Source organism: Fructilactobacillus sp. X8R2C1, assembly GCF_059900955.1.
Genome location: NZ_JBWXVI010000006.1, coordinates 1 through 57671 on the forward strand (window position 1 = coordinate 1; position 57671 = coordinate 57671).

Here is a 57671-nt window from a genome sequence, read left to right on the forward strand (position 1 = left end):
TCGTCTTTTCCTTCAGCAGCATCACCCGTTACACTAGCTTGACTTGGTGTGTAACCAGTAATTTTGGGAGAATTAATAACTGGGTTAGCGTTATCGGCTGGCTTCCAGTCACCCCAAGTAATTGAACCAGTCTTTTCGTTCTTAGTCCCCGTTCTAGTAAATGGAACGGTAACAACTTGATCCTTTGCCATGGTCTTCCCATTAGCATCAACATAGTGAACGGTCACGGTTCCTTTACCACTATTATCAGTTACTGTAGTTAGGGTGTCACTGTAGATCACGGTATGAACATCATCTTTACCTTCAGTGGCGTTCCCAGTAACCGTTGGCTGATCAGGAGTCATATTAGGAACATCTGGTGATGTAATCACTGGATGAGCATTGTCTGCTGGTTCCCAGTCGCCCCAAGTAATGTTACCAGTCTCATTATCTCTAGTCCCGGTTCTTGTGAACGGAACGCTGACTTGCTTATCTGGTGAAACAGTGTTGCCGTTAGCGTCCTTGTAGTGAACGGTAATGGTACCTTGACCACTATTATCAGTCACTTGACTGGTAGCGGGGCCATAAGGGACCTTAGTGTCTGAACCGGGATCCGTAATTGGGTATGGATAGGTCCCATCTGGACCTGGTTTTAATGGTTGACTTGGATCATGGGGGTCCATTGGAATCATGCCAGGAATATTGGGTAATTGAGGTTGTTGTGCTTTAGTAGGATCGTCTGGTTGCGTTTCGTATGGAACATCATGGGATCCGTTGTCAATTGGATTGCCATTGGAATCAACTGGAACTAATTTTCCCAGTTGAGCAACTCCAAAGTCAATTTTCCGTGATTGTGGCACATAAATTGACAAAAGGATAATTCTACCGTATCCATCAATACTCCAAGAATACTGCTTGTTAGCAGGATCATACATATAATTTGCATCAATGTAATAAGTATCTTGACCATCACTACCTTGAATTAAATTACCATCTTTATCAAAGAGTTGAACTTTCATACCACCATGATCATCAGTCTCAGTATAAACAAGACGATAACCCTCTCTATAATATTCAGTCCACACAGTACCAGGAACACCAAAGTTTGAAACAGAGCCGGACGCGTTAGTAGGTTGTGTAGAAATATAATAAGTGGTTGGGATTTCTGGTGGTAATCCACTTATCGTATAATGTTGACCAGCAATTCCCTTGTAAGTTTTAGTAACCATTACTTGCCCGGTATCACGGTTAGTCCATGTAACTACTTGATCAACAACCTCTGGAGTTATAATTGACATCTGACCAAGTGGAACAGCACTATCACTAGAATTGTTATAGAACCACTCTTTAATAAGTGAATAACCATCTGGTTGGTCGGCATTGAAACCAACTCCAGTATTATGATCATCCCACTTGTAGTAATGCAATCCATCAACGTTAGTGGAAGACAAAGTTGTACCATTATCCTTTAATAGATAAGTTCCAATTACATTACCATCAGCATCAATTTCGTTTACATAAACAGTTCCATCACCATTACGATCAGTTGACCAAACTAACCACTTAACTTTGGTTGTGCCTTCTGGGGCATTAACACTTACATATCCGTAAGTATAGTGCTCTTCATCAGGATCGACCCAAGGAACTCCTAGTGTCTTATAATCTGGATCTTGCATGTCAACGTTGAATGGTTGTCTTTCGGCAAAATTGGTAGTTGCAACTTTAGCTTGACCATCATCGGTGGCTAAAGCTGCCGCCGTTTGCTTCATGGCTGCTGCTTGATCATCAGCCTTTTGGTTAGCATCTACCGCAGCGTCTTGCTTGTTTACTGCGTTATCACTTGTAGTTGCTTTCTGATCGGAATTTTGATCAGCTGATTGATCTTTTAATGCATTGGCTACTTTATTAGTCGTGTCATCATTCTTAGTTGCGTCTTGTTTAGTGGCATCAGAGTCAGCTTTTTTATCAGTTGATTGATCCTGTGTGGCATCTTTCTTCTGGTTAGAAGCATCGTCGTTCTTGGTGGCGTCTTGGTCAGTCTGCTTGTCAGCTGATTGATCTTGTGCGGCATCTTTCTTTTGGTCAGATGCATCATTATTTTTAGTGCCACTTTGGTCAGTCTGATTATCTGATGTGGTGTCATTATTTTTGGCTATGTTTTGATCAGAAGACTTATTTTGTGATGAGTCGGTCTGCTTAGCTGAAACATCATCATTCTTGGTAACATTTTGATCAGTTGTATCGTTTTGTGATGAATTAGCTTGTGTATTTGCTGCCTCATCACTCTTGGTGACGTTCTGATCAGTTGCCGGATCATTGGTAGTCTGATTTTGCGGTACTGTTACTTGCTTATCAGACGAATCACTATTTTGTGAATTCATCTGAGCGTTGTTAGTAACGTCCGCTTTCACATTATGTTGGTTAGACATAAGGATTCCGCCTGAAATCCCGGCTGAAAACATCGTGACTGTAATTGCACTGAACAGCCATCGTTTACCAGCTTTATACATCTTATAATGTGTTTTGCTATCACGATTAAACATATAAATAAAAACCTGCCCTTCTAATTTCAAATTAATCTATACTTACCGGCCTACTTAGCCTTAAGTAATTATTGCACAATCTGAAATTAAATTGAACACAATCGTATTTTATACAATATGAGTAAAACAAAGGCATACATAGCAGTGTTTTCCACGATTAACCAATGCATGGAGGTAATTGTTTCTCATTGTGTGTAAATAAAACGAAAAATCGTAATGGTTTTGTAACATTAGCTGCGTAAGTCCAATGATAGCAACGTAATTCTTACTTTTTCCTAATAATAATTTTAAATGTTAATTAGTGATTGTACATAATGAAAATGACAGTCAAATTCAACGCCAAGTATAGCAACAAGATGCTCCGCAAGCCCCGCTTAATCGCACTATGTGAGAATTACCGTGAAAATTAATTTGCTAATAAATCATTAGCAAAACATAAAATCATTCCTTGTGATGTTTACCAACATTGGTTTTTACTGGATTACGTGGCTGCTTGTGAATAAAATTATAAAAGAAATCACATTATATTAATTATAATTAAATTCACATTCATTATTCTCTTAATGTGTAAAAAGCCTTAGTTATCCGAAAGAGTTAGAACAACTCTCGCTAGTGAATAACTCTCTTCAAAGGGTTTGATGATAAACGAATTTCTAAAAAAAAGGATTCATACCAATTTAAATCGGTATGAATCCTTAGAAGTATAGATTTATATAAAAAATCTAAATATTATACGACGCTTTATTATTGCAAATTGCTTTTTTCCTATCTAATTATTCGTTATCAAGGTCACTGTCGATGTCATCTTTAGCATCTTGGGCTTTGTTCATAAAGTTCCCCTTACTGCTTTGTAGGTCACCTTTGATCTTATCCATGGTGTCACCAGAGATAGCACCCTTAATTTGCTGTGCCTTACCTTGGGCAACGTCACTCAAGTTATCGATGCGGTCAGCAATATCGTCTAAATCATAACGATCTTCAAGTACTAAGTAACCTAAAACGATGTTTGCACCCAAACTAAAACCTAAAAGTAAATTCTTCATAATGACCCTCCATATTGATTAATAATTCAATATAATAGTATCATGCCTGTAAAATAATAACTAGTAAAGACTTCCCCCATTAAGATATTAATTAAGAATTAATCCAAAAAAGACACCTCATTAATTTAAGGTGTCTTAATTAATTTTATAGTTTGTGAGCAAATGCCAGCATAATCATGTTAATTCCTGCCACTAACAAAACAATTCCCACAATTATAGCTAAAACCTTAGCAGCTAGACTTGGGTCTAACAGTAAGAAAATTCCTAAAAATAGTGTAATAAGATCAAAAACAAGTGACGTCCAGAAGACCCCACCGTTAAACTTACGAATGTGATCAACTACAATCAACTGACAGATTGAGTAAACCAGAATCCAAACTGCAAATAGGATCCCTAGGGTAAAGGTCCCAGCATGAACGTTAAACAGGAACAATAGTGCTAACAAGATTTCAATCGCACCACCAATTAACATCGTAAAACTTCGATAGCCAATTTCTTGACTTAACTTTCGATAGACCCAAATTGATTTTACCCCGGCAACTAATGCAACGACGGCGAATATGATCGCCAAAACAGCAGCACTTGTAGTTGGGTGGAAGAACATCAAAACAGCGGCTAATAATAAGACAACGCCAAATAGACATTCAAACCAATCAAATCCCCATTTTTTATCTTCGTACATCATAAATATGACCTCCAATAGTTTGTTTCAACCATATTTTACCACATCTACTTCTGCTGATGCTGTTGAGCTTCAATGGTTCGCTTAGTATCACGCTCTAAGACTGGTTTTAAATACTCGCCGGTATAACTATTTTTCAGTTTAACAATCTGTTCTGGGGTTCCGGTTCCAACCACATATCCGCCGGCAGCGCCACCTTCTGGACCGAGGTCGATCACGTGGTCAGCCTCTTTAATAACGTTTAAATTGTGTTCAATGATCAGAACGGTATTTCCCTTATCAACAAGTTTAGAAAGGACCCCAATTAATCGTTTGATGTCATCAGTATGAAGTCCCGTAGTGGGTTCGTCAAGAATATAAAAGTTATTTCCAGTTGAACGCTTATGGAGTTCAGAAGCTAACTTCATTCGTTGTGCTTCTCCACCTGACAAGGTATTAGCTGGTTGACCTAATTTCACGTAACCAAGTCCCACGTCAGAAATGGTCTGCAACTTTCGCGTAATCTTTGGGATGGCTTTGAAAAACTCTAACGACTCATTCACGGTCATGTCAAGAACTTCAGCGATATTTTTTCCCTTGTATTGAATTTCAAGCGTTTCAGAATTATACCGTTTTCCATGACAAACTTCACACGGAACGTAAACATCGGGTAGAAAGTTCATCTCAATCTTCAAGATTCCATCACCATGACAAGTCTCACAACGACCACCCTTGATGTTAAAACTAAACCGTCCCTTTTTATACCCGCGAAGTTTGGCCTCGTTAGTTTGGGCAAACAAGCCCCGAATATCATCAAAGACTCCAGTGTATGTAGCTGGATTACTTCGAGGGGTTCGGCCAATCGGACTTTGATCAATACTTACTAGTTTTTCAATGTTCTTCCATCCAGTGATTGATTTATACTTGCCTGGTTTTTCCGAATTATGATTCAGCTTCTGGGCCAAGGCTCGTTTTAAGATATCATTAACCAACGTAGACTTTCCGGAACCAGAAACTCCCGTCACCACGTCAAACTTACCAAGTGGAAATTTAACGGTAATGTCTTTGAGATTATTTTCTAAAGCACCCTTTAGGGTGACGTTTTTGCCGTTCCCCTTTCGTCGTTTTAAGGGAACGGGAATAAACTTCTTTCCAGAGAGATATTGACCAGTTAATGATTTCGGATTTTGAGCCACTTGTTCTGGAGTCCCGGTGGCAACAATCTTACCACCCTTCTCTCCTGCTCCTGGACCAACATCGATTAAATAATCGGCCGAACGCATCGTATCTGAATCATGTTCAACGATAACCAACGTATTTCCTAGATCACGCATCTTTTTCAGGGACTTAATTAAGCGATCATTATCACGCTGATGAAGACCAATGGATGGTTCATCAAGTACATACAAAATTCCTGAGAGATTTGAACCAATCTGGGTTGCAAGTCGAATTCTCTGTGCTTCACCACCAGAAAGCGTTCGGGCCGATCTGGAAAGGGTCAAATAATTCAATCCAACGTTTTCCAAAAATTCCAGTCGGTCACAGATTTCCTTAATAATTGGATGAGCAACAACCGTATCTTGTTCACCAAAAGTAAGGTGACTAAAGAATTGGCGTTCGTCAGCAATATTCATATCAGAAACCTCACCGATGTGTTTACCATCAATTTTAACGGCCAAGGCCTTTTCGTTTAGACGGTACCCATGACAAGTCTGACAAGTTAATTCTGTCATGTACTTTTCCATTTGTTCTCGAGTGAAATTACTGTTGGTTTCATGATAACGGCGTTTAACGTTGTTAAGGACTCCTTCAAAGGGAGCGTCAACATCGCGAACTCCACCAAAATCACTCTTGTAGTGAAAATGGAACGTTTTCCCCTTGGAACCATTCATCAATAGATCACGCTGTTTCTTTGGTAATTTACGGTATGGAGTATCCATATCAATATTAAAAGCTTTACAAGCCTGCTCTAACATTGCTGGATAGTATTTTGAGCTAATTGGATTCCATGGTTCAATTGCTCCCTCATTAAGCGTCTTATCTTGATCTGGGACCACTAAATCGTTATCGACTTCCAACTTAACTCCTAATCCATCACACTCAGGACATGCTCCATATGGGGCATTAAATGAAAAAAGACGTGGTTCAAGTTTCCCAACCGTAAAACCACAAATCGGACAAGAGTAATGTTCCGAAAACACCATCGGCTCTCGCTTACCAAGAAAGTCGGCAATGGCATATCCATCACTTAGACGTAAAGCTGTCTCAAGTGAATCTGACAATCGTGAATTAATCCCGTCTCTAACGACAATTCGGTCAACTACCACGTCAATGTTATGACGCTTATTTTTATCTAAATCAAAATCTTCGGTCGCATCATGGATTTCACCATCTACTCGGACTCTTACAAAGCCTTCCCGCTTAATCTTTTCAAAAACTTTTTTGTGTTGCCCCTTTTTGTCACGGACAACTGGTGACATAATCTGCAATTTAGTTCGTTCAGGGAGGGCCATGATTTCGTCAATCATTTGATCGACGGATTGACTAGTAATGACCGTTCCATCATTTGGACAAATTGGCGTCCCAACTCTTGCCCACAATAAACGTAAATAATCATTAATCTCAGTGACAGTTCCAACGGTTGAACGAGGATTTTTTGAAGTTGTTTTCTGATCAATTGAAATGGCTGGACTAAGTCCCTCAATCGAATCAACGTCAGGTTTATCCATTTGACCCAAAAATTGTCTAGCATAAGAGGAAAGACTCTGGACATAACGACGTTGACCTTCAGCATACAGAGTATCAAAGGCCAAAGAACTCTTACCAGAACCCGATAAACCGGTCATTACCACCATTTTATTCTTGGGGACATCAACATTTACGTCTTTTAGATTATGTTCACGGGCGCCTTTAATTTTAATGACGTCATTTGCCATCTAACCACCTCACTTTTTCTTTTTCTCACCCTTAAGTTGCATCACGGTATCCCTTAAGTTAGCAGCTTGCTCAAAATCAAGTTTTTTGGCTGCCGCTCTCATTTCGTCCTCTAAATTATCAATCATTTCCTTTTGATCTTTAGCACTCATTTGGTCAAAATCGGATTCAACAAAGCTTCCATTAGTATTATCATCGTTGTTTTTCTCGCCCTGTTTATACGCAGAAATGGCCTTAGGAATTGGTTTGATAATGGTCTTAGGGGTAATGTTGTGTTCCTGATTATACTTCATCTGAATGGAACGACGACGGGCAGTTTCATCCATCGCGTACTTCATCGAATCGGTAACGTTGTCCGCGTACATAATAACATGTCCGTGTGAATTACGAGCTGCTCTTCCAATTGTTTGTACAAGAGAACGTTTGTCACGCAAAAAGCCTTCCTTATCAGCATCCAAGATTGCAATCAATGATGTTTCGGGAACGTCAATCCCTTCACGCAACAGGTTAATTCCAACTAAAACATCAAACTTACCCAAACGTAAATCACGTAAAATTTGGGTTCTTTCGAGGGTTTTAATATCACTGTGCAAGTATTTCACTTTAATTCCCAAATCTTTTAGATAATCGGTTAAATCTTCTGCCATCTTCTTGGTTAAGGTCGTAACGAAGGTACGCTCGTTATTTTGAACTCGTTTATTGATTTCACCAACCAAATCATCCATTTGATCTTTCGTGGGACGAACTTCAACGGTTGGATCAAGTAGTCCAGTTGGACGAATAATTTGTTGGACAACGTGATTAGTCTTGTCCTCTTCATATGGACCCGGAGTGGCTGACATATAAACCACTTGATTAACCCGTTTTTCAAACTCAGGTAACTTTAATGGTCGATTATCAAGCGCGCTGGGAAGTCTAAATCCATAATCAATTAATTGCTGCTTTCTAGCCTTATCACCGTTAAACATTCCACCGATTTGCGGAACCGTTCGATGCGACTCATCAATAAACATCAAGTAGTCTTTGGGGAAAAAGTCCAACAACGTATAAGGTGCTTCACCCGGCTTTCTGCGATCCATGTACCGAGAATAGTTCTCAATCCCAGTTGTGTATCCCATTTCACGCATCATTTCGATGTCATAGGTGGTCCGTTGCTTCAATCTTTGGGCCTCAAGTAATTTGCCCTTTTTCTCAAAGTTAGCCACCTGTTTTACCATTTCATCCTTGATTTCAGGTAAAGCCACGTCCATCGTTTCTTTGTTAGTCAAGAAGTGGGTGGCAGGAAAAATCGTAATCTGTTTCCGTTCCCCAATCACTTCACCAGTCAACGTATCCACTTCAGTAATGCGGTCAATTTCGTCACCGAAAAATTCAATCCGATAGGCGTGTTCATTTCTAGAAGCCGGAAAGACTTCTACTACATCACCATGTACACGAAAGCGACCACGTTGAAAATCAATGTCGTTTCGATCGAATTGAATGTTAACCAACTGACGCAAAAAGACATCGCGCTCTAGTTGTTGTCCAACGTGCAACGAAACCGTATGGTCCTGATATTCTTTTGGACTTCCTAAACCAAAGATTGAGGAAACTGAAGCCACAACGATAACATCGTTTCGTTCTAGTAGAGCACTCGTTGCTGCGTGGCGGAGTTGATCAATCTCGTCATTAATCGAAGCATCCTTTTCAATATAGGTATCACTGGAAGGAACATAGGCCTCAGGCTGATAAAAATCATAATAACTCACAAAATACTCGACCGCATTATTAGGAAACAACTGCTTGAGCTCACTATAAAGTTGCCCAGCTAAAGTTTTATTGTGAGATAAAACCAGCGTTGGCTTGTTAATGTTCTTAATGACATTTGCCATGGTGTAGGTTTTACCAGTTCCAGTAGCACCCAAAAGGACCTGATCACGATCTCCATTTTTAATTCCCTGGGTTAGTTCTTTAATGGCTTCAGGCTGATCACCAGTTGGAGTAAATTTCGAAACTAGGTCAAAATTATTATTCGTTTTTTTAATCATATTGGCACCTCTTCTTAAACTCGGAAAAAAGGAGAAAGCATTAACTTTCTCCCGTTACTTACAATAATTCTAGCATACGAACATACTTTCGCAAAGCAATTAGACCAAAGCTTCCATACAAAAAGAGCAGATCGACTCTGCTCTTTTTCGTTTAATCTTTAGTTTTGAGTTCCTCAACATAATTGAAGACTCCTTGACCAGCAGTTCCGCCATCGCCGACTGCAGTCGTAATTTGACGTAAGTGTTTCTTTCGCACATCACCGACCGCAAATACACCAGGTATCTTAGTCTTCATTTCATCATCGGTGTCAATCCAACCCTGTTCATCAGTGATTCCAAGGTTTTTAAAGGCAGCTGTCATTGGTAAAATACCAACGTAAATAAAGACACCAGAAGCTTTAATATTAGAGGTTTCACCAGTCTGGTTGTTTTTAACCGCAACCCCGGTTACTTTTTGACCGTCACCTTCAATATCAGTAACGTTACTGTTCCAGACAAAATCAATATTGTCCTTATCAAAGGCCCGCTTCTGCAGAATCTTCTGGGCCCGAAGTTGATCACGTCTGTGAATGACCGTAACGTGCTTTACGATATTGGATAGATAAGTAGCTTCCTCAATCGCAGAGTCACCGCCACCAACGACAACAACGTCTTCGCCTTTAAAGAAGGCTCCATCACAAACCGCACAGTAAGAAACACCTTTTCCACTGTAGTCTTGTTCACCGGGAACTCCGAGTTTCTTGTACTCAGAACCAGCACCAATAATTACAGAAGGAGCCTCATAGTCACCGTCTTCAGTCTTAACAATCCGTTTATCGCCATCAATGTCAATGCCAGTAACGGTTCCGTAGCCATACTCAGCACCAAATTGAGTACTCCCATCGTACATTTTTTTAGATAGATCTGGTCCTAAGACTGATTTAAATCCGGGATAATTCTCAATTTCGGCGGTGTTGTTCATCTGTCCACCATAGATCCCACGATCAAGCATTAATACAGATAGTTCGGCTCGTGATGCATACAATGCTGCCGTCATTCCTGCTGGACCAGCACCGATTACAATTACATCATACTTTTTTGCCATTATATCGCCTCAATCATTATTTATTGTTTGTTACTTTCTTTAACTCGTCAAGAACTGGTTCGTAGTTTGGTTGATGAGTAATTTCTGGAACTGCTTGGCAATACAAAATTTTGCCTTCAGCATTTACCAAGTAAACCACCCGAGCTAAGTGACCAAAAGCCGGGATGTATAAGTGCATGGCTTTTCCAAATGAACCATTAAAATCAGAAAGAATTTCCATGTTGTTAACACCGTGAGCGGCACACCAATTTTTTTGGTATTCAATTGGGTTATTTGAAATGGTAACAAATTTAATTCCCTTAAACTTTGATGCTTCCTGGTTAAAACGAGCAGTTTCTAAACTACATACCTTTGTCTTTAAGTTAGGAACCACACTAATCAAAGTTGTCTGACCCTTTAAATCATCAGTCGTAACATCTTTCCCTTCAGCATTTTTTACGGTAAATTTTGGTAGATAATCACCAACCTTTGGTTGATCATCACCCATTAACCATGATACTGGTAGTCCACCTAATTTAATTTTCATAACCAAAAACCTCCTTGACTAATATCAATTGTACAAAATTATATTATCATAAACTGAATTAAATGTTTAATCATTATACTTCAAAATAAAAAATGCCGGCAAAAGTCGGCATTTTAATCTAATTTTTCTGTTGTTCGTCTTCCTTAGTCAGCTTTTGACCAAGGTTCTTAATGTATTCACGTAATTCTTGCTCAATTTCAGGGTGTTTTAAACCAAAGGTAATGTTAGTCTCAAGCCAGCTAAGCTTATTGCCGGTATCGTAACGATCACCCTTAAACTCATGAGCAAACACTCTTTGAGTTTGATTTAGGGTATTGATGGCATCGGTTAGCTGAACTTCATTCCCCTTGCCAGGTTTAGTGTGTTCCAAAACATCAAAGATCTGTGGAGTTAGTAAGTAACGTCCAATAATTGCTAGATCACTAGGAGCATCCTTGGGGTCTGGCTTTTCAACGAAGTTTCTCACATTATAAAGTCCCTTTGAAACCTCGCTAACTGGTTCAATTACTCCGTATTTAGAAGTCTCCTTATGAGGGACTTTCATAACGGCAAGGGTTGAAGCTCCCGTCTTTTCGTAACTATTCATCAATTGTTTGGTGAGCGGAGTCGTATCTTCCATCAAGTCGTCTCCAAGCATAACCACAAATGGATCATTTCCAATGAAACTTTTGGCCGTTAAAACAGCGTCGCCAAGTCCACGTGGATAAGATTGTCTAATAAAGTAAATGTTCATATCATTAGTCTTCTGAATTGACTTGAGCATCTTTTCTTTACCCTTTTTTTCAAGGTTTTCTTCAAGCATTACGTTTGAATCAAAATGATCTTCAATGGCACGCTTGCCCTTACCAATCACAATGACAATGTCTTTGATTCCAGAAGCCTTAGCTTCTTCAACAATGTATTGAATGGTTGGAATATCAACAATTGGTAACATTTCCTTTGGAAGTGCTTTCGTTTCAGGTAAAAATCTTGTTCCTAAACCAGCGGCAGGAATAACAGCTTTAGTTACTTTTTTCATCTTCTTATATACCCCTTTTAGAATTAACCTTGTTCTGAACGTCCCTCTCTAGACATTAAATTAGAAATTGCGTCAGAAACGGTTTCTTCATTATTAATTACTGCATGAATTGCGGATGTAATGGGCATTTCTACCCCACGTTGTTTTGATAATTCAAATGCAGCTTGATTGGTGTCGATTCCCTCGATTACCATGCCCATGTCTTTAACAACGTCATCCAATTTCTTACCCTTGCCGAGCTGATAACCAGCCCGCCAATTGCGAGAATCAGAACTAGTTGCGGTGACAATCACGTCACCTACACCAGACAATCCGCTAAAAGTTAATGGGTCCGCACCAAATGATACACCTAAACGTGATATTTCCGCAATACCACGGGTCATGAGGGCTGCTTTTGCATTATCACCGTAGCCCAAACCTACCAAGGCTCCAGCTCCTAATGCAATAATATTTTTTAAAGCCCCACCAAGTTCAACCCCAATAATGTCGTTATTAGTATAAATTCTGAAATAATCATTCATAAACAATTTTTGAAAATGCTCAGCAGATGGCATATCATCACTGGCGACTGTAACTAAGGTAATATCACGTCTAGCAACATCTTCAGCTTGACTAGGTCCTGAAAGGGCTGAAATCGACTTACGATTTTGAGGATCAATTTCTTCTTGCAATACCTGAGACATTCGATCATAGGTACCCTTTTCAATGCCCTTACTTCCATGGATGATATATGGTTTCATTTCTAACTTGCCCAAAATTTTGTTAGCTTGATTTGCAACCGAACGAGTTGCCTGTGATGGAACAATGAATAAAACATCATCGGCTCCTTTAAGTGCCTCTTCCATGTCAGCATAAGCTTTCATCTCTTTTGGAAAGGTAAAGTTCTTGATGTAATGGGAATTAGTGTGCTGATTATTTAACTTATCCACCTGTTCCTTGCTTTTCGACCAAATTTTAACTTCATGCCCATTTTCAACTAAAATATCGGCGAGCATGCTGCCCCATGATCCTGCACCGAGTACTGCAATTTTTTCTGTCATTATTTAAATTATCTCCTACAAATCACTTAACTACCGTAGTACCAGACTAACTGGTCGTTTCGTCTACGATAAATTAAAACAAATAGTGCTACTACGAATAATACAATGGAAAGCAACTGTGATACCCGGATTACCCCGAATAACATTAAACTATCGGTCCGCATGCCCTCGGTGAAAAAACGTCCAAACGAATACCACATCACGTAACTTAAAAAGACTTCCCCACGCTTAAAGAACTGCGGGGCATGTCTCATAATCATCAAGACAGCAAATCCTGCTAAATCCCAAAGTGACTCATATAAAAACGTTGGTTGGCGGTACGCCCCGCTAATAAACATTTGATTGATGATAACGTCAGGTAAATGTAAATGCTGTAAAAATTGAAGTGATGTTACCGCTCCAAATGCTTCCTGATTCATGAAATTACCCCAACGACCAATTCCTTGAGCCATAATGACGGTTGGAGCGGCAATATCTAAAATCTGCCAGACTGACAAATGATGTTTAAAACAAAACCACCAAATAAATAATCCAGCCCCGATTAAAGCTCCATAAATGGCGATTCCACCATCCCAAATTTGAATAATCTCATCTAAATGATGGCGATAATAGCTCCATTGAAAAACCACATAATAGATTCGAGCCGAAATAATCGCAATTGGAATCGCCCACAAAATCAAATCATATAAAACATCTTCATTTAAGTGTTGTCGCTTAGCTTCTTTCATTGAAAGGTAAACGGCAATCAAGACAGCGGCAGCGATAAAAATACCATACCAGTGGACCGCAATTGGTCCGAGATGAATCGCAACCGGATTTAATGCCAATATGCTAAACACAACTTCCACTCCTATTCAGGATCCTTATTAGCATCTTGGCTAATATCTTTCTTATTTTGTTCAACTGCTTGTTCTTCGTGTTTTTGCTCCTGGTTGTTTTTAGAAGCATTTTCTTTGATCAACTCATTTAAGTTGTTATCAAAGACCTTAGTCGCATCGTATCCCATTGAACGAGCCCTAAAATTCATCGCAGCGGTTTCAATAATAATGGCTAAGTTTCGTCCGGGTTTTACCGGAATCGTCAATTTCTTCAAATCAACGTCAAAGATTCGAGTTGTTTCACGGTCGGTCCCAAGCCGATCATACTTAGTATCCTTGTTCCACTGGTCCAAATGAACGATTAAGTCCACTTTTGATTGGGAACGAACGGCACCCGCACCAAATAGGTTCATTACATCAATAATGCCAATCCCACGAATTTCTAGTAAGTGATTAAGAATCTTGGGAGCTTGACCAATCAAGGTTTGCTCATCTTGTTGATAAACCTCAACTCGATCATCAGCAATTAAACGATGACCACGCTTAACAAGTTCTAGCGCCGTTTCACTCTTACCAATTCCAGAATCACCGGTAATTAAAACACCAAGTCCATAAACTTCAACCAAAACACCATGAATGGACTTTCGTTCGGCTAACTTAGCTTCAAGATACGTCGTCATATTACTTAGAATTCTAGAGGTGGTTAACTTTGAACCTAAGATTGGAATGTGAGCCTTTTTGGCGGCTGCCACTAACTGCTCAGGTGGTTCTAGTTGAGTAGAAATAACAAATGCAGGCGTTTCTGGTTGACACATTTTGGTCATTACTTCTTTTAATTTTTCATCACTCATTCCCTTTGCAAATGAGGTTTCAGTTATCCCAAAGATCTGAATTCGCTTGGCTGGGTAGTAGTTAAAATATCCAGTCAATTCCAATCCCGGACGTGAAATGTCACTAGTGGTAATGGGACGGTCTAAATATTCACGACCCCAAAAGACACTAAGATGAGTGTTCTTTACTAAATCAGCTACCGTTACACTCTGAGCCATTGGACCTACCTCCAAATAAAATTAATTTACTTAATTCTAACACAATCAGACCTAATTTAGGCGGTTCTTAATTTTATGCAAAATAAAAGAAGCGCCCATTAACTGGGTGCTTCTAACTAATTATTTTGAAACATTTCAATTCCAATCTCATGCGGTGAACCATCGTAAATTGCCGTTTCTTTAATCTCTAATTGATTCTTACGATTTTTAACCTTCATGTGAACAAAGGTCGGATCATCTTGTAAAGCAGAATACAATTGACTTTCCGAATTTACCGGAACGTTGTTAACTTCAACAATTAAGTCACCCGTTTTAAGTCCCATCTTATCGGCTGGAGTGCGGGGTTTAATCCCAATGATTCGGATTCCGTTAACCGCTTGACTAATCTGATTTCCGGTCTTTCGGTCAACGCGATGGAAGTGATACATGATGATTACATAAACCACTGCCAATAAAGCAATCGCGATGATAACGTAGTAACTATTTCTCATAAAGTAAGCACCCGCCGTTAGTAAAATGGCTAACAATGCGAGTTCTCCAATCGCGTTTGAAATCCGTGGCATTAATTCATTTGGCAAATGGTTAACAAACTTGAAGCGAAAACCAATCAAAAACGGAACAACCAAGAAGGTTACATGTGCACCAAAAATATTAAAAACTGGCCACATTGGTACGATCGTTTCGATTAATTTACCAGGAATCATCAGTACCAGCGGAATCACAGCTAACTCATTGTATCCATAAGATGCCACTCGGTTTCCGCGCCGATTCTTTGAAACCTGAGGAGAGTTAATTGTCCTACCATTCATCTTCAAAAAGATAAACATTAGAACCAGCATGATTGTGATTAAGGCTAAGTAATTGGCCGATCTTGATGCGTTCATATTCACGGCACCAATAAAGTCGCCACCCTTAATCATCGGGATTGAATAATCATTGAAGAAGACCCCAACAAAAACTGATCCAAATAAAATCAATGTCGGCACTAAGATTCCTGGGATCAGTAAACTAATGGCGATCAATAATTCATATAATAAAATCCAATTTAAGGACACTTCAATCCCAACCAAAGCAGTTAAAATTGATCCAACAATTCCCAGCACAATTAATGATTTAAAAAAGACCCATCCTTCGTGAAATTTAGGGTTAACAGCACTTTCAAATAAGCGTCGTTCTCGATTTACTCTTCGATTGTAAACGAAGAAAACGCGAATAAGTGCAAACCAAAAAGCTGGCATAAAGACAAAAAACAAAATATTAGTCGCAACTGACATAATGAACTTCCTTTTTCGTTATTTTGGGTTCTTCTGTTTTAAATTCCACTGCAAATACGCGTTAATGAATGGATTCAAATCACCATCCATCACTGCTTGACCATTACCAGTCTCATAATTGGTCCGATGATCCTTAACCATTGTATAGGGATGAAAAACATAAGAACGAATTTGTGAACCCCAACCAATATCAAGCTGCTTACCCTCAATCTTGGCTTTCTCTTCTTCTTTTTTCTCTTGTTCACGTTCGTACAACTTTGATTTTAACATATTCATCGCTGTAACTCTATTCTGTAATTGTGAACGTTGGGCCTGACTTGAGGTGACAATTCCAGTTGGTAAGTGGGTAATTCGAACCGCTGAAGAGGTTTTATTAATATGCTGACCACCAGCCCCACTTGACCGAAAAACATCAATCCGGAGATCTTCTGGGTTAATGTCAACGTTCACAGTTTCATCAAGCTCTGGCATAACATCAACAGAGGCAAACGACGTATGACGCCGCCCTGCTGAATCGAAGGGTGAGATCCGCACTAACCGGTGAACGCCTTTTTCTGATTTCAGGTAACCATAGGCGTTGGTTCCAGATACTAAAAATGTCACACTGTTGATCCCAGCAACGTCACCTGGTTGATAGTCTTCGACTGAAACCGAAAAGCCGTTTTGTTCGGCCCATCGTTGATACATCCGAAATAACATGGACCCCCAGTCTTGTGATTCAGTTCCACCAGCTCCAGGATGGATCTCAACAATTGCATTATTTTCATCGTATTTCCCATTCAAAAGTAAACTCAGCTGATAACTACTAAGTTCCTTTTGGGTCTTGGCTAATTCGTCATCGAACTCTTTCTTTAAATCATCATCACTAACTTCTTCAAGGAGTTCGAGATTAACCTTTAAATCTTCCACCTTTTTAGCCAGTGAATTAAAATTATCATATTTTAATTTTAATCGATTGTTCTCATCAATTAATTTCTGGGCTTTTCTCTGGTCATCCCAAAATCCCGGTTCAGCCATTTTAGCCTCATTAACCGAAATATTTTCACTTAGTTGATCCAGGTCAAAGTGACCCCCTAAAGCCAGCTACGGCTTTTTTAATCTTTTCGACCTGTCCACGTGCTTCACTTAATTCCATTTCATACTCCTGAAGATGAAAAAACGGAGACCAAAAGTCCTCCGTTCTTAAACTATCTTTCCATATTTTGTCTGATCTCAGCTTTCATAAACAACCTAGTGACATCGTAGTCAATATCAGAGACCATTTCTTCAAACATTCTAAATCCTTCACGTTGATACTCAACTAACGGGTTTAATTGACCATAACCACGAAGACCGATTGACTCTCGTAATTGGTCCATTGAATCGATGTGGTCAGTCCAGTGTGAATCAACCACCCTAAGCACAACCACTTTTTCAAATTCAAGCATCTGTTCTGGATCCTGGAGCTCTTTTTCTTTCTTATCATACTCAGTATCAACGAGTCCCATCAAGTATGCCTTAATTTCATCACTTGATTTTCCCTTCAAGTCATCAATGCTAATTTGATCGGGACTAACTAATGAATTAATCGCAAAATCAAGGATGGTTTGGAGATCCCATTTCTTTTGATCGCCTTGAGTGTGCAAGTTGACAATTCGATTAACCGTTCGTTTGATCATTGGCATAATAACCCACTTAAGTGACTTATTTTCGTCAATCACTTTACTACGCTCGCCATAGATTACATCACGTTGTTGACGCATCACATCATCGTACTTTAACACGTTTTTACGTGAATCATAGTTATTACCTTCAACTCGTTTTTGAGCCGATTCGACCTGCTTCGTGATCATGTGACTCCGGATAACCGCATCATCGCCCTCAACTTTCATCGAATCGAGAATGCTTTTAACCTTATCAGACCCAAATCGACGCATCAAATCATCTTCAAGTGAAAGATAGAATTGGGAATAACCAGGATCACCCTGTCTTCCAGAACGTCCACGTAATTGATTATCAATTCTTCGTGACTCGTGTCGTTCGGTCCCGATAACCGCTAATCCACCTAATTTGACCACTCCAGGTCCGAGCTTAATATCAGTTCCACGACCGGCCATGTTGGTTGCAATGGTAACAGCTCCTTTTTGACCGGCGTTAGCAACAATGTCAGCTTCTTTGGCATGATTTTTCGCATTCAAAACTACGTGAGGAATTTTTTCTTCATCAAGTCGCTCTGAAAGATATTCAGAAGTTTCAACCGCAACCGTACCAATCAGGATTGGTTGTCCCCGTTTGTGTAAATCTTTAATTTTGGCAATAACGGCGTCAAATTTTGATTCCAAACTTGGATACAAAACATCTGGCTCATCAATTCTAACAACCGGTTTATTGGTTGGAACCGCAATGACATCCATGTTGTAAATTTCTCGAAACTCATCCTGTTCTGTCTTAGCGGTACCAGTCATTCCAGCTAATTTACTGTACTGTCTAAATAGGTTTTGATAGGTGATGTTAGCCATCGTCTTGCTTTCTTCTTGGATGGTAACACCCTCTTTAGCCTCAAGTGCTTGGTGAAGCCCATCTGAAAAACGACGACCTTCCATGATTCTTCCGGTAAAGGAATCAACGATTAAAACCTCGTCTTTTGAGACAACGTAATCTTTATCCTTTTCCATCACGTAATTGGCACGTAAAGCCTGATCCAAATGGTGGGTTAAAGCAGTGTTTTCCGTATCGTAAAGGTTATTTAAATTGAAGTACTTTTCAGCTTTTTCAATTCCAACATCCTTCAAAGAGACCGTTTTAGTCTCTAAATCAACTTTAAAATCCGTTTTAGGATTTAGTGTCTTAGCAAATTTATCTGCCTGCATGTAAAGCTTGTTTGACCCACGAGCTTCACCAGAAATGATCAATGGGGTTCTGGCTTCATCGATTAAGATCGAATCAACTTCGTCGACGATGGCAAAATTAAGTGGGCGTTGAACCCGATCTTCTTTATAAACCACCATGTTATCCCTTAAATAATCAAATCCAATCTCACTATTAGTTGAATAAGTGATGTCGCTATCATAGGCAGCTCGTTTTTCTTCCGGATTCTTATCAGCCGAGTTCACCCCGACCGTTAAGCCCAGCCAATTGTATAACTGGCCCATTTGAGTGGCATCACGTTGTGATAGGTATTCATTAACCGTAACGACATGAACACCTTTTCCTGATAAAGCATTCAGGTATACGGGCATTGTAGCCGTTAACGTTTTCCCTTCACCAGTCTTCATCTCAGCAATATTACCCTCATGAAGGACAATTCCACCCATAATCTGGACTCGAAATGGATTTAGTCCGAGCACTCGTCTGGCACCTTCACGGGCAACCGCAAAAGCCTCAGGTAACATGTCATCTAAGCTTTCACCATTTTGATAACGCTTTTGAAATTCTGGAGTTTTAGCTTGTAATTCCTTATCACTTAATTTCCGATATTGTTCTGAGTATGAGCTGACCTTATCGGCGAGCTTTCCTAATCGTTTCAGTTCGCTTTTGTCGCTTTCAACCCATTTCTTTAAAAGGTTTGTTGCCATTGATTGATTTCTCCTCTAGTGTCTAAACCGTTTTTGTTTCTCGAATTCTCAGTCTATTTTCTTATTCTAACATTTTATCAAATCAATTAAAAATTCATCACAAAAAAACAGAAATATGATATTTCTGTTTTTTCTAACGATCGGTTTTAATTAACCCATAGTCTCCATCATGTCTTCGATAAACAATGTCAGTGGTGCCATCGGTGACATCAACATAGACAAAAAAATCATGCCCAATCAAATTCATCTGAATAATGGCATCTTCCGAAGTCATCTTCTGTAAAGGAATCCGCTTTTTCCTAACGATCTTAGATTCGGCTAATCGTTTATCGGGATCATTAAAAACGTGGGATAACTTATGCTCAGTTAATTCTTCATTTACCTTTGAGCCATATTTATCGATCTGTTGCTGGATATCGTGAATCGCGATATCAATGCTTTTGTGAATATCATCAGAGTTGCCCTCACCTCGCAGTAAAAAGTTCGGTAGGATAATAGTGATTTCAGCTTTGATTCGTTCGTTAGAATAGTTCATAAGATCAACATGAGCAGTCCCTTTCACGTTTGCATCAAAACGTTTATCAATTGTTTTGACATGATGATTAATGTAATCACGGAGATCACTGGTGATTTCAACATCATCACCTCTTAATTTAGTTTCAAGCATTTTAATCTCTCCTATGCTTAGTATCATTGTCTTCAAACGAATCTCTTATAACTATTATAAATTCTAATCGATTAAATAACAATCAATACTAACGTGCAAGGGTAATACTTGAGACTTTCTTAACCCCATACGAATATAACAGTTTGGCCGCTAAGTGCAGGGTGGTTCCAGTCGTATACACATCATCAATCAAACAAACCTTTCTCCCACGTAGGTTATTAGTTGACCACTCCGGCTCAACGTAAAATGGTTGTTTTAAGTGCATCCTATCAAATTTATCTTTTTTAGACTGGGGTAAGCCCTTTTTTGACACAGCTCCTAAGACCTTTTGATATTTTATACCAGTTAACCATCCCTCAACCTGATTAAACTTTCGCACCTCAAACGTTTTCTTACTAATCGGGATGGGAACAATCATACCACCATCGTTATGTCCAAATATAAAAGACTGAAACTGACTTTGAAATAATCGCCTTAACCGATAATCGCCCTGAAACTTGTACCGAGCCATGTAATCATTCACTTCATCGTATGGAAACAACGCGTGGTTAATTAATTTGGGACCAGATTGATCTTCCCAAATCTTACAATCATCACACAACTCTAATTTTGCTTGCTGCTTGCCACAATCTGGACACGCCGTTTTTAAATCAATGGGACAAAAAAGTTTTTGACATTCATCACACATAATTGGCGGGACAAAGGAACGAAAACTTAAAATAAAGGAAATGCTCACATCACTTCTAATAATTTGATTACACCATACACATTTATTCATGACTTTTTAATTTCATCCCTCTGCGATTCATAGCCTTAATCTCATTTTGGGCGCTAGTAATTCGTCTTGAAAAACTGCCCACAAAAAAATCAACGTTACCGGTCGGTCTGGTCCTTTTTCGACCCACTCTTCCTGCCATCTGAACTAATGACGACGTAGAAAAGACTTCATCGTCAGCCCCCAGTACCATTACATCAATATCTGGAAACGTCACTCCTCGTTCTAAAATGGTCGTAGTCACTAAAAATAACACTTGCTGGTTACGCATGGCTTGAACCTTTTCCATTCGTTTCTTGTCAGCAGAATAAACACATTCCCATACCTTTGGACCACGGATTTGTTTGCTTAAAATCCGATCAACCACCGGTAAATCTTTAATCTTAGGAACAAACAATAAAAATCTTCTTCTAATTGCAACGTTACGCTGACACATTTTAATTAATTGATGGGGTAACCTTCCCTTTGATAATTGCATCCGCCATTTTCTTGACAAGTGAACTTTAATCACGGGCAATAAATGACCATGAAACCTGATCGGCAAATAACTCATATCTCCATTTCCACGCGTGATTTGGGTTCTCAGTCGTTTACTTGGAGTGGCACTTAACATGATTCTTTGTCCCGTAGTCTTTAAGGCATGCTTTACGGCAAACTCCAGGTTAACGTTGTTAACGAATGGAAACGCATCAACTTCATCAATAATCAATAAATCAAAAGCATGAAAGAAACGCATGAGTTGGTGGGTCGTACAGACAGTCAGTTGACAATAATGGTACTTGTCTTTACTTTTACCATGCAATAAAACCATATCAAGGTTAGAAAAAGCCGCTTTAAGACGCGGATAAAGTTCCGAACACACGTCCACTCTGGGAGAAGCAATGGCAATTCGAAATTTACGTTTAATTGCCCATGTTAATACCGGAAAAAGCATCTCGGTCTTACCAGCCCCAGTAACCGCCCACAGTAGATGATCACGGTGATGTTTTACTGATTCAATCATCCTTAACGCACAGTCTTTTTGATTTACAGTTAGCGTCCCATCCCAAGTCAAAACATTACTTGGAACCACAAAACGATTTGTTTCTAGGACACTAACCAGTTTCATCGACGAATCAATTCGCCCCATTTCGATGCAATTGGGGCAGTAAAAAATATGATTGGGAAGTTCACATTTTGATTTTTCACAATTGAATCCACATCGGTTACAATAAATAGTAGTTTGATTAACCGTTACCGCTAATTCAAAATTAAGAAGTGGATCACTTAAAAGTATCGGATCAATCAAAGTGCTTGGCGTAAGTCTTCCCATTAGTTCTTTTTGATCTTTGATCATTGACTATCCGCCTCCATTTTTAAATACGAAGAACAGGAATAATTTAATGCAAAATTCTTTTTTAACCATTAAACAAGCTGGTCAAAATGAAATTATTATCAAAAAATCAAAGTTTATTGCTTCCGTATCTCGTGTCACGGACGAAGCGAGTGCTCAAGCATTCATCGCCAGTATCAAAAACCAAAATAAAAAGGCCAACCACAATTGTTTTGCCTATGTCATTGGCCCAAATGATGATATCCAGCGAGAAAGTGACAACGGCGAACCCAGTGGGACTGCCGGTATTCCAATCCTGGATGCCATTAAAAACATGGAGCTTCACGACACAGTAATCGTAGTAACAAGGTACTTTGGTGGCATCAAACTAGGTGCTGGTGGCCTAATTCGAGCATATAGTAACTCGGCATCGGATGTGATTGAAAGGGTTGGAATTAGTAAAATGACGCTTAAAACCGCACTTACTATTTCAGTATCCTATAAGTTAAATGATAAACTCCAATACTTTCTTAAACAAAATAATCTACCAATTACTAACGTTGAATATGACACCAGTGTTCGGGTAAGCACCGCCATTTCAAATCATGTGATTGATGACTTCAAAACAAAAATCAACAATTTGCTTGCAGGAGACGTTCAATTCAAGATTGGTAAGGAAGCTTATTTTGAGAGTCCAGTTTAGTCTAAAAAGAGTAGTTCACCTTCAATGAACTACTCTTTTTTGTTTGATTTGGTTTTATGCTTTGCCTTGGTTTTAGTGATTTCGGTTTCGTGATTAGCCTTACTGGTTGTTCCAGTCACAACGCGTTTAATCAAATTAAGCAAGGGTTGCCGGTTCTTTCCGACTAATCCAATGGCTTCCACAAAAAGCTCAATCCCAATCAAAGTGGCAACCGTCAACAAGACTGATCCCCAGAAACTGGACAATGGATAGAGTAAAGAGATGAAAGCGAAAATTAACGCAATCCCGTAAATCACCAAAACCGTTTGTCGGTGGGTCAAACCAATCTGCATCAATCGATGATGCAAATGGTGCTTATCAGCGTGAGAGATGGGTTGCTTGTTCAAAATCCGCCGTAAAATTGCATAAGCGGTGTCCGAGATTGGGACTCCCAAAATCACAACGGGAATAATGACCGATATGAAGGTGGCGTTTTTAAGACCTTGTAAAGAAAAGACCGAAATCATAAAGCCAATTAATAAGGATCCCGTATCCCCTAGATAGATTCGAGCTGGGAAAAAATTATACGGTAAAAAGCCCAAACAGGAAGCGGCAAAGGTAAAAATCATGATTGACACGTAAACGTTACCGACGTTTAAAAAGAATAAGCCAATGATTCCCATGGTAGTCAGAGCAATAATGGCAATCCCCGTCGCTAGTCCATCCAGTCCATCGATTAAATTAATTGAGTTCGTAATCCCCAGAATCCATATCCAGGTAATTGGTAGACTTAACCATCCCAGACTAACATCACCAAAGAATGGGAGCGTAATGGAGCTCATCTGAATGCCCGCAAAAATGTATACCCATAGTGCTGCTAGCGAGATCCCAATCACCTTTTGTCGTGGCTTCAATTCAAAAATATCATCAATGACTCCCGTCATAATGATAATAATTTCTCCGCCCAGAATTCCCCACAACTTACTAGATGGAATTTGGTTTCGCAAAAAAACGCAAGTCGTAATGGTATAAGCAATAAAAATTGCCAGACCACCCAACGTTGGCATTGGAATTTTATTTACACGTCTTTTATTCGGTTTATCAATGGCGCCAATTTTGAATGCTAAAATTCTGATAAAAGGGGTTAAAACCGCCGACATTATCATCGTTGCAAACAAATAGACGAATATTTCAAATTTCAATTAAGTATGGCCTTCCACGATTAAGTTTATATTCAATTATACAAACGGAAAATAACAAACACAAGCTTCCCTTTATTTAATTTAATGATAATTAAATCTAATGATAACAATTAAAATTTTGGTTTGTTTTTTAGTTCATTTCATATATTATATTAAATATAGAAATAGCTAAATCAATCACATACTTTTGAAAGGAGCAAAACATGCAAAATAAAGAAGAAAAGCCCCAAAAAGATGCTCCATTGTTAACTCAACTCGGTATCTTTGGGGTCATTTTATTCGTCTCAAGCCTAATCTCAGCACTCTTTCCAGCCAACTTTCCAGTTCCAACCCCAGTAATTGGTTTGGTGATATTATATTTGTTATTGACCTTTAAAGTCATTAAACCAGAACAGGTCGAAAAGGTCGGATCATTTTTTATTGGAATCCTAGGATTCCTTTTCGTCCCTTCTGGAATTCAATTAGCGGCCTCCCTCGACATTATGAAACATTCTGGCGTCAAACTAGTGATTATGATCATTATTTCGACAGTCGTCATGTTGGTGTCGGTGGCTTTAGTTGCTACTTTTTTGATATGGGCCCGCAATAAAATTTTTGGCAAAAAACAAGACATTGATAAGGAGTAACCAAATATGCAAACGGAACTATTAAAATTTTTAGGCAATCCAATGTTTGGAATTGCTTTATCATTGGTGGTCTATCTGATTGGATCATTTCTATTTAAAAAATTTAACGGTTTTTTTCTTTTTCAACCATTATTTGTTGGGATGGTGCTCGGGATCTTTGTTCTCTGGTTAATGAGCAAAGCAACGGGGATTAACATTACCTGGATTTACACTAATCTGTATAAGCCCGGTGGTGATATTATTTTCTGGTTCCTCTTCCCTACCACGATTGCTTTCGCAGTCCCACTCTTCAAGCGAAACGACATCGTGAAAAAGTACTGGTTTGAAATTTTGTTATCACTAATAATCGGTTTAACCATTTCGGTAATCATCATGTACTTTGTCTCCAAGTTAATTGGATTAAACAAGTCAGAAATTGCTTCCATGCTTCCGCAGGCTGCCACTACCGCAGTTGCAATGCCAATCGCTCAAGGCATTAACGGTGTGCCAGCAATTACCGCCATGGCATGTATCTTAAACGCTGTTATTATTTACGCACTTGGCGACTGGATCATTAAAATATTCAGATTGAAGAACCCCATCGGAATTGGATTGGGTCTTGGAACGGCAGGACACACCCTTGGATCAGCTAAAGCTCTTGAACTTGGTGAAGTTCAGGGTTCCATGGCTGCGATTGCGGTGGTCATTATTTCGGTGGTCGTTGATATCATCGTCCCACTATTTGCTCATATTGTGCACCTTTAAATCCAAAACAAAAGCTAGGCTATGTTTAACATAGCCTAGCTTTTTGTTCTATTATTCACTTAAATGATAGTTATACGTCGATACAATGATGTCCTGACGTGAATTCAAGGCACTTCTTAATCGAACAGCGGTCTGATTATGAAGGACTTGTTGCCAGTAGTGTTTTGGTACAAACTGAGGAACCAGAACCGTCGTAGTATAATTACGATCCTCATCCTGTTTCGCAATAACATCACAGAAACGAAGCACTGGATCGACAACCGAACGATACGAAGTATGAATATCGACAAATCGAATGTCTGGATACTCTTCCTTAAACTTCGTTGAAATTTTCTCTTCTTTTTGCGGATTATCGGCAAACGAAACGTGCATGGCAATGACATTGTCACCAATCGATCTCGCATAGTTAATTGCTTGTCTAGTAACTTGGGTAACATTTCCCACTAACACGATTACCGTTGAACCAGCATAGGTATGATTCTCATAATTCGGATCAGTTGAAATACGAAGCTGCTCAGCAATTCGCTGATAGTGAAGATGAATTTTGTAAAACATCAAAAGGAGCAACGGCATGATAATGAGATATGGCCAAACGTTTGCAAAATGAAGTGCAAACAGGAAGAAGACTAACATCACTGAGATGAACGCTCCAATAAAATTAATGACAGCCTTCACCGGCCATAAGCCATCTTTATTTCTGAACCAGTGAACAATCATTCCAGATTGAGACAACGTAAATGGAACAAACACACCAACAGCATAGAGTGGAATTAAGAGATTGGTTTTACCCTTAAAGAGGACAATTAAAACAATCGCACCTAAAGCTAACGAAATAATTCCATTTGAATAACCTAGTCGGTCACCCTTATCCAGGTAGGCATGTGGCAAATATTTATCCTTAGCCATGTTGTAGGCCAAAATTGGAAAGGCTGAGAAACCAGTGTTAGCAGCAACAGCTAAAATCAAGGCAGTTGCAAGCTGAAGTAAGTAGTACATGATTCCGTGACCAAAGACATTGGTACCAATCTGTGATAAGACGGTATCTTTAGCGTTAGGAATAACTCCCATGTAGTAACTTAGAAAGGTAATCCCAGCAAAGAAGATTCCTAAAATAATGGCCATGATACCTAATGTATTGGCAGCGTTCTTTCGTTTTGGTTGTTTAAAGTTTGGAACCGCATTACTAATGGCTTCAACTCCAGTTAACGATGCTGAACCAGATGAGAATGCCTTAAAGAATAATACCAAGGTCATTCCCTTAACTGAGGTATTCAGTGGAGCATACGCATGATAAGTAATTTTATTAGTTAAAATATTATAAGCACCAACAATGATTAAAATGATAATCATCACAATAAATAGGTACACTGGAATAACCAGGAATGAAGCTGAATCATGCATTCCACGAAGATTCAAAATCATAATAAATATTACAATTAAGATTGCGATCGGAACCTGATAATTATATAGCGCAGGGATGGCAGAAGTAATCGCTTCAGTCCCAGAAGTCGTTGAAACGGCAACCGTTAACATATAATCAACTAATAGGGACCCACCAGCAACTAAACCAGCAGTGTCACCCCAATTGGTTCGGGCAACAACGTAGGCACCTCCACCAGATGGATAAGCATAAATAATCTGTCGATAAGATAATGTGATTGCGGCTAACAGAACCAACACTAGTAGTGCGACCCACATTTGATACATTAATGCCGCGGTCGATAAGGTAATCAAAACGGCAGTAATCTGTTCAGTACCATAAGCAACTGATGATAAGGCATCAGATGATAGCAATGCTAAACCTTTGAACTTAGTGAGAGATTGACCAGAGCCTTCCGTTGTCTTAAGCGGACGTCCAATAATTAATCTTTTTAAATACCGCCACATTTAATCCATACTCCTTTAATATGTCATATTTAACCTAGTAAAACCGTAATTTTAAAGTCAAATGCAATTGTACTACATTAAACTAGATAATTCATCATAATTGGAAATAAAAAAGAGTCCATTCGGACTCTTTTTTATTAAAACTTAAATTACATCATTCCACCCATTCCAGGTTGTTGTGGAGCAGCTGGTTGATCATTATCATTTTTTGGTTGTTCGGCAACAACGGCTTCAGTAGTTAATAGAAGAGCTGAAACAGATGCAGCGTTTTGAAGTGCTGAACGGCTTACCTTAGTTGGGTCAACGACACCAGCTTTGATCATGTCTTCGTACTTGCCAGTCAATGCATTGTAACCAATGCCTGGTTTTTCGTCTTTCAAATGATCAACAATAACTGAACCGTCAATCCCAGCATTTTCAGCAATTTGTCTTACTGGTGCTTCTAGGGCTTTAACAACAATGTTAACTCCAGTTGCTTCATCACCTTCAGCGGGGATTTTAGCAACGTCATTCAAGATGTTGATAAAGGCTGTACCACCACCGGGAACAAATCCCTCTTCAACAGCGGCTCTAGTAGCATTCAAAGCATCTTCAATTCGGTACTTACGTTCTTTAAGTTCAGTTTCAGTGGCTGCACCAACTTTGATAACAGCAACTCCACCAGCCAACTTAGCTAAACGTTCCTTCAACTTATCACGGTCAAAGTCAGAATCAGTGGCATCAATTTGTTGTTTGATTTCATCAATTCGTTTGTCGATAGCTTCTTTGCTACCCTTACCTTCAACGATAGTTGTGCTGTCTTTAGTAACGTTAACCTTATTAGCTTGACCTAATTGATCAATGGTAGTGTCTTTTAGATCTAATCCAAGATCAGAAGTAATTACAGTACCACCAGTCAAAGTAGCGATGTCTTGGAGTTGTTCTTTACGACGATCACCAAAGCCGGGAGCCTTAACAGCTACAACATTAAAGGTTCCACGCATCTTGTTCAAAACTAAGGTTGGAAGAGCTTCTCCACCAATATCATCAGCAATGATCAAGAGTGAACGACCTTGTTGTACGACTGATTGAAGTAATGGCAAAATGTCTTGGATATTAGTGATTTTCTTGTCAGTAATTAAAATGTAGGGATTATCTAGGTTAGCTTCCATTTTTTCTTGGTCGGTAACCATGTATTGTGACATGTATCCACGATCAAATTCCATACCCTCAACAACGTCTAAACTAGTGTCAACACCACGTGATTCTTCAATCGTAATAACACCATCATTACCAACTTTTTCCATTGCGTCGGCAATCAAATTACCAACCTTTTCGTTAGCTGATGAGATTGAAGCAATTTGAGCGATATCTTCCTTGCTAGTTACTTGGTGACTCATCTTGTGAAGACTGTCAACGGCTGTTCTAGTAGCCTTTTCGATTCCTTGACGAACTCCAACGGGATTAGCACCAGCGGTAACGTTCTTCATACCCTCTTTAACGATTGCTTGGGCAAGAACAGTAGCAGTAGTAGTACCATCACCGGCAACGTCATTGGTTTTAGAAGCAACTTCAGATACTAACTTAGCACCCATATTTTCAAAGTGATCTGGAAGATCAATTGCTTTAGCAATGGTAACACCATCATTTGTGATTGTTGGATCTCCAGCTTTTTCTTCTAGAACAACGTTACGTCCTTTTGGACCCATAGTTGTTTTTACAGTGTCAGCTAATTTGTCAACACCATTTAACATCGAATTTCTAGCATTTTCAGAAAACTTAATTTCTTTAGCCATTATTATCACCTCATATTAATTAATTTATTTTTATTATTTAACGATTGCAAGTAAATCTTTTTCGTGCATTACAAGGTATGGAGTACCATCATATTCAACCTTTGTCCCTGCATACTTATCAAACATGACCATGTCGTCTTCTTTAACAGAAGGGGCAACTTTTTGTCCGTTATCAAGAACTCGACCCTCGCCTACAGCGACAACTTTACCCATCTGTGGTTTTTCTTTAGCGTTATTTGCTAAAACAATTCCACCGACGTTTTTTTCTTCTGGTTCTTGCACTTCGACAATTACGCGATCTCCTAATGGTTCTAACACGTTAATCCCTCCAATAAATATCTTTATTAAATTTTAGCACTTGCACTTATCAAGTGCTAACTTACATTCTTAATATATTATTTTTTCACAACTAATGCAAGAACTTTGCCCGATAAAAATAAAAAAGCATCCAAAATTGGATGCTTAATCTTTATCATAATGATCAATAAAATAGATCAATGTTTGCAGTTCATTAGTTAAATCAACATTATGAACTCTAATTTCCTTTGGAACCGATAATCGGACTGATGTGAAGTTTAAAATTCCTTTTACACCCGCTTTGGCAACTTGATCAGCAACTTGTTGAGCAACTTTACCAGGAACTGTGAGAATCACAACACTGATTTGTTGATCTTTAAGCTGTTTTACCAATTGATCCATTGGGTAAATTGGAACCCCACCTTGAATGGTATTAACATTTTTAGGATTAACGTCAAAAGCAGCGGAAATTCTAATATTACTATCCATGTGGAAGTTAAAATTCAAAAGGGCATGACCCAAGTTACCAACACCGATCAATGCTACATTGGTTAATTGATCTTGGTTCAAGATCTTCTTGAAAAATTCTAGTAAACTGTCTACGTCATATCCATAACCTCGCTTACCAAGGGCACCAAAATATGAAAAGTCACGACGAATTGTAGCAGAATCCACTTGAATTGCGTCGGCCAATTCATTTGATGATATTCGTTTCTTTCCACCGTCATGTAAAATATTTAAATAACGATAGTAAAGCGGCAATCGTTTCGCGGTTGCACGTGGAATTTTTGTCTCAGCCATTTTCAAATCTCCTATTATTATTGTCGAGATTAATAAGTCACAAAATTAATTCTAACATAAAGAAATTGTTTGTGAAATAATATAAAAATGAAATCGGCTGAAAAGCCCCACAGGGCAGGATAAATTAATTTAATAATTTGTTGTTAACGATTTATTTTTCATTTTGAGCCCACTCAAATTCTAATCCTGGATCAGCATTTAGTGAAGCTTTTCCTTTTTCCTGATGGTGCTGCATTGCTGCTGCAGCAGCTCCTATCATTGCTGCATTATCTCCACACAACTTAAGCGGAGCCTTGACAAATTCCACATTTTCCTTACTGGCAATCGCATCTAGTCGATTTCTAATGCCCTTATTCGCGGCAACTCCACCAGCTAAAATAAACTCTTTTACAGGATAATTTTCAAGTGCACTTTGTGATTTTTTTGCCAAAACGTCCACTACGGCAGCTTCAAAACTAGCAGCTAAATCGTTCTTATTTAGAGTCTTTCCAATCTGATTGGCATGGTGAACGGTATTGATAAAAGCACTTTTAAGTCCGCTAAAACTAAAATCATAATTACCATCTGATTCCATCGCACGTGGAAAATTAAAAGTATCCTTTCCCTTTTGAGCCATTTTGTCAACGGTTGGGCCAGCTGGATAATTAATTCCTAAAACTCTCCCAATTTTATCAAATGCTTCACCTGCGGCATCGTCTCTAGTCTCACCGATGATCTCAAACTTACCTTCTTCGGGCATAAAAACAAGCTCCGTATGACCACCAGATACCACAAGTGCCATTGCCGGAAACTCAATTGGCTTAATAAAGTTAGTAGCATAAATATGTCCTGCAATGTGATTAATTGGAATAAGGGGTAGATGATGAGCCCAAGCTACCACTTTGGCAGCGGTGACTCCAATCAAAAGTGCACCAACCAATCCTGGGCCATAGGTCACAGCTACTGCCGTTAAATCATCGTATGTGACGTTTGCACGTTTCAAAGCATCATTTATACAAATGGTAATCTCTTCAATATGATGACGACTAGCCACTTCTGGTACCACACCACCAAATCGCTGATGACTTTTAATCTGAGTTGCAACAACGTTTGATAAAATTTCTTTACCATCCTTGATAACAGCAACACTTGTTTCATCACAACTACTCTCAAACGCCAAAATCACACTATTATCTTGCATTAATACTCACCCGTCTCTAACTATCTTCCAAAATTATTTGGTGCCACTTTTTGCTTGGATAAATCCAGTTTCATTACCACAGCATCTTCACCATCATTATAGTAATCTGGATCAATTCCAACCTGAACAAACCCAAGATCCCGATTCAAATCTTGAGCTTTAATATTTCCTAATCGAATTTCGATTGAAACACTTTTAAGTCTCATCAGTCGAGCTCTTCTGATAACCATGGTAAGCAAAAAATATCCCAATCCGCGATTTTGGAATTTGGGTAACACCGCAATATTTTCAACGTGACAATTCTTACTATCACGAGAAATCGAACAACCGACAAAAGCAATCAATTCGTCGGCTTTCCTAATTACCAAGTATAAACTGTTTTTGTGCTTTTTTAGATCATTTAGGAAACGTTCTCGATCCCAAGCTGCCTTTTTGTCGTAAACCTCTTCTTCAACATTCACAATGTCAGGGATGTCAGTAATAGAACCCTTGCCAAAATAGTAATCGACTCCATTCACATCAACAATGTGATTTTTAATCTGAAGTCCACGCTGAATCTTAGCTTCTTCCTTTTTTTTAACGTTCTTTTTTAACCATGCCTCAATTTTCTTCAACATAAGACTCGTTTTCCCTCCCCGGGTTTAACTTTTGCCAGTCTGCTTGTGCTTTGGTTAAACGAAGATAATTGGGATTAAAATTGTTAACATCAGCAACTGGTTCTTGCTTTTCCCCATAGATACCAATTTTAGCTGCCTGTGGCAGGTTATCAATTCCAGTCATATATTTGAAATCTTTCCCGAAATGTTGTTTTAAGCGCTCGGAAAAATGAGCAACATCCCTTCCAACGAATACGATGGGCTCATCAAACTTGTCCAGTTTGGTCATCCACTTATCAAAATTAACGTGTTGATCTTTAATTACCGACTCGGGACCACGATCGGAAGTACGGTACAGACCAGTAAACAAATTATCGTTTCTACCATCAAATAATGGCACTACCAACTGGTCGTGTTTTTGCACGTTTAAAACAAGCGCCATGAGACTTGAAATGCCAACCAAATCAATATTCAATGTATCGGCCAAAACTTTTCCAACCGTGGTGGCAATTCTAATCCCAGTGTATGAACCAGGACCATTACTTACGACGACCCGATCCAGATCTTGTGGAGTTAAATTGGCATACTTAACCAACTCTCCAACCACCGGCATTAAGTATTCAGCATGTTTTCTATGCGTTGTCATCGTGGTTGTTGCTAGCACCTGTTCGTCTTTTAAAACTGCCACAGTTAATGGTTGATTAGAGGTATCAACTGCTAAAACGTGCATATTATTTACTTCCTTCTTTATTCAGCTTCTTCCATTTAATTTCGGCAATCGATTTAGTATCATCGTTGACCGAAATATCGTGGATCGATTGAATTTGATCACCGGTCTTAATGAGTTTGCTTCGACTTACGACCGGATCACCATATGTAACTTCATCTTCATACTTAATACTTACTTGCTTTGGAACGTGAGTTGCCAAAAAATCATAGGATAAATCATCAACCATCCATCCAATGTATTTGGCATTATTGACATGAGAATTCCAATCAATGTCAGTAAAACGAACGTGATACTCAGTCTTCATAAGATTTTGTTCATCATGAATTTGAGGAATCTTTCTTAACCGTTGAATCCTTCTTACTCGATCACAGTGATAGGGAGTAATCATATCTTCCTCTAATCGAACCATTTTCCTAGATTTAATGTCCATCATGACCCACAAACTACCAACATGAACTAATTCATTCCCGTCAACGTCTCTAACCCAGAATTCACGGTACGCAAAGTACTTAGTGTATGAAGTTCCCCTCGTTTGAACCTGAATTTTTTCATGAACCTTAGGAAGACGCGTAATATCCATGTCGGTTTGAACAACAACCCAAGTTACGCCATGTTCAATCACATGTCTGGTACTTACACCGAGTGCTTTTGCTTGGTCCTGTGAAATCATAATGATCACGTCAATTAACATTGAAAGAGTAATGTTACCCAGTAAATTGGTTTCATAGTACTCAACTACATGGTCTTCAGAAAAAATATCTCCAGTCATCTTAATTCCTCTTATCTTATTCTATGTGGTGGTATTGATTATAAACATCCTGACGGACTAACCCATTTTGCTTAGCGACTTGCTTAATCGCGCCATTTGGCTTTTCACCGTTACTAATTAATTGATCAACCTGCTCGTAAACCGACAATTGAGCTCCATTTTGCTTCTCTTCATGAAGTTTAAACCCGGCTGGATTCCCAGAAACTAGAATGACAAACTCTCCTCTAATCTCATTTTGTTTGGACCATTCCACTAAATCGTCAAGACCACCACGAACGTATTCTTCAAACTTTTTAGTGAGCTCTCTTGCAAGCACTGCCTGCCGATTGCCAAAAACCTTTTGCATGTTTAAGAGCGTCTTTTTAAGTCGATGAGGCGCTTCATAAAAAATCAAGGTCGGATATTCTTGTGCTAAAATCTTTAGTTCATCAACCTGCTCTTTGGGTTTCCGTTTTAAAAATCCATAAAACAAAAACGGTTGAGGTTTAAGTCCTGAAGCAATTAAACTAGTAAGGCCAGCGTTTGGTCCCGGAATGCTTATCACGGAAATATCATGTTCAATGCACTGCTTTACTAATTCACGTCCAGGATCACTAATTGAAGGCATTCCTGCATCACTGACTTGTGCAATTGAAATCCCATTGATTAATTTTTCAACTAATTCAGGTGCTCGTTGTTCAGTATTATGCTCATGAAAACTAATTTGTTTGGTCGTAATATCAAAATGATTTAAAAGTTTCTGGGTATTCCTCGTATCTTCAGCGGCAATCAAATCAACATCTTTTAAAATATTGATGGCTCTAATCGTCATATCATCAAGATTACCAATTGGTGTAGGAACCAGATATAAACTGCCCTTATTATGATCTGCAAAACTTTTTTGAACTGATAAATCCAATGGAATTACCTTTCTCCGTAAATGATATCGGTACAAAACATACAACTACTATTACTGTTACGCCGTTTTCCATAAAACTGTGTGCAAACATGAAATCCCTCGTTATACAACTTTTCCAAATTCTTCTTAGACATCGAAAGTTGCTGCTTCTTTTTGTTTTTCCCATCTTTTCCCGAAATTAACTCTCGAAGATGTTCATTTTCAATCTTCAGTTCTGAATTTTCCTCGATGACTTTATCAATTTCATCCCGAAGATCACCAATTTTTTCACTCATTAATTCCGATTGTGATTCCAAATTATTAAATTCTTCGTTAACATCTGATTCTTTCAATCGACTTTTGCTCCTCCTTCAATGACTGCTAAACATTTCAGGGTAATAACCTCCAAAATATTTTGGAAGCTAACGTTTAGATCTTGTTTTTTGGCACTGTTCAAGACCGTTGTGATGATTTCAATTAATTGATCATCTGATAACTGGTTAGCCATCTGTTTCAAAAGGGAATACTGATCACCAAACCCTAAACTATCAGGCTTTAATTCCCTAAACTTGACATCAAAGACATCCTTAAAAATTTGATAAATCATTTTTAAAGTCATCTGTTGTTCAAACTGACCCGTTATATTAGGTATAAAGCTAATTTGAACGCTCGTAAAAGCGCGATAATCATCATTAACTAATTCATTAAACCAGTGCTCAACTATCTCTTTAACCTTGTTAAACCAACCGTCTTCAAGCATTTTATCAATTGAAGATAAGTCCTCAGTTAATTCTAAAATAAGATTACTAGACGTTTTCGATAATCCTCTATCAGTTACGTACTTAATCAAGTTATCTTCGTTAATTTTTGGAAATTCTACTAACTGCGTTCTAGATATGATGGTTGGTAATATCTTTCGATAGTCATTGGTAAGTAAAAAGGAATTAACTTGCCCATTTGGCTCTTCAATAAACTTCAAAAGACTATTAGCAGCACTAGTAGTCATCGTATCGGCCCCGTCAATAATGAAAACCTTCTTGTTTCCTTCAACCGCACTTTTAGAAAATTCATGTTTTAAATGTCGAATTGAATCAACTTTGATACTTCTGCCATCGGGTTTGATCATCACCACATCAGGATGTTCGTCTTCTGCGATCCGGACACACTCATTACAGATGCCACATGGCATGCCATTTTGAACGTTATTACAAAACAAACGCATTGCAATCGTCTTTGCAACCGCTAATTTTCCCAAACCATCCGAACCCGAAAAAAGATACGAGTGACTGAGATCTTGAGCCGAAATAACGCCCATAAAGTGTTGTGTTAAAGTAGCTTGTTTTTGGGTAGCCTGTTTAATTATGGTCTGAGCTAAAGTTTCTTCTACCATTATATTAACTAACTAGAAGCGATTTAATGATTCCATTGGCAAAATCATAACCGTTGCTCCTCCAACCTGAACTTCAACTGGGTAAGACGTCTCACTAATGCTTCCAGCTAAACTAACTGGTGGCGTCATGTATTGTTTTCTAGTTTCACAGGTTGTTTTAATGATATCCAAAATCTCGTCGACCTTATCATCTTTAGCTCCAATCAAATAAGTGACGTTTTTAGCCTTCAAGAATCCACCCTTAGTGGATAATTGGGTTGCCTGGATCTTATGTTTGATGAATTCAGATTGTAATTTGGCTGCATCCTTATCTTGGATAATTGCAATAATTAACTTCATAACTGATCCTCCTATTTACTTTCATTAAAATATCTAGCTGCTCTCTTATACAACACGGAAATGACCTGATCTACTACTTGTTCAATTGGCTTAGTAGCATCAACCTTAATAACCCGCTTGGGGTTCTGTTTGGCAATTTCATCATAAGCTTCATGAACCCGAACGTAAAAATCGTGTTCTTGAAGATCCAAACGATTAACTTCCCCACTCCGATGTTCAGCAATGCGGTCTAATCCAACGTCGACTGGGACGTCAAAATAAATGGTGGTATCAGGCATTAAACCCTCAGTAGCAAACTGATTCATTGATAAAACGGCGTTTTCACCAAGTTCTCGGCCCGCTCCTTGATACGCAATTGAACTGTCAAGATAGCGGTCGCACAAAACTAATTGACCGGCCTTTAAAGCTGGCAAAATGGTCTTAACTAAATGCTCTCTTCTGGCCGCCGCAAACAAAAGCGCCTCACAACGGTCATCCATATCTGACTCGTTTTTATTCAAAATTATCTGCCGAATTTGCTCGGAGACTTGGTTTCCACCTGGTTCACGAGTAGTTAGCAATTGGTCTTTAAGCATTGGTTTAATTTTATCAACCACCTGATTTAAAACGGTGGTTTTTCCAGCACCATCAGTGCCTTCAAATGTAATAAATTGTCCAGTCATATTAGATTCAGTCCCAGCATTTTTGCTATTTTCATTGTACTTTAAGTTATATTTATTGTCTATTTAAAAAGCCAGCTAGGATCTAGCTGGCTTACGTTTAGTTTTCATATACTGACGGTTGAATCCGATCATTTTTAATGTTTCGTTTTCGTGCTTGCCGATACATAAACATGTATTTTTGCTTTGTAAGCATCGTTTGTGCAAATAAGTGACTGTCCGTTTCGGAAACGGCTTGTTCAGTTTGCACGGCCTGATCCCAATCATTTTTTAAAAAATTGATGGTATCAAGCAATTGGTCATCATAATTTTGCTTCATAGAACTATATCTAAATAACGAAAACATCGTTCATCCCTCACATTTCGGTGCGTCCAGAAACTGCCTTTGAAAGGGTCATCTCATCTGCATATTCAATATCACTTCCAACTGACAGTCCATGAGACAATCTGGTAACTTTAATGCCTGCTGGCTTAATTAACTTTGCCAAATACATCGCCGTTGCTTCTCCCTCGGGAGTGGCATTAGTAGCAATGATGACTTCTTTAACTTCTTCGTTTTTTTGCAGTCGTTTAATTAAAGAGCTGATATTGATGTCTTCAGGACCCTTCCCCTCAATGGGGGAAAGCACTCCGTGTAAAACGTGATAAAGACCATTATAATCCTTCATTTTTTCCATCGTCATCACATCTTTAGACTGTTCCACTACCATAATCTTACTTTGATCACGACTTTCATCGGTACAGATCTCACAAGGATCGGTCTCGGTGATATTGCCGCAAATTGAACAAAAACGCAAATCATTCTTAGTTGAAGTTAAGGCATCCGCAAAGTTTTTTACATCGGTTTTATTCATATCAACCGTATAAAATGCCAATCTAGTGGCGGTCTTTCTGCCAATTCCTGGCAAATGCATGTAACTATCGATTAGCTTAGCAATTGGTTCTGGGTATTGCATTTAAATCCCTTCTTCTACATACCTGGAATATTCATTCCCTTGGTATACTTTCCCATCTTATCTTGAGTGGTCTTTTCAATCTGTGAAAGTGCATCGTTAACCGCACTGATCACTAGATCTGAGAGCATGTCTGGATCGTCTGGATCAATGGCCTCTGGTTTGACGTTCATGTCCTTCATCTTGCGGTCACCAGTAAAGGTAACGGTCACCATATCTTCTGGAGCTTTTCCAGTGAATTCACTCTTCTCAATTTCTTCTTGTTCATTTTGCATTTGTTGTTGCATCTTACGAGCTTTTTGCATCATCTTTCCCATGTTCATTCCGTTCATAATTATTCTCCTTTTAATTAATCATCTTTAACATCAATTATATCATCACCAAACATCTGCTTGGCAGTATTAACCGAATCATTGTTATCTTTATCTTTGGTCGTCTCAGTTTGTTCTTGTTTTTCGTAAGCTTTATTCGTATTAGAAGTCATCTTTTCTGACTTGGAGTTTGAACGATTTTTTTCATTATGAGACCGGTGATTTTTAAGGTAATCACTTCTAAGTTGTGGCCATTCATCATTTGGTACAAACACCACCATTGGAACAAATCCTAAAATACGATCAAGGCCATTTTGAAGTGCATCCATCAAATCACCATCGGTTCCAGCCTTCTGATACAAAAAGCCATAATCAAAGGCAACAACAACTCCCTTATCACTCGCAGCAACGGGGTTTGAGACATGCATCACGGCTCGTTGCGTGACCGACAACGACTGAAGTAATTCCTGCCAGATATCCTGATAAGTAGTCAGATCTTTTCTAGTGGCCTTTTCTAGGATATCGTAAACTTTCGTCAAATTAACTCGGACCTGTTTGGTGGAATCATAATGAGAGGAATCAGCGATTGGCTTAGATTTAGTTGATTTAGGTTGCTTATCATCATCAGTTGATGTTGACCCATTGCCCAGTTCCGACTTTAACTCACTAACTTGATTTTGCAGCTCAGACAGTTGCTTTTTTAAAACTTTCGTATCCTTATCATCGCTTTTTGATTCGTTATCTGGGTCACTTTCTTTTTGATTTGCCAGTTTAACCGTTAAAATATCCAAATAAACATCGGGATGAGACGAATAACGCATCTGACTTTGAACGTCACTCATAATTTCAACGTAATGATATATTAAATTACTATCCACCTTATCAGCAATCGTCTTAAAATTGTCGCCTAAAAGGCCAAGTTCGCTCTTTTGGACCATTTCTGGATCCTGATGATATAACAAAATGTTCTGACAATAATCAATTAAGTCCTCAATAAACTGATTAGCGTCTTTGCCGTCATCAAGAATTTCTTGAACCATTTTTAAACCCGTCGAAACGTCTGAATTAAAAACGGCCTCAAAGTACGACTGAATTCGATCCCTGGTGACACTGCCAGTGACTGACAAGGCACTTTCATATGTCACCTTATCATTACTGTAGGAAAGAGCTTGGTCAAGGATACTAAGTGCATCACGCATCCCACCCTCAGCACTTTTAGCGATTACCCTTAGCGCCTTGTCATCGTACTCAATGCCCTTTTTTGAAAGGATGTATTCCATTCGTTGCAGGATATCACTAGCCTTGATTCGCTTGAAATCAAAACGTTGCGTTCGTGAAATGATGGTAGCAGGAATCTTTTGGGGTTCAGTGGTAGCCAATATGAAAATGACGTGCTCCGGCGGCTCTTCTAGTGTTTTAAGCAAGGCATTAAAGGCCCCCGTCGACAACATATGCACTTCATCAATGATATAAACTTTATATTTACCTTCCGTTGGGGAATACTTCGCCTTATCGCGAATATTTCTGATCTCTTCGACCCCATTATTAGAAGCAGCATCAATTTCAATGACATCATTAAACGCACCCTTATTAATCGCTAGACACGTTGCACACTCATTACAGGGCTCGCCATCCTTTAAATTAGGGCAGTTAACCGCTTTAGCCAAAATTTTAGCGGCGGAAGTTTTTCCCGTTCCACGGGGACCCGTAAATAAATACGCATGACTAATTTGGTTAGTTATCAATGCGTTTTTTAAAGTCTGAGTAATGACTGGCTGCCCAACAATTTCATCAAATCTTTGTGGACGCCAGGTCCGATATAGTGCTTGATAACTCATGAAATGCTTCCTTTCGCCGAGAATTGGTACCATTAATTATTATATCTTGAAAATTGACGAAATGCTAATAACTTTAAACGACATTTTGTCCAAAAAAAATCTCCCAGTCAAACGACTAGGAGTTTAATTTCTAAAAACGAGAAGCACAAGGCAAAAGATACTTAGTGCTGCTTCCTTCCGGACCTGACACGGTTCGTAAGTCTGCCCTTGCTTCAGGGCCTTACGGCATTAATTATCATAACCGAAAAATCCACAAATGTCTAGGAATATTACCGTGATTTGCGTTTATCTTTAAAGAATTTCTTCATCATACTACCAGATTGGGTGGCTTTCAATCCACTTGTCACTTGAACCTGATGGTTTTGTCTTAAATCATTTAGGGTGTGGTAAAGACTTTCAACGGCTCCAGCTTTTTCATTTTTTGCTCCATATACTAATCTTTTAATCCTAGTATTAATAATCGCACCAGCACACATTAAACAAGGCTCAACCGTCACGTACATCTCACAATCATTTAAACGCCAACTCTTTAAATTGATACACGCTTCTTCAATCGCAATGATTTCAGCATGCTCGGTTCCAATCTCCGTGTGTTCACGCAGATTATGTCCCTTCCCAACAATTTGACCGTCCTTAACGATTAATGCTCCAATCGGTACTTCACCAATGACGTAAGCATGGTTAGCTTCATTTAAAGCTTGGTCCATAAAATACGCATCATTTTCATTCATTTATGACTTCCTTTCTACTCTTTAAAATGTAATATCCCTTATCACGTTTAACGATTTGTACGTTACCAAAAACCTTATTCATTAATTTTTTAGCCGAGGGTGCTCCCTGCTTCTTTTGTAAAACCACCGTCAACGTTCCATCATTAACCAGGTGGTCATAAGAACCCGTAATCATTTCATCGACAACTTTTTTTCCGGCACGAACGGGGGGATTAGTTACAATGCCCGCATACTTTTGGGAAATATTCTGATACCCATCAGAAACAAAGATATCTACGTTATCAATCTGATTGAGATCCGCATTCTGTTTAGCCAGTTTTAACGCTAAATTATTGACGTCTACCATAGTAAAATGCCGTTCTGGATCTGTCTTGGCCAAAAACAGACCAATCGGGCCGTAACCACATCCCATGTCTAAGATTGCTCCCTGAGGCATTTCATTAACATCGACATTATTAATCAAAACCCGCGAACCATAATCCACGGTATTTTTAGAAAACACACCGTTGTCTGTCACAAAACTTAGCGTGGTTTTAAGTAAAGAAAAGTTCCAATGTTTTTCCTCATGTTTAACATCAGGATTTGCGGTATAATAAAAGTCGTTCAAAATTAATCACATCCTAAAAAAATAATATTTAAACCATAAACACTATATATAGCGTCTAATTCCTATCAATTTCACTATATATGGTGTTTTTTTCTGTTGAAAATTTCACTTTTTGAGAGTAAACTCATCAAGTGAAAGATATCAAGGAGATGAAACAAAATGAAAAGAATTACTGTATTTACCAAGAACAATTGTATCCAATGCAAGATGACAAAACGTTTCCTTAGCGAACACAACGTTGACTTCGTTGAAAAAAACACATCCGAAAATCCGGAATACGTCGATTACCTGAAGGGTGAAGGCTTTCAAGCTGTTCCAGTTGTTGAGAGTCAAGCACTTGAAGCATTTAGTGGGTTTCAACCTGACCAATTAAAGAAACTAGTTGGTTAAATTTTTCATATTTATAGTATAGTACAAAACCAACGTTTCAGATATTTTGTACGACACGATTAAGGGAGAGTAATCCAATATGTCTTTAAAAGATTTGCACGATGTTACGTATTACGAACTAAATAATGAAATTAATATCCCTGTCGATGGCAGAATCCAATTGGAAAAAGATCAGGAAGCTTTAAAAGCCTTTTTCAAAGAAAACGTTAATCCAAATACCGTTAAGTTTGATTCTTTAAAAGATCGTTTTGATTATCTAATTAAGCATAATTACATTGAAGAGGATTTTGTAAATAAATATCCTTTTTCATTCATTGAAAAATTATACAAGTATTTGGAAAAACAAGATTTTCACTTCAAATCATTTATGGCTGCATACAAGTTTTATGCTCAATACGCCATGAAAACTGATGACAATTCCATGTACTTAGAAAGCTACATAGACAGAACCGCAATGAACGCCTTGTTTCTTGCTGATGGCGATCAAAAGCTTGCCATGGATCTTGCTGATGAATTAATTCATCAACGCTTTCAACCAGCCACTCCAACTTTTTTAAATGCTGGAAAGAAACGCAGGGGTGAGTTGATTTCGTGTTTTCTACTTCAAACCACCGATAACATGAATACCATCGGTCGTACCATTAATTCGGCCCTTCAATTATCCAAAATTGGTGGTGGAGTTGGGATCAACCTTTCTAACCTTAGAGCGGCCGGCGACCCTATTAAACACATTCAAGGAGCAGCTAGCGGCGTTCTTCCAGTAATGAAGTTACTAGAGGATAGTTTTACCTATTCTAATCAATTAGGCCAAAGAAACGGTGCTGGGGTTGTTTATTTAAGTGTCTTCCATCCCGACATCATCGAGTTCTTAGGGGTTAAAAAGGAAAATGCCGACGAAAAAATTCGGGTTAACACTCTTTCCCTGGGTGTAGTTGTCCCAGATAAATTCTATGAACTAGCTAAAAACAATGAAGATATGTACTTATTTAGTCCGTACGACGTTGAACGTGAGTATGGCGTTCCCTTTTCTTACGTCGATATCACTAAAGAATACGACAACATGGTCAACAACAAGAATATTCGCAAAAAGAAGATCAGGGCCCGTGAACTAGAAACAGAAATTGGTAAGTTACAACAAGAGTCCGGCTACCCATACATTATCAATATCGACACCGCCAATCGCGACAATCCAGTTGATGGCAAAATCGTCATGAGTAACTTATGTACTGAAATTATGCAAGTCCAAACCCCATCAATTGTTGATGATGAACAAAATTACGAACAGCTTGGAACCGATGTTTCTTGTAATTTAGGGTCAACGAACGTTGTCAATTTGATGGCTTCTCCCGACTTCGGTAAATCAGTCGAAGCCATGGTCAAAGCTCTCACTTTTGTGACCGATCATTCATCAATTAACGTTGTTCCATCAGTCAGACGTGGCAATGAATTAAGTCACTCAATTGGTTTAGGAGCTATGGGTCTTCACTCTTATTTTGCTAAAAATCATATGTATTATGGTTCAAAGGAATCCATTGAATTTACCAGCACCTATTTCATGTTATTAAATTACTGGACCTTAAAGGCCTCAAATCAAATGGCAAAGGATCGCGGGAAGGTCTTTCATAACTTCGACAAGAGTAAGTACGCTGACGGTTCTTATTTTGATCAATACGTAAATAAAAGTTGGGAGCCAACTTCCAAAAAAGTCAAGTCATTGTTTGATGGTGTCTTTATTCCAACTGAAAAAGATTGGGAAGATTTAAAGAAGTCAATCATGGAATATGGTTTGTACCACCAAAACCGAATGGCAGTTGCTCCAAACGGTTCCACTGCTTACATCGGTGATGCTACCGCTAGTCTGCACCCGATTGTTCAAAAAATTGAAGCCAGACAAGAGTCCAAAATCGGGACAATTTACTATCCGGCCCCCTACCTTTCTAATGACACCATTCCTTACTACGAGTCAGCTTACGACACGGACATGCGAAAGGTGATTGACGTTTACGCCGCCGCTCAAAAACACGTCGATCAGGGAATGAGTTTGACTCTCTTCATGCGCTCAACCATTCCTGAAGGGCTATACGAATGGAAAGACGGTCGAAGTAACAAAATGTCCACCAGAGATTTAACGATCCTTCGTAATTACGCCTACAAAAAGGGAATTAAATCGCTCTACTATGTGCGGACATTTACCGACGACAACACTGAAGTTGGTGCTAACGAGTGTGAAAGCTGTGTAATTTAATCTTTAGGAGGGAATTTATGGACATTAATAAAGTTTTAACCGGAAAGTTACAGGGAAACTACAAGGCCATTAATTGGAATTCCATTGGCGACGAGATTGATAAAGCCACCTGGGAAAAACTAACCGAACAGTTCTGGCTTGATACCAGAATTCCTTTGTCAAATGATTTAAAGGATTGGCGTTCGCTTGACGATGATCATAAATGGATTGTTGGTCACGTTTTTGGTGGCTTAACTTTACTGGATACCTTACAGTCTCAAGACGGAATGGCCGCCCTTAGAAATGATGCTGTTACCCAACATGAAATTGCGGTTTTAAATAACATTCAATTTATGGAATCCGTTCACGCCAAAAGCTATTCATCCATTTTTTCAACTTTAAACACCCCTGATGAAATTGATGAAATCTTTCATTGGAGTGATACAGAAGAATTCCTCCAAAACAAAACGAAAAAGATCTATTCGTTATACCATGACGATGGTCATCCATTAAAAAAGAAAATTTCTAGTGTGTTCCTTGAAACTTTTCTTTTTTACTCTGGATTCTATACTCCCATCTGGTACCTCGGTCATAACGAGCTTCCAAACGTTGCTGAAATCATTAAATTAATTATTCGTGACGAATCGGTACACGGAACATACATTGGCTATAAATTCCAAGTTCAGTTCAACCAATTAGGTGAAAATGAACAAAATGATTTAAAGGATTGGATGTATAACTTCTTGTACGACCTTTATCAAAACGAGGAAAAGTACACCCATTTGCTTTACGACCAAGTGGGATGGTCTGAAGATGTTTTAACTTTCATTAGATATAACGCCAATAAGGCCCTCATGAATCTAGGACAAGATCCAATGTTCCCTGATACTGAAGCAGACGTTAACCCAATCGTTATGAACGGAATCTCCACTGCTACGGTCAATCATGACTTCTTCTCCCAAGTCGGTAACGGTTATCGACTTGGTAACGTTGAAGCAATGAGCGATTCCGACTACGATATTGGTAATAAAAAGAACTCAAAATAATTGTTCAACTAAAAAGAGGTTTCAGAATTAATTCTGAAACCTCTTTTTTATGGCATATTTTCTTCAACATTTTCAATCGTGGGACGTTCACTAACCACCGATAAGAGCTGTAGCATCGTGAATACCAATGAATTATCCTTGCGGTATACGAAGTACTTGGACACCCAGTTATCGACGTATTTCTGCTTATAAGACCGCAATCCTTGAAAGCTATAGAAGGCATCACCATACTGATAAATTAAGTGAGCAATTTTTTCGTTAATAAAACTAAATTTTGATTCACCCACATTAGCTAGGGGTGCCATTCCTAAGTTAAACCACTTGTAACCCTCATCCTTTGAATACCTGAAGAGATGAATGAAGATTCCATCCATAATTCCAGACGGAGCATCATTTCCCGACCGCATTAAGTCAACCGAAGTCATCACTCGATCACCCGTTGGCATGATGTTAGCAAAAGCTACAATCGCATCATTTTTATCGCGAATGACCGCAATTGGAGCCTGGTTTAAATAATATGGATCAAAGAAGCCCAGAGAGAAGCCCTTTTCATCACGTCCATTGAGCCACTCATCAGAAATTCGTTTAAATTCACCCATCTGTTCTTTAGAAAATGGTGGATCTAAAACCTCAAAACGATAGCCTTCCCGATCGAACTTGTGCATTAATGCCCGTTCACCTCGATGCCGCTTGCCGGTGAGCGAAAAGTCAGTCAAATCAACGTGACCCTCTTCTCCAGCCTTAATAAAGTCAAAGCCCTTTTCGTGAAGTAACATTGTTAGTGATTCTCCAACTTCGTAAAACACCAGGGAGAAATCAGCTTTGTCAGCATCACTCATGAACTGGTCAATCGCTGGATCTAATTTATCCTGATTTCCAATTGGTTCACCCATCACAATTAACTTATTCGCCTTCTGCTTATACATGAAAATGACTTCGTCTTCACTATCTTCAGCGTAGAAGTAAACCTTTTTATCACGCAAAAAGACTAAGTGACTAACTTCGTTTCCACCAAATTTGCGAATAACATTGCGAATTCTAACTTCATCAAAGGGTTGATTCAACCATGGGATGCGAGAATATGTTAAGTACTTGTACAACATAAACAGGATAATAAAGGCAATGATAATGCCTACAAATCCAGTTAACCAGACCTGTTCAGATGGTAAAAGATACACATTCATCATTTTGATGGGAGCGTGTCTACTAGACAAGTTATGATTACTCATGTAGATTCCGATGATGGAATACATTAAGAAAGTTCCAATAAAAATGATGCCGTCAAAAATTGCATTTCCCCACGAGTACGTGAGTTTTTGCCGGTACATACCCTTTCTTGATAACCACAAACAAATAATGATAAATCCTAACAGTAACGTTAATTTTAGTGGAAAGTCCTCTTTCCACAGGGTGTTAGCAATGGCAAACAACAAAATGATAACGGTCGGCCAGAAAGCTTTGTGGACTCTTGATCCTACCCCACGTGCTAATCCAATTAGTAAAATCCCAATAATCACGTTCGACAACTGTCCTAAAAAGAACAGCGTGTATGGCGCCAGTGATAAATAGAGTGGATTAACAAGAGCCAAATTAGGAATAGTCGCATACAAAATCATCATGATTCCCGAAAAGTACATAAAAATCGTAATGATCAGCTGGGCCGACCTATGAACAATCGTTTTCGGAATATCATCCAGAAAATTGTTAATTCGTGCTCCCATTTCGTGGAAAAAGAGAAAGGCCCCCACGAAAAACGGGAGAAAATAGTAGAAAATTCGGTACAACAGCACCCACACGGCAGCAATTGTCGGTGACACCCCAAGTAAACTCAGGCTACCAATCATCATCGTATCAAACGACCCAAGACCACCCGGAAGCATTGAGACAACTCCAAAAACATTAGCAGCAATAAAAATGGGGAAAACGTCCCAAAGGTTAATGTTAAGTTTCATGAAGTATCCAATAATTAAAAACAACATGGCACAGCTCCCCCATTCGAGGCAGGAACCGAGGATCAGTTGAAACTCCCGTTTTAAGGTCAAATCACTAAAAAACTCAGAATTACTGAATCTAGTAACTAGGAAAATCACTGGAAAATAAACTCCTCCACCTACTAACCAAATCCAATCCTTGGCATACTGAGATCCAATGCCAAATCCAAAGATCAAAACTAACGAAACCAAACAATAGGTAGAAAGTCCTGCCAGTAAGAACAAGGCAATCTTAGAAATGGCATATAATACCTGTTTCTTACTAGCATTTTTACTGTAAAACATGGCTCTCAAACTAGCACCAAGAAAGCCACCAAACCCAGCAATATTAGTAAATGTGTTAACGATCCACCCGCTCTTGACGATGTAGGACGGTTTAAACTTGCCAGGCAGAAACTCCGTAATGGTAAAATCATATATTAACATTGGTAACACAGCCACAAATCCTAAAATCGTTAAAATAATTAACGTTGTTGGTGACTGTGACGCAAGGCTCGCTCGCATTTCCTTTCCGTTAATCTCAGAAAGTACGTGGGTCGCCTCATAAACAACAAACACAAGGACCAGGGTGACAAAAATCCCCTTAATCCAAGCAGAATATTTGTTATAGAAATCCATAACTTTATTAAATGCTTTTTTCAATTGTTAACCCCCAAAAAATCGGCTAACTTCATTCTCTCAATTTTTATGACATAAAACAACTTTATTTAAACAATATTAAGGCAAAAAAAAGAACGTGCAAAAGCACGTTCTTTTTAGTCATCGCCTACTTAAGAGTTACAGTAGCACCAACGGCTTCAAGCTTGTCCTTGATGTCGTTAGCATCTGATTCTGAAGCGCCTTCTTTAATAGCTTTAGGAGCGCCATCAACTAAGTCCTTAGCGTCTTTCAAACCAAGACCAGTGATATCTCTAACTGCCTTGATAACCTTAATCTTTTCTTGACCTGCTTCAGTAAGTTCAACGTCGTATGAATCCTTAGCAGCACCTTCACCACCAGCAGCACCTGCAGCTGCAACTGGAGCAGCAGCAGAAACATCAAATTCATCTTCGATTGACTTAACCAAGTCGTTTAAATCAGTGATTGAAGCTTCTTTTAATTGAGCAATAATATTATCTTTATCAAAAGCCATTTTAATTTCCTCCTATTAGGACATTTAATCTATTTTTATTAAGCTGCATCACTATCGTCACCATTGTCATCTTTATCAACAACGGCATTAACAGCATAAGCAACCTTACGGATAGGATCTTTCAAGATGTTAGCAAGAGTTGAAAGCAATTCTTCACGGCTTGGTAGAGCAGCAAATTCATTGATTTCATCAAGTGAAGCGATCTTCCCTTCGATAATTCCACCCTTGATTTCAAGTTCAGGATTATCATCAGCGAAGTTCTTCAAAATCTTGGCTGGAGCAACTGGGTCTTCATCAGAAAATGCAATAGCAGTAGGTCCAACAAAAGTATCTTTCAAATCCTTAACGTCTGCTTTATCAGCAGCACGCTCTAAAATTTTATTTTTAATAACACTCATTGAGACATCATTATCACGCAATTGTTTACGTAAATCAGTATCTTGAGCAACACTTAAACCTCGGTAATCAACAACAATTGCTGATACAGCTTTTTGAAATTGGTCAGCAACTTCATCAACCTTTTTGGCTTTAGTATCAATAACTTCTTTTTTTGGCATATTATTTCACCTCCCAATGTATTTTGGGACTTAATAAAAAATCCCTATGTTCGCCAAAACATAGAGAAAGAGTGTATTACTCCTCGGCAGGCATCATTAAGGTCAAAAACCACCTGAGTCTTAGGCGAATCATATTCAACTAATAATCTATCATAATGATAAAAATTAGTCAATTAGGGATTATTTAATTAGTTAGTAACTAAAATGATTCAGGATCAACTGAGACACCAGGTCCCATTGTTGATGAAACTGAAATGTTACTAATGTAAGTTCCACGAACAGATGCTGGACGATTCTTAACAATCACATCGTTGATGGTGTTAAGGTTTTCGGCCAACTTGTCTGCGTCAAATGAATCTTTACCGATTGAAACTGCGACATTTCCATCACGATCAGTTCTGTAAGTAACCTTACCGGCCTTAGCATCAGAAACCGCTTTTGAAACATCCATGGTAACAGTTCCAGTCTTAGGGTTTGGCATTAATCCCTTAGGTCCAAGAACACGACCTAAACGACCAACTTGAGCCATCATGTCAGGAGTAGCAATTGCGACATCAAAGTCGAGCCATCCGTCTTGAATTTTTTGAGCTAAGTCGTCATCACCGACAAAATCGGCACCTGCGTTCTTAGCATCTTGAGCCTTTTCACCCTTGGCAAATACTACAACTGTCTGATCCTTACCAGTACCATTAGGTAAAACCACGGCACCACGTAATTGTTGATCAGCTTGTTTAGTATCAACGTTTAATTTATAAACAACTCTGATAGTGTCATCAAAGTTTACTGAATCTAATTTTTGAACTAATTCTACAGCATCTTGAGCAGCGTATTTTTTACTCTTGTCAATTTGCTTTGAAGCATCTTCGTACTTCTTACCTCTCTTACGAGCCATTGTGTCTTCCTCCTTGCAATTGTGGTTATAACGGAATTTCCTCCCACTAGCACATTATCTTTCGACATTGTGCTGTCCGGGCATAGTGAAATTAACCTTCAACAGTGAATCCCATACTACGTGCCGTACCTTCAACCATGCGCATAGCTGCTTCTACATCAGCTGCGTTTAGATCTTGCATTTTGGTTTCGGCAATCTGTTTAACTTGGTCTTTGGTAACTTTTGCGACCTTGTTAGTGTTAGGTTCACCGGAACCGTGTTCAACACCAGCGGCTTTCTTTAATAGGACAGCGGCTGGAGGGGTCTTGGTTACAAAGTCAAATGAACGATCTTCGTAAACAGTAATCACAACTGGAATCAGCATTCCTGCTTGATCAGCAGTACGTGCATTAAATTCCTTAGTGAATCCCATAATATTAATTCCAGCTTGACCTAAAGCAGGCCCAACTGGAGGAGCGGGTGTTGCTTTACCCGCAGGTATTTGTAGTTTAACTACATTAGCTACTTTTTTAGCCACGAGACATACCTCCTTAAGTCCGTGTGTGGTAAATGAAGATCAAAATTTCTTCTCCCACGTTAATTTATGCAATACGCATACTAGTTAAATATACCACGTTTATGGAAACGTGACAATGAGTATTTTACTGAGAATCAGCTTCTAGGGGTTTAACTTGATCAAATTCCAGTTCAGTACTCGTCTCTCTACCAAACATGTCAATATTAACCTTGAGTTTACCCTTAGTGTTGTCAATCTCAGTAATCTTGCCAGAAAGTCCCTTAAAGGCCCCCTCAACGATGGTGACCGTATCACCAACGCGGCTATTCAATGGCTTAACTCGCTTCTTTACCCCAATTGTTGACATAACGTTTTCAACCTCTTCGGGCAACAACGGGTTGGGCTTTGAGCCTTGACCGTGAGAACCGATAAATCCGGTCACTCCGGGAGTATTTCTAACGACGTACCAAGCTCTATCGGTCATTACCATTTGAACCAGCACATATCCTGGGAAGGTCTTGTTCATAACCACTTTTTCTTTACCGTTTTTAACTTCGTGTTCTTCAGTTTCTGGAACAACGATGTCAAAAATATAGTCTTCCATTCCCATGGATTCTTTTCTAGATTCAAGATTCATTTTAACTTTGTTTTCATAGCCAGAGTACGTATGTAATACATACCATTGCTTTTCTGCAGTCTCTACCACAATGATTATCTCCTTTAACTTAAAGCAAAATAAAAAAACCTCGCGTAAACGAAGTTCTTATCATCAAGTTAACTATAACAGAAATTATCACACTAATCTAGTTTAGGCTAGTAACTTCAAAATGGTTTGAATTGCCCAATCAATCACACCAAGAAAGATTGCAAAAAAGATGGTAGTCCAGATAACGATTGAAGTATCGGTTCTCGTTTGCTTAGCGTTCGGCCAAACAACTACCTTCATCTCTGCAATAACACTCTTAAAAAAGTTCCATAATCGTTTCATGTAAAATTCCCCTCTTAACGAGTTTCTCGGTGCAACGTATATTTTCCACAATGCTTACAAAATTTTTTTACTTCCAATCGTTTGACGCGATTCGGATTGCTGGAAATGGTGTAGTTTCTTGAACCACATACAGAACAAGCTAATGCTACCTTTTTCTGTGCCATAAGCTGCACCTCCTTAATAACTAACTAATCGTATCATCAATTTCAACGTTAGTCAATTTTATTAAATCTATAGTACTTCTGCCGACAACGTGCGATCGCATTTTTCAACTTCACAACATTCATATCAGAAACCTGGGCCATTTTTTCAAACGAATAATTCTCAAGCGAACGAATAATCACCATTCTCTCAACTACCGAACTCCTTTTCATTAAGCCTTGTAAATTCTCATACATTGAAAGAACTCGTTCTGGACTGGCAGCATGAATATCGGCAATGGTATCAGAATAAAATTGAAAATACGCACTAAGAGAAGCTTTTTTAGAATCGGGCACGCGCTTTTGAGCTCGCTTTTTTCTTAAAATATCATATAAGCGGTTTTTTAAGTTAACTTTATAGTAACTGCCAAAGGTAACCTTACGACTGGCATCATACCTAATAATTGTTCGACTAAGCACAATGGCCGCTTCCTGTTTCCAATCTGAGAGTTCCATACCTGATAAGTAGAAATCGTTCCACAACTTTAGATAAATTGGCGCATATTTTTTAAACAATTTGATGAAACCGACGTCGTTCTTTTTTGCATCCTCAACCATTTCTAATTCTTTAGCCCGTTTCTCTTCTTTATTCATCAATTGGCCCTCCTCTTAATCAATTAATTAACACTTAGTATCGTATCGAAACGAGTTGAGCTCAAACAAGCGAACAAACGTTCGATATGTGATATTATCTGCTAACCAATTTTTAATATCGAATTTACGATATTAAACGGCCCAATAAAAAAGAACAATGTGCTGGCATTGTTCTTTAGTTCAGTCATTTCATTATAAAGGATGGCGCGAGTTAAAACCTTGATACATAACTAATCCGGCAGCAACCGACGCATTCAAGCTCTGAATATCCCCCACCATTGGAATGGTAAGTGTTTCATCAACCTGTTTTTTAAGTAAAGGCGAAATCCCCTTGCCTTCACTGCCAACGATAAGAGCACTCGGACTTTTAGCATCCCAGCGCCGATAATCAGTTCCTTTCATATCAGTACCAAAGACCCACAACCCACGTTCTTTTAATTCTTTAACGGTGTTAACCAAGTTAGTTACTCTAGCGACCGGAACACGTTCAATTGCCCCCGCAGAAGTTTTCGCTACCGTTGATGTTAATCCAACAGCCCGACGCTTGGGAATGATCACCCCATGAACGCCAGCAGCATCTGCGGTTCTAATAATTGACCCTAAGTTATGAGGATCGGCAATGTTATCCAGAACAATGAAGTATGGTGGTTCACCCTTTGCTTCAGCATTTTTAAATAAATCATCAATCGATGCATAATTAAAGGATGCAATTGATAACATGACTCCCTGATGATTCTGGTGGTCTGACATCAAGTCTAACTTTTGCTTTGGCACCTTAGAAATTACTAAATGACGACCCTTGGCCAAACGAATAACCGCCTTAATGGTGTCATCTTCTTGACTGACTCCATTTTGTAAAAACACCTTGTTAATTTCTTGATTTTCACTTCGCAGTGCTGAGACTGCTGGGTGTCTTCCAATAATAAAATCTTCATTATCTCTCATACTTAACCCTCCCAGAATCAACTTGATCAATGCACCACTGCGCCAATTCATCAAGTCTTTTACTTTGGCCACTAAGAGACAAGAAACCAAAGAGGGCTTCAAAGCCAGTGGAAATCCGATAAGTAACAACACTCGTATTCTTAGCGTGAGTGTAGCTCTTGGCGTTACGTCCCCGTTTAAAAAAGTACTCTTCTTCATCACTTAAGATTGCATCCTGATTCATCAAAGCAATCAATCCGGCCTGAGCCTTGGCTGACACATATTTAGTAGCAAAATGCTGCAATTGATTTGGTCTAGCGATGCCCTCGTCAATCAAATGCCGTCTCACGTATACCTCATAAACCGCATCACCTAAATAAGCTAGTACAATACCATTTAATTGTCGATATTGAATATTATCGTCCGCTTCACTCATTAAACTAATTTTCCCTTCTGAATCGGGTCCCCTGTGGTGTGTCTTCTAAAATAATACCCTTATTTTTTAATTCATCACGAATTTCATCACTTCTAGCAAACTGCTTGTTAGCTCGCGCATCGTTTCTTTGCTTAATTAATTTCTTAACTTTGTCGTCATTTAACTCACTACTTTGTAGTTTAATCCCAAAGATAGCGGACAACTGTTCTAACCGTTTCATCAGTAACTTAATCGAATCCTTAAAAACCACTGGTCGTTCCGCATAAACGTTTCCAAGCTTAGCCAACTCATAGACCTTGGCAATCCCATTTTGAACGTTAAAGTCATCATCCATGGCATCTTGAAAATCAGCCTGAATTTGACGAATCTCTTGATCTAATTTCGGATCGTTATAAGGATCAGCGTCTTTTAACCGATAGTTCAAATTATCGTAAGCCGTCTGTATTTTTTGCAGATTGGTGGCAGCTTCATCAACTCCCTGCTGGCTAAAACGAATTGGACGGCGATACTGAGTGGTCGAAATGAGAAAACGCAGGGCTTGAGGATTATCTTTCTTAAGCAAATCATGAACCGTAACAAAGTTACCTTTAGATTTGCTCATCTTCTCGTCTTCATCACCGACGGTCACAAAACCATTGTGAAGCCAGTAATTAACAAACTTTTGACCCGTTTTGGCCTCGCTCTGTGCCCGTTCATTTTCATGATGAGGGAACTCTAAATCAATCCCACCACCGTGAATGTCAAAGGTGTTACCAAGGTACTTAGTTGACATTACCGAGCACTCAATGTGCCAACCGGGACGGCCTTTTCCCCACGGAGAATCCCAGGAAATTTCGTCTGGTTTAGCTTTTTTCCAAAGTGCAAAATCAATCGGGTCTTCTTTTTGGGCTAATTCTTCACTTGAAACGTGCTCACTTGCACCACTCTCAAGGTCATCGATGTTTTCGTGTCCTAGTAAGCCATAAGATTTAAACTTACGAGCCCGATAGTAAACCGTCCCGTCAACGTTATAAGCATATCCCTTTTTAATTAAGTCAGAAACAAAGGTAATAATGTCCTTAATATTATCCGTGGCACGCGGATTCACGGTTGCAGGTTGCACGTTTAACGCTTTCGTATCTTCCATAAAAGCCTCAATGTATTTATCGGCTAATTTGGAAACCGTGGTTCCCTCTTTTTTGGCTTCGTTAATCATTTTATCATCAACATCGGTAAAATTAGACACATAATTCACCTTATAACCACAATATTCAAGATAACGACGAATGGTATCAAATGCCACTACACTTCGCGCATTGCCAATGTGAATATAGTTATAAACAGTTGGACCACAGACGTACATGTTAACCACACCCGGTGTGATTGGTTCAAACTTTTCTTTTTCATTTGTAAGTGAATTATAAACTTTTAACATGTCCAACCTCCTAATAATTGTTCAATATTAACATCATAATTAACCCATCAGTTCATTATGAACTAGACCAATTGAAATGAAAATATTTTACTTTTTTAATGCTGTTTTGAGAGCTTCGGTAATGGTTGAAACTCCTATGACCTGAATATTTTTAGGTGGAGTCCATCCCTTTAGATTATATTTAGGAACCAATACGCGCTTAAAGCCTAGTTTCTGGGCCTCAATAACGCGTTGCTCAATTCGATTGACCCTTCTAATCTCACCAGTCAAACCAAGTTCGCCAATGTAACACTCTTTTGGATCGGTTCCAATGTTCTCATAACTTGACGCAATGCTAATTGCCATTGCCAAATCAATGGCTGGTTCATTAAGTTTGACCCCACCAGCAGCTTTTAAATAAGCATCCTGGTTTTGTAACATCATTCCGGCTCGCTTTTCAAGAACCGCCATAATCAGTGAAACACGATTTCGATCCAGTCCAGACGCAGTTCTTTGCGCATTCCCAAAAACCGAGGGAACAATTAAGGCTTGAAGTTCAACCAGAATCGGACGAGTTCCTTCCATTGCTACCACAATTGCTGATCCGGTAGCGTTCTTCAAACGCTCCTCTAAAAAAATCTCAGATGGATTCTTGACTTCTTTTAGCCCATCTTCATCCATTTGAAAAATTCCGAGCTCATTCGTAGATCCAAATCGGTTTTTAACGGCCCGTAGTAACCGATAAGAATGATGTTTGTCCCCCTCAAAATAAAGAACGGTGTCAACCATGTGCTCTAACGTCTTCGGGCCGGCAAGCGTACCACCCTTAGTAACGTGTCCCACTAAGAAAATGGTGATACCATTGGTTTTTGCGATGTTCATTAAATCCGAGGTAACGCCTCGGACCTGCGTAACGGACCCAATCGCAGACGGGATCTCATCTTCTTGCATGGTTTGAACGGAGTCAATGATAACGGTGTCCGGCTTCACTTCTTCAATTGCCTTCCTGATTGAAGTCATATCCGTTTCTGGATAAAGGTATAAGTTTCCTTTTTCAGAAACATTGAGGCGATCCGCTCTCATCTTAATTTGATCGGCACTCTCTTCTCCTGAGACGTACAGTACCTTTTGTCCTGAGGCTGCTAATTGACCGGAGACTTGGAGAAGTAACGTTGACTTACCAATCCCCGGATCACCACCAATTAGAACCAGTGAACCAGGGACAACGCCTCCGCCAAGGACCCGATTCAATTCATTTGAATCAACCTGAATCCTCGGGGCACTTTCAGCGCTAACTTGTCTAATTAGCTGGGGTTGCGACTTAGTCCCGCTCAGTGAAACCCGACTCACGTTCGCCTTTTTGGTATCATTTTTTTGGACCGTTTGTTCAACCATCGTGTTCCATTCACCACAGTTAGGACAACGACCTAGATATCGTGGTGATATATATCCACAGTTGGAACAAACATATTGCGTTTTTGCTTTAGCCATTAAATCATTTCCTAACTATTTGCCAGAAGAACCAAATCCCCCATTTCGAGTCAGCTTTGGTCCCTCATCTTGATCCGCAAGTAAATAAGGCATAAAGATTCCTTGTCCAATTCGATCACCTTTTTTAATCTTACGGTCGACGATTCCAAAGTTTAGAATCTGGACAAAAATTTCACCCTCATTACTTTCATTATTGTAATAATCAGCGTCAATAACACCGATCCCATTCGGAATTACTAAGTTTCGTTTCAAAGGATTACTTGAGCGATTCGCGATTATCAACACTTCATTTGGCTGCATGTAAGCCTTAATTCCCGTTGGAACCAAAAAGGGCTTTAAAGCATTCTCTGAATCCATGATGTCTTGTTGATCTAACTTTCTTCTAGCCTTAATGATACCAAATGACCGAATTAAACCAGTTTTCCAGATTGACGGAATAACCATGTCAACGGCACTGGCAAAGTCATATCCGGCAGCCTTTTCAGTTGCTCGTTTTGGCAAAGTCAAGCCGTCCTTCTGATATTTTGAAACAATCTCAAAGCCTCTTTGCATCTTCTAATACCCCTTTATTCTCAAAAATTCCTACTATTATTTTACCAGTATTTCTTAAATTTTGACATTGCTTGACAAAATCATAAAGACCATTGAAAATTAATAATAGTGGTCAAGTTACTAAAAGTAACGACTTAATTTGAAGGGGAACAATCAAATGAATTCAGCAGATCAGCGAGAATTAAAGAAACACGTTGGAAAAGAAGCTGTTAAGCACGTTAAGGATGGGATGGTACTGGGTCTTGGATCTGGTACCACCATCAAATACATGGTAGACGCACTGGGAGAGCGCATCAAAAATGAACATCTAGATATTATCGGTGTGCCCACTTCCAGTAAAACTAAGCGTCACGCGGAAAGCTTAGGCATCGCTACTAAGGATGTTGACGAAGTCGACCACATTGATTTAACCATTGATGGGGCCGATCAAATTGACAAAAATTTTCAGGGAATTAAAGGCGGTGGAGCCGCTCACCTGATGGAAAAAATCGTTGCCATTAATTCTGATCGCAACATGTGGATTGTTGACGAAAGTAAGATGGTTAAAAAACTTAATTTTCCACTTCCGCTTGAAGTAATCCCTTATGGCAGTGGCCAACTCTATCGTCGGCTTAATCGAATGGGACTTCATCCGAAATTTCGTCAAAGCACGAATGGAGGAAAATTAACAACCGATTCTGGTGACTACATTATTGACTTAGGCTTACCTGAAATCACGACTCCCGTTCAACTGGGCAAAAAACTTGATAGTATGACAGGAATTGTGGAACACGGGCTGTTCTTGAACATCGTAAATACCATTATCGTAGAACATCCCGACGGACCGGAAACAATTGAAGCTCGCTAATGATTTAACCGACCCAAAAATAACTACGCAACTATCATCAAAATCTAAATAACAAAAGGACGAAAACTTTGATTGAGTTTTCGTCCTTTTGTTATTTAAGGTAGGTCTTATCTAAAATATCTAAATCTGGGTCAAAGGTATAAATGATCGGCTTCCCGTTTTTAACTTCCACGCCATCAATTCCTTTATCACTGATATTTTCTAAATATTTAATTAAAGC

General features: G+C 38.9%; 59 protein-coding genes, 1 other RNA gene and 1 other annotated feature (1 of these 61 running past the window's edge). Of the genes, 7 read left to right on the forward strand and 53 right to left on the reverse strand.

What is annotated here, in order from left to right:
* The 17 genes from AC6UD6_RS06505 to AC6UD6_RS06585 form a co-directional block, all read right to left on the reverse strand.
* Nucleotides 1-2522: mucin-binding protein (locus tag AC6UD6_RS06505; RefSeq protein ID WP_500696115.1), on the reverse strand; the 2522-nt coding region annotated here is incomplete at its 3' end.
* A 773-nt stretch (nt 2523-3295) separates the two neighbouring features.
* Entirely contained in the window at nt 3296-3565 is a 270-nt protein-coding gene (locus AC6UD6_RS06510) for a CsbD family protein (RefSeq protein WP_500696116.1), read from the reverse strand.
* A gap of 145 nt (nt 3566-3710) precedes the next feature.
* The gene (locus tag AC6UD6_RS06515; protein ID WP_500696117.1) at nt 3711-4250 is read right to left on the reverse strand and encodes an HdeD family acid-resistance protein; all 540 of its coding nucleotides are present in this window, start codon (nt 4248-4250) and stop codon (nt 3711-3713) included.
* Nucleotides 4251-4294: 44 nt separating this feature from the next.
* Nucleotides 4295-7162 (reverse strand): excinuclease ABC subunit UvrA, encoded by a 2868-nt coding sequence (uvrA, locus tag AC6UD6_RS06520; RefSeq protein ID WP_500696118.1) that lies wholly within the window; start codon nt 7160-7162, stop codon nt 4295-4297.
* 9 nt (nt 7163-7171) lie between these two features.
* Nucleotides 7172-9187 (reverse strand): excinuclease ABC subunit UvrB, encoded by a 2016-nt coding sequence (gene uvrB, locus AC6UD6_RS06525; RefSeq protein WP_500694435.1) that lies wholly within the window; start codon nt 9185-9187, stop codon nt 7172-7174.
* Nucleotides 9188-9338: 151 nt separating this feature from the next.
* Complete coding sequence (gene trxB / locus AC6UD6_RS06530) at nt 9339-10271, reverse strand: thioredoxin-disulfide reductase (RefSeq protein ID WP_500696119.1); 933 nt, start codon at nt 10269-10271, stop codon at nt 9339-9341.
* Nucleotides 10272-10287: 16 nt separating this feature from the next.
* On the reverse strand, nt 10288-10797 hold the full coding sequence (locus tag AC6UD6_RS06535; protein ID WP_500694437.1) for a thiol peroxidase: 510 nt from the start codon (nt 10795-10797) through the stop codon (nt 10288-10290).
* Between the two features lie 118 nt (nt 10798-10915).
* On the reverse strand, nt 10916-11815 hold the full coding sequence (gene galU, locus AC6UD6_RS06540; RefSeq protein WP_500694438.1) for a UTP--glucose-1-phosphate uridylyltransferase GalU: 900 nt from the start codon (nt 11813-11815) through the stop codon (nt 10916-10918).
* A gap of 23 nt (nt 11816-11838) precedes the next feature.
* A complete protein-coding gene (locus AC6UD6_RS06545) occupies nt 11839-12855 on the reverse strand; it encodes an NAD(P)H-dependent glycerol-3-phosphate dehydrogenase (RefSeq protein ID WP_500696120.1) in 1017 nt (338 codons plus the stop codon).
* Nucleotides 12856-12881: 26 nt separating this feature from the next.
* A complete protein-coding gene (gene lgt / locus AC6UD6_RS06550; protein WP_500696121.1) occupies nt 12882-13694 on the reverse strand; it encodes a prolipoprotein diacylglyceryl transferase in 813 nt (270 codons plus the stop codon).
* A gap of 11 nt (nt 13695-13705) precedes the next feature.
* Nucleotides 13706-14722, reverse strand: a complete 1017-nt coding sequence (gene hprK, locus AC6UD6_RS06555; protein ID WP_500694441.1) for an HPr(Ser) kinase/phosphatase — start codon at nt 14720-14722, stop codon at nt 13706-13708.
* Between the two features lie 116 nt (nt 14723-14838).
* The gene (locus AC6UD6_RS06560; RefSeq protein ID WP_500694442.1) at nt 14839-15996 is read right to left on the reverse strand and encodes a PDZ domain-containing protein; all 1158 of its coding nucleotides are present in this window, start codon (nt 15994-15996) and stop codon (nt 14839-14841) included.
* Nucleotides 15997-16014: 18 nt separating this feature from the next.
* Nucleotides 16015-17131, reverse strand: a protein-coding gene (prfB, locus tag AC6UD6_RS06565; RefSeq protein ID WP_500696122.1) for a peptide chain release factor 2 whose coding sequence is annotated in 2 segments (ribosomal slippage) — nt 16015-17058 and nt 17060-17131 — 1116 coding nt in all. Because the reading frame shifts where the segments join, the coding sequence is not laid out codon by codon here.
* 52 nt (nt 17132-17183) lie between these two features.
* A complete protein-coding gene (gene secA, locus AC6UD6_RS06570; RefSeq protein ID WP_500694444.1) occupies nt 17184-19550 on the reverse strand; it encodes a preprotein translocase subunit SecA in 2367 nt (788 codons plus the stop codon).
* Nucleotides 19551-19683: 133 nt separating this feature from the next.
* On the reverse strand, nt 19684-20217 hold the full coding sequence (gene hpf / locus AC6UD6_RS06575; protein WP_500696123.1) for a ribosome hibernation-promoting factor, HPF/YfiA family: 534 nt from the start codon (nt 20215-20217) through the stop codon (nt 19684-19686).
* An 88-nt stretch (nt 20218-20305) separates the two neighbouring features.
* Complete coding sequence (locus tag AC6UD6_RS06580; RefSeq protein WP_500696124.1) at nt 20306-20995, reverse strand: ComF family protein; 690 nt, start codon at nt 20993-20995, stop codon at nt 20306-20308.
* Complete coding sequence (locus tag AC6UD6_RS06585; RefSeq protein WP_500696125.1) at nt 20988-22328, reverse strand: ATP-dependent helicase ComFA; 1341 nt, start codon at nt 22326-22328, stop codon at nt 20988-20990. Before AC6UD6_RS06585 ends, AC6UD6_RS06580 begins: the two co-directional genes overlap by 8 nt.
* Before the next feature lie 46 nt (nt 22329-22374).
* Between AC6UD6_RS06585 and AC6UD6_RS06590 the strand changes: the two genes are divergently transcribed.
* Nucleotides 22375-23007, forward strand: a complete 633-nt coding sequence (locus tag AC6UD6_RS06590; protein WP_500696126.1) for a YigZ family protein — start codon at nt 22375-22377, stop codon at nt 23005-23007.
* 29 nt (nt 23008-23036) lie between these two features.
* On the opposite strand, the gene AC6UD6_RS06595 is transcribed toward AC6UD6_RS06590, so the two are convergent.
* A complete protein-coding gene (locus tag AC6UD6_RS06595) occupies nt 23037-24188 on the reverse strand; it encodes a glycosyltransferase family 4 protein (protein WP_500696127.1) in 1152 nt (383 codons plus the stop codon).
* 203 nt (nt 24189-24391) lie between these two features.
* Between AC6UD6_RS06595 and AC6UD6_RS06600 the strand changes: the two genes are divergently transcribed.
* Both AC6UD6_RS06600 and lrgB read left to right on the forward strand, forming a co-directional pair.
* Nucleotides 24392-24814, forward strand: a complete 423-nt coding sequence (locus tag AC6UD6_RS06600; RefSeq protein ID WP_500694450.1) for a CidA/LrgA family protein — start codon at nt 24392-24394, stop codon at nt 24812-24814.
* A 6-nt stretch (nt 24815-24820) separates the two neighbouring features.
* The gene (lrgB, locus tag AC6UD6_RS06605) at nt 24821-25558 is read left to right on the forward strand and encodes an antiholin-like protein LrgB (protein WP_500696128.1); all 738 of its coding nucleotides are present in this window, start codon (nt 24821-24823) and stop codon (nt 25556-25558) included.
* Nucleotides 25559-25609: 51 nt separating this feature from the next.
* Here lrgB and kimA read toward each other — a convergent pair whose 3' ends face one another.
* From kimA to AC6UD6_RS06705, 20 genes are all read right to left on the reverse strand, one after another.
* Complete coding sequence (kimA, locus tag AC6UD6_RS06610) at nt 25610-27445, reverse strand: potassium transporter KimA (RefSeq protein WP_500696129.1); 1836 nt, start codon at nt 27443-27445, stop codon at nt 25610-25612.
* Between the two features lie 149 nt (nt 27446-27594).
* Nucleotides 27595-29220 carry a chaperonin GroEL gene (groL, locus tag AC6UD6_RS06615; protein WP_500696130.1) on the reverse strand — a complete coding sequence of 542 codons (1626 nt, stop codon included), beginning with the start codon at nt 29218-29220 and terminating at the stop codon, nt 27595-27597.
* Between the two features lie 33 nt (nt 29221-29253).
* A complete protein-coding gene (groES, locus tag AC6UD6_RS06620; RefSeq protein ID WP_500694454.1) occupies nt 29254-29538 on the reverse strand; it encodes a co-chaperone GroES in 285 nt (94 codons plus the stop codon).
* A 144-nt stretch (nt 29539-29682) separates the two neighbouring features.
* Nucleotides 29683-30318, reverse strand: a complete 636-nt coding sequence (locus AC6UD6_RS06625) for a redox-sensing transcriptional repressor Rex (RefSeq protein ID WP_010021811.1) — start codon at nt 30316-30318, stop codon at nt 29683-29685.
* A 151-nt stretch (nt 30319-30469) separates the two neighbouring features.
* Nucleotides 30470-31498: a tRNA (adenosine(37)-N6)-threonylcarbamoyltransferase complex transferase subunit TsaD gene (gene tsaD, locus AC6UD6_RS06630; protein ID WP_500696131.1), complete on the reverse strand. Its 1029-nt coding sequence runs from the start codon at nt 31496-31498 to the stop codon at nt 30470-30472.
* Between the two features lie 20 nt (nt 31499-31518).
* On the reverse strand, nt 31519-32115 hold the full coding sequence (gene rimI, locus AC6UD6_RS06635; protein ID WP_500696132.1) for a ribosomal protein S18-alanine N-acetyltransferase: 597 nt from the start codon (nt 32113-32115) through the stop codon (nt 31519-31521).
* Nucleotides 32099-32824, reverse strand: coding sequence for a tRNA (adenosine(37)-N6)-threonylcarbamoyltransferase complex dimerization subunit type 1 TsaB (gene tsaB, locus AC6UD6_RS06640; RefSeq protein ID WP_500696133.1), 726 nt, complete (start codon nt 32822-32824; stop codon nt 32099-32101). Before tsaB ends, rimI begins: the two co-directional genes overlap by 17 nt.
* A 1-nt stretch (nt 32825) precedes the next feature.
* Nucleotides 32826-33593, reverse strand: a complete 768-nt coding sequence (locus AC6UD6_RS06645) for an acyl-[acyl-carrier-protein] thioesterase (RefSeq protein WP_500696134.1) — start codon at nt 33591-33593, stop codon at nt 32826-32828.
* A 16-nt stretch (nt 33594-33609) separates the two neighbouring features.
* Nucleotides 33610-34491: a 16S rRNA (cytidine(1402)-2'-O)-methyltransferase gene (gene rsmI / locus AC6UD6_RS06650; protein ID WP_500696135.1), complete on the reverse strand. Its 882-nt coding sequence runs from the start codon at nt 34489-34491 to the stop codon at nt 33610-33612.
* A gap of 5 nt (nt 34492-34496) precedes the next feature.
* Nucleotides 34497-34823, reverse strand: a complete 327-nt coding sequence (locus AC6UD6_RS06655) for a DNA replication initiation control protein YabA (RefSeq protein ID WP_500694460.1) — start codon at nt 34821-34823, stop codon at nt 34497-34499.
* Nucleotides 34820-35860: a DNA polymerase III subunit delta' gene (holB, locus tag AC6UD6_RS06660; protein WP_500696136.1), complete on the reverse strand. Its 1041-nt coding sequence runs from the start codon at nt 35858-35860 to the stop codon at nt 34820-34822. The genes AC6UD6_RS06655 and holB overlap by 4 nt, the downstream gene beginning before the upstream one ends.
* Before the next feature lie 12 nt (nt 35861-35872).
* Nucleotides 35873-36199, reverse strand: a complete 327-nt coding sequence (gene darA, locus AC6UD6_RS06665; RefSeq protein ID WP_500696137.1) for a cyclic di-AMP receptor DarA — start codon at nt 36197-36199, stop codon at nt 35873-35875.
* An 11-nt stretch (nt 36200-36210) separates the two neighbouring features.
* Nucleotides 36211-36861: a dTMP kinase gene (gene tmk, locus AC6UD6_RS06670; RefSeq protein ID WP_500696138.1), complete on the reverse strand. Its 651-nt coding sequence runs from the start codon at nt 36859-36861 to the stop codon at nt 36211-36213.
* 97 nt (nt 36862-36958) lie between these two features.
* Nucleotides 36959-37204 carry a YaaL family protein gene (locus tag AC6UD6_RS06675; protein WP_500696139.1) on the reverse strand — a complete coding sequence of 82 codons (246 nt, stop codon included), beginning with the start codon at nt 37202-37204 and terminating at the stop codon, nt 36959-36961.
* 10 nt (nt 37205-37214) lie between these two features.
* The gene (gene recR / locus AC6UD6_RS06680; protein WP_500694465.1) at nt 37215-37814 is read right to left on the reverse strand and encodes a recombination mediator RecR; all 600 of its coding nucleotides are present in this window, start codon (nt 37812-37814) and stop codon (nt 37215-37217) included.
* A gap of 14 nt (nt 37815-37828) precedes the next feature.
* Nucleotides 37829-38146 carry a YbaB/EbfC family nucleoid-associated protein gene (locus AC6UD6_RS06685; protein WP_500696169.1) on the reverse strand — a complete coding sequence of 106 codons (318 nt, stop codon included), beginning with the start codon at nt 38144-38146 and terminating at the stop codon, nt 37829-37831.
* A gap of 14 nt (nt 38147-38160) precedes the next feature.
* The gene (gene dnaX / locus AC6UD6_RS06690) at nt 38161-39960 is read right to left on the reverse strand and encodes a DNA polymerase III subunit gamma/tau (RefSeq protein ID WP_500696140.1); all 1800 of its coding nucleotides are present in this window, start codon (nt 39958-39960) and stop codon (nt 38161-38163) included.
* Between the two features lie 132 nt (nt 39961-40092).
* Nucleotides 40093-40179: signal recognition particle sRNA small type (gene ffs / locus AC6UD6_RS06695), an RNA gene on the reverse strand.
* A gap of 50 nt (nt 40180-40229) precedes the next feature.
* Nucleotides 40230-40691, reverse strand: coding sequence for a nucleoside deaminase (locus tag AC6UD6_RS06700; RefSeq protein WP_500696141.1), 462 nt, complete (start codon nt 40689-40691; stop codon nt 40230-40232).
* Nucleotides 40684-41298: a class I SAM-dependent methyltransferase gene (locus tag AC6UD6_RS06705; RefSeq protein ID WP_500696142.1), complete on the reverse strand. Its 615-nt coding sequence runs from the start codon at nt 41296-41298 to the stop codon at nt 40684-40686. Before AC6UD6_RS06705 ends, AC6UD6_RS06700 begins: the two co-directional genes overlap by 8 nt.
* A 159-nt stretch (nt 41299-41457) precedes the next feature.
* On the opposite strand from AC6UD6_RS06705, the gene nrdH reads away from it, so the two are divergent.
* From nrdH to nrdF, 3 genes are all read left to right on the forward strand, one after another.
* Nucleotides 41458-41688 (forward strand): glutaredoxin-like protein NrdH, encoded by a 231-nt coding sequence (gene nrdH / locus AC6UD6_RS06710; protein WP_500696143.1) that lies wholly within the window; start codon nt 41458-41460, stop codon nt 41686-41688.
* 79 nt (nt 41689-41767) lie between these two features.
* Nucleotides 41768-43933 (forward strand): class 1b ribonucleoside-diphosphate reductase subunit alpha, encoded by a 2166-nt coding sequence (nrdE, locus tag AC6UD6_RS06715; protein WP_500696144.1) that lies wholly within the window; start codon nt 41768-41770, stop codon nt 43931-43933.
* 17 nt (nt 43934-43950) lie between these two features.
* On the forward strand, nt 43951-44958 hold the full coding sequence (gene nrdF / locus AC6UD6_RS06720; protein ID WP_500696146.1) for a class 1b ribonucleoside-diphosphate reductase subunit beta: 1008 nt from the start codon (nt 43951-43953) through the stop codon (nt 44956-44958).
* A gap of 47 nt (nt 44959-45005) precedes the next feature.
* Here nrdF and mprF read toward each other — a convergent pair whose 3' ends face one another.
* The 14 genes from mprF to AC6UD6_RS06790 all read right to left on the reverse strand — a co-directional run bounded on the left by mprF (nt 45006) and on the right by AC6UD6_RS06790 (nt 56604).
* Nucleotides 45006-47591 (reverse strand): bifunctional lysylphosphatidylglycerol flippase/synthetase MprF, encoded by a 2586-nt coding sequence (mprF, locus tag AC6UD6_RS06725; protein WP_500696147.1) that lies wholly within the window; start codon nt 47589-47591, stop codon nt 45006-45008.
* A 124-nt stretch (nt 47592-47715) separates the two neighbouring features.
* Complete coding sequence (gene rplL / locus AC6UD6_RS06730; protein WP_500694473.1) at nt 47716-48081, reverse strand: 50S ribosomal protein L7/L12; 366 nt, start codon at nt 48079-48081, stop codon at nt 47716-47718.
* Between the two features lie 38 nt (nt 48082-48119).
* The gene (gene rplJ / locus AC6UD6_RS06735) at nt 48120-48638 is read right to left on the reverse strand and encodes a 50S ribosomal protein L10 (protein WP_500694474.1); all 519 of its coding nucleotides are present in this window, start codon (nt 48636-48638) and stop codon (nt 48120-48122) included.
* A 26-nt stretch (nt 48639-48664) separates the two neighbouring features.
* Nucleotides 48665-48781: a sequence feature (ribosomal protein L10 leader region), on the reverse strand.
* 56 nt (nt 48782-48837) lie between these two features.
* Nucleotides 48838-49530: a 50S ribosomal protein L1 gene (rplA, locus tag AC6UD6_RS06740; RefSeq protein ID WP_500696148.1), complete on the reverse strand. Its 693-nt coding sequence runs from the start codon at nt 49528-49530 to the stop codon at nt 48838-48840.
* 91 nt (nt 49531-49621) lie between these two features.
* Entirely contained in the window at nt 49622-50047 is a 426-nt protein-coding gene (gene rplK / locus AC6UD6_RS06745) for a 50S ribosomal protein L11 (RefSeq protein ID WP_010021774.1), read from the reverse strand.
* Nucleotides 50048-50171: 124 nt separating this feature from the next.
* Complete coding sequence (nusG, locus tag AC6UD6_RS06750) at nt 50172-50732, reverse strand: transcription termination/antitermination protein NusG (protein WP_500696149.1); 561 nt, start codon at nt 50730-50732, stop codon at nt 50172-50174.
* A gap of 102 nt (nt 50733-50834) precedes the next feature.
* On the reverse strand, nt 50835-51014 hold the full coding sequence (gene secE / locus AC6UD6_RS06755) for a preprotein translocase subunit SecE (RefSeq protein WP_500694477.1): 180 nt from the start codon (nt 51012-51014) through the stop codon (nt 50835-50837).
* Nucleotides 51015-51028: 14 nt separating this feature from the next.
* Complete coding sequence (rpmG, locus tag AC6UD6_RS06760) at nt 51029-51178, reverse strand: 50S ribosomal protein L33 (RefSeq protein WP_500694478.1); 150 nt, start codon at nt 51176-51178, stop codon at nt 51029-51031.
* A gap of 48 nt (nt 51179-51226) precedes the next feature.
* Nucleotides 51227-51808, reverse strand: a complete 582-nt coding sequence (locus tag AC6UD6_RS06765) for a sigma-70 family RNA polymerase sigma factor (RefSeq protein WP_500696150.1) — start codon at nt 51806-51808, stop codon at nt 51227-51229.
* 192 nt (nt 51809-52000) lie between these two features.
* Nucleotides 52001-52753 (reverse strand): 23S rRNA (guanosine(2251)-2'-O)-methyltransferase RlmB, encoded by a 753-nt coding sequence (gene rlmB / locus AC6UD6_RS06770; protein ID WP_500696151.1) that lies wholly within the window; start codon nt 52751-52753, stop codon nt 52001-52003.
* Nucleotides 52743-53168, reverse strand: coding sequence for a Mini-ribonuclease 3 (locus tag AC6UD6_RS06775; protein WP_500696152.1), 426 nt, complete (start codon nt 53166-53168; stop codon nt 52743-52745). The genes rlmB and AC6UD6_RS06775 overlap by 11 nt, the downstream gene beginning before the upstream one ends.
* Nucleotides 53169-53172: 4 nt before the next feature.
* Entirely contained in the window at nt 53173-54582 is a 1410-nt protein-coding gene (cysS, locus tag AC6UD6_RS06780; protein WP_500696153.1) for a cysteine--tRNA ligase, read from the reverse strand.
* An 87-nt stretch (nt 54583-54669) separates the two neighbouring features.
* Entirely contained in the window at nt 54670-56052 is a 1383-nt protein-coding gene (gene radA / locus AC6UD6_RS06785) for a DNA repair protein RadA (protein ID WP_500696154.1), read from the reverse strand.
* 15 nt (nt 56053-56067) lie between these two features.
* Entirely contained in the window at nt 56068-56604 is a 537-nt protein-coding gene (locus AC6UD6_RS06790; RefSeq protein ID WP_500696155.1) for a dCTP deaminase/dUTPase family protein, read from the reverse strand.
* Between the two features lie 157 nt (nt 56605-56761).
* Here AC6UD6_RS06790 and rpiA point away from each other — a divergent pair, with 157 nt between their 5' ends.
* Nucleotides 56762-57451: a ribose-5-phosphate isomerase RpiA gene (gene rpiA / locus AC6UD6_RS06795; RefSeq protein ID WP_500696156.1), complete on the forward strand. Its 690-nt coding sequence runs from the start codon at nt 56762-56764 to the stop codon at nt 57449-57451.
* Between the two features lie 91 nt (nt 57452-57542).
* On the opposite strand, the gene AC6UD6_RS06800 is transcribed toward rpiA, so the two are convergent.
* Nucleotides 57543-57671, reverse strand: the end of a protein-coding gene (locus tag AC6UD6_RS06800) for a 2,3-bisphosphoglycerate-dependent phosphoglycerate mutase (protein WP_500696157.1). Its footprint extends 543 nt past the window's final position; 129 of the gene's 672 nt are visible here — the last part of the coding sequence; its start codon lies off the right edge, out of view; it ends in the stop codon at nt 57543-57545.

Coding starts and splice junctions, on each gene's coding strand:
- rplJ (WP_500694474.1), bottom strand. CDS start 48,638: ATGCCAAAAAAAGAAGTTATTGATACTAAAGCCAAAAAGGTTGATGAA.
- AC6UD6_RS06765 (WP_500696150.1), bottom strand. CDS start 51,808: ATGAATAAAGAAGAGAAACGGGCTAAAGAATTAGAAATGGTTGAGGAT.
- secA (WP_500694444.1), bottom strand. CDS start 19,550: ATGGCAACAAACCTTTTAAAGAAATGGGTTGAAAGCGACAAAAGCGAA.
- AC6UD6_RS06675 (WP_500696139.1), bottom strand. CDS start 37,204: ATGTTTTCGTTATTTAGATATAGTTCTATGAAGCAAAATTATGATGAC.
- AC6UD6_RS06535 (WP_500694437.1), bottom strand. CDS start 10,797: ATGAAAATTAAATTAGGTGGACTACCAGTATCATGGTTAATGGGTGAT.
- tmk (WP_500696138.1), bottom strand. CDS start 36,861: ATGACTGGACAATTTATTACATTTGAAGGCACTGATGGTGCTGGAAAA.
- dnaX (WP_500696140.1), bottom strand. CDS start 39,960: ATGAGTTATCAAGCACTATATCGGACCTGGCGTCCACAAAGATTTGAT.
- nrdF (WP_500696146.1), top strand. CDS start 43,951: ATGGACATTAATAAAGTTTTAACCGGAAAGTTACAGGGAAACTACAAG.
- AC6UD6_RS06590 (WP_500696126.1), top strand. CDS start 22,375: ATGCAAAATTCTTTTTTAACCATTAAACAAGCTGGTCAAAATGAAATT.
- AC6UD6_RS06515 (WP_500696117.1), bottom strand. CDS start 4,250: ATGATGTACGAAGATAAAAAATGGGGATTTGATTGGTTTGAATGTCTA.
- holB (WP_500696136.1), bottom strand. CDS start 35,860: ATGGTAGAAGAAACTTTAGCTCAGACCATAATTAAACAGGCTACCCAA.
- groL (WP_500696130.1), bottom strand. CDS start 29,220: ATGGCTAAAGAAATTAAGTTTTCTGAAAATGCTAGAAATTCGATGTTA.
- kimA (WP_500696129.1), bottom strand. CDS start 27,445: ATGTGGCGGTATTTAAAAAGATTAATTATTGGACGTCCGCTTAAGACA.
- rpiA (WP_500696156.1), top strand. CDS start 56,762: ATGAATTCAGCAGATCAGCGAGAATTAAAGAAACACGTTGGAAAAGAA.
- rimI (WP_500696132.1), bottom strand. CDS start 32,115: ATGTTGAAGAAAATTGAGGCATGGTTAAAAAAGAACGTTAAAAAAAAG.
- uvrA (WP_500696118.1), bottom strand. CDS start 7,162: ATGGCAAATGACGTCATTAAAATTAAAGGCGCCCGTGAACATAATCTA.
- AC6UD6_RS06560 (WP_500694442.1), bottom strand. CDS start 15,996: ATGTCAGTTGCGACTAATATTTTGTTTTTTGTCTTTATGCCAGCTTTT.
- AC6UD6_RS06775 (WP_500696152.1), bottom strand. CDS start 53,168: ATGAGTGAAGCGGACGATAATATTCAATATCGACAATTAAATGGTATT.
- rplL (WP_500694473.1), bottom strand. CDS start 48,081: ATGGCTTTTGATAAAGATAATATTATTGCTCAATTAAAAGAAGCTTCA.
- rplA (WP_500696148.1), bottom strand. CDS start 49,530: ATGGCTCGTAAGAGAGGTAAGAAGTACGAAGATGCTTCAAAGCAAATT.
- tsaB (WP_500696133.1), bottom strand. CDS start 32,824: ATGCACGTTTTAGCAGTTGATACCTCTAATCAACCATTAACTGTGGCA.
- radA (WP_500696154.1), bottom strand. CDS start 56,052: ATGGCTAAAGCAAAAACGCAATATGTTTGTTCCAACTGTGGATATATA.
- uvrB (WP_500694435.1), bottom strand. CDS start 9,187: ATGATTAAAAAAACGAATAATAATTTTGACCTAGTTTCGAAATTTACT.
- recR (WP_500694465.1), bottom strand. CDS start 37,814: ATGCAATACCCAGAACCAATTGCTAAGCTAATCGATAGTTACATGCAT.
- nrdE (WP_500696144.1), top strand. CDS start 41,768: ATGTCTTTAAAAGATTTGCACGATGTTACGTATTACGAACTAAATAAT.
- AC6UD6_RS06625 (WP_010021811.1), bottom strand. CDS start 30,318: ATGGCTGAGACAAAAATTCCACGTGCAACCGCGAAACGATTGCCGCTT.
- secE (WP_500694477.1), bottom strand. CDS start 51,014: ATGAAACGATTATGGAACTTTTTTAAGAGTGTTATTGCAGAGATGAAG.
- AC6UD6_RS06585 (WP_500696125.1), bottom strand. CDS start 22,328: ATGATCAAAGATCAAAAAGAACTAATGGGAAGACTTACGCCAAGCACT.
- AC6UD6_RS06700 (WP_500696141.1), bottom strand. CDS start 40,691: ATGAATGAAAATGATGCGTATTTTATGGACCAAGCTTTAAATGAAGCT.
- tsaD (WP_500696131.1), bottom strand. CDS start 31,498: ATGCAAGATAATAGTGTGATTTTGGCGTTTGAGAGTAGTTGTGATGAA.
- AC6UD6_RS06600 (WP_500694450.1), top strand. CDS start 24,392: ATGCAAAATAAAGAAGAAAAGCCCCAAAAAGATGCTCCATTGTTAACT.
- AC6UD6_RS06645 (WP_500696134.1), bottom strand. CDS start 33,593: ATGACTGGAGATATTTTTTCTGAAGACCATGTAGTTGAGTACTATGAA.
- hprK (WP_500694441.1), bottom strand. CDS start 14,722: ATGGCTCAGAGTGTAACGGTAGCTGATTTAGTAAAGAACACTCATCTT.
- nrdH (WP_500696143.1), top strand. CDS start 41,458: ATGAAAAGAATTACTGTATTTACCAAGAACAATTGTATCCAATGCAAG.
- lrgB (WP_500696128.1), top strand. CDS start 24,821: ATGCAAACGGAACTATTAAAATTTTTAGGCAATCCAATGTTTGGAATT.
- cysS (WP_500696153.1), bottom strand. CDS start 54,582: ATGTTAAAAGTTTATAATTCACTTACAAATGAAAAAGAAAAGTTTGAA.
- rlmB (WP_500696151.1), bottom strand. CDS start 52,753: ATGAGAGATAATGAAGATTTTATTATTGGAAGACACCCAGCAGTCTCA.
- rpmG (WP_500694478.1), bottom strand. CDS start 51,178: ATGGCACAGAAAAAGGTAGCATTAGCTTGTTCTGTATGTGGTTCAAGA.
- galU (WP_500694438.1), bottom strand. CDS start 11,815: ATGAAAAAAGTAACTAAAGCTGTTATTCCTGCCGCTGGTTTAGGAACA.
- AC6UD6_RS06580 (WP_500696124.1), bottom strand. CDS start 20,995: ATGAATAAATGTGTATGGTGTAATCAAATTATTAGAAGTGATGTGAGC.
- AC6UD6_RS06545 (WP_500696120.1), bottom strand. CDS start 12,855: ATGACAGAAAAAATTGCAGTACTCGGTGCAGGATCATGGGGCAGCATG.
- AC6UD6_RS06790 (WP_500696155.1), bottom strand. CDS start 56,604: ATGCAAAGAGGCTTTGAGATTGTTTCAAAATATCAGAAGGACGGCTTG.
- trxB (WP_500696119.1), bottom strand. CDS start 10,271: ATGGCAAAAAAGTATGATGTAATTGTAATCGGTGCTGGTCCAGCAGGA.
- AC6UD6_RS06510 (WP_500696116.1), bottom strand. CDS start 3,565: ATGAAGAATTTACTTTTAGGTTTTAGTTTGGGTGCAAACATCGTTTTA.
- darA (WP_500696137.1), bottom strand. CDS start 36,199: ATGAAGTTAATTATTGCAATTATCCAAGATAAGGATGCAGCCAAATTA.
- hpf (WP_500696123.1), bottom strand. CDS start 20,217: ATGCTTGAAACTAAATTAAGAGGTGATGATGTTGAAATCACCAGTGAT.